This is a genomic window from Bacteroidota bacterium (genome assembly GCA_016713765.1).
In the GTDB taxonomy this organism is placed as follows: Bacteria; Bacteroidota; Bacteroidia; order AKYH767-A; family 2013-40CM-41-45; genus Pollutiaquabacter; species Pollutiaquabacter aromativorans.
The window spans coordinates 749729-807399 of the sequence record JADJON010000001.1 but is presented as its reverse complement, the minus strand read 5'-3'; the positions used below and the strand labels follow the sequence as shown (position 1 = coordinate 807399).

45 protein-coding genes and 1 tRNA gene (2 of these 46 running past the window's edge) are annotated in these 57671 nt (G+C 54.2%); 20 read left to right on the top strand and 26 right to left on the bottom strand.

The annotated features are described in order from the left end of the window. From IPJ96_03150 to IPJ96_03110, 9 genes are all read left to right on the top strand, one after another. Positions 1 to 171, top strand: the 3' portion of a protein-coding gene (locus IPJ96_03150) for a polyisoprenoid-binding protein (protein MBK7909345.1). Its footprint begins 408 nt before the window's first position; only the last 171 of its 579 coding nucleotides appear in the window; the start codon falls outside the window, past its left edge; the stop codon is at positions 169 to 171. 53 nt (positions 172 to 224) lie between these two features. Beyond that, on the top strand, positions 225 to 521 hold the full coding sequence (locus IPJ96_03145) for a hypothetical protein (GenBank protein MBK7909344.1): 297 nt from the start codon (positions 225 to 227) through the stop codon (positions 519 to 521). Positions 522 to 545: 24 nt separating this feature from the next. Further along, a complete protein-coding gene (locus tag IPJ96_03140) occupies positions 546 to 968 on the top strand; it encodes a (4Fe-4S)-binding protein (protein ID MBK7909343.1) in 423 nt (140 codons plus the stop codon). Positions 969 to 1073: 105 nt separating this feature from the next. Then, entirely contained in the window at positions 1074 to 1664 is a 591-nt protein-coding gene (locus tag IPJ96_03135; protein ID MBK7909342.1) for a nitroreductase family protein, read from the top strand. Between the two features lie 13 nt (positions 1665 to 1677). Next, positions 1678 to 2388 carry a pirin family protein gene (locus IPJ96_03130; protein ID MBK7909341.1) on the top strand — a complete coding sequence of 237 codons (711 nt, stop codon included), beginning with the start codon at positions 1678 to 1680 and terminating at the stop codon, positions 2386 to 2388. Between the two features lie 375 nt (positions 2389 to 2763). Beyond that, positions 2764 to 3213, top strand: coding sequence for a MarR family transcriptional regulator (locus IPJ96_03125; GenBank protein MBK7909340.1), 450 nt, complete (start codon positions 2764 to 2766; stop codon positions 3211 to 3213). Between the two features lie 86 nt (positions 3214 to 3299). After that, positions 3300 to 4343, top strand: a complete 1044-nt coding sequence (locus IPJ96_03120; GenBank protein MBK7909339.1) for an SPOR domain-containing protein — start codon at positions 3300 to 3302, stop codon at positions 4341 to 4343. A 77-nt stretch (positions 4344 to 4420) separates the two neighbouring features. Then, complete coding sequence (gene rpoN / locus IPJ96_03115; protein ID MBK7909338.1) at positions 4421 to 5899, top strand: RNA polymerase factor sigma-54; 1479 nt, start codon at positions 4421 to 4423, stop codon at positions 5897 to 5899. Next, positions 5896 to 6504: a hypothetical protein gene (locus tag IPJ96_03110; GenBank protein MBK7909337.1), complete on the top strand. Its 609-nt coding sequence runs from the start codon at positions 5896 to 5898 to the stop codon at positions 6502 to 6504. The genes rpoN and IPJ96_03110 overlap by 4 nt, the downstream gene beginning before the upstream one ends. 4 nt (positions 6505 to 6508) lie before the next feature. On the opposite strand, the gene IPJ96_03105 is transcribed toward IPJ96_03110, so the two are convergent. Further along, a complete protein-coding gene (locus IPJ96_03105; protein ID MBK7909336.1) occupies positions 6509 to 7213 on the bottom strand; it encodes a PorT family protein in 705 nt (234 codons plus the stop codon). Positions 7214 to 7411: 198 nt separating this feature from the next. Beyond that, positions 7412 to 7485: transfer RNA gene (locus tag IPJ96_03100), tRNA-Ile, on the bottom strand. 29 nt (positions 7486 to 7514) lie between these two features. Here IPJ96_03100 and IPJ96_03095 point away from each other — a divergent pair. Further along, positions 7515 to 8213 carry an HAD family phosphatase gene (locus IPJ96_03095; GenBank protein ID MBK7909335.1) on the top strand — a complete coding sequence of 233 codons (699 nt, stop codon included), beginning with the start codon at positions 7515 to 7517 and terminating at the stop codon, positions 8211 to 8213. A gap of 3 nt (positions 8214 to 8216) precedes the next feature. On the opposite strand, the gene mce is transcribed toward IPJ96_03095, so the two are convergent. Continuing rightward, positions 8217 to 8621, bottom strand: a complete 405-nt coding sequence (gene mce, locus IPJ96_03090; GenBank protein MBK7909334.1) for a methylmalonyl-CoA epimerase — start codon at positions 8619 to 8621, stop codon at positions 8217 to 8219. A gap of 13 nt (positions 8622 to 8634) precedes the next feature. Beyond that, positions 8635 to 10659 (bottom strand): PAS domain S-box protein, encoded by a 2025-nt coding sequence (locus IPJ96_03085; GenBank protein MBK7909333.1) that lies wholly within the window; start codon positions 10657 to 10659, stop codon positions 8635 to 8637. Between the two features lie 695 nt (positions 10660 to 11354). On the opposite strand from IPJ96_03085, the gene IPJ96_03080 reads away from it, so the two are divergent. Further along, positions 11355 to 12356: a dipeptide epimerase gene (locus IPJ96_03080; protein MBK7909332.1), complete on the top strand. Its 1002-nt coding sequence runs from the start codon at positions 11355 to 11357 to the stop codon at positions 12354 to 12356. On the opposite strand, the gene pbpC is transcribed toward IPJ96_03080, so the two are convergent. The 4 genes from pbpC to IPJ96_03060 form a co-directional block, all read right to left on the bottom strand. Beyond that, positions 12337 to 14661, bottom strand: a complete 2325-nt coding sequence (gene pbpC / locus IPJ96_03075) for a penicillin-binding protein 1C (protein ID MBK7909331.1) — start codon at positions 14659 to 14661, stop codon at positions 12337 to 12339. The genes IPJ96_03080 and pbpC overlap by 20 nt on opposite strands. 7 nt (positions 14662 to 14668) lie before the next feature. Then, positions 14669 to 20095: an alpha-2-macroglobulin family protein gene (locus IPJ96_03070; protein MBK7909330.1), complete on the bottom strand. Its 5427-nt coding sequence runs from the start codon at positions 20093 to 20095 to the stop codon at positions 14669 to 14671. A gap of 198 nt (positions 20096 to 20293) precedes the next feature. Continuing rightward, complete coding sequence (gene aspS, locus IPJ96_03065; protein MBK7909329.1) at positions 20294 to 22039, bottom strand: aspartate--tRNA ligase; 1746 nt, start codon at positions 22037 to 22039, stop codon at positions 20294 to 20296. 103 nt (positions 22040 to 22142) lie between these two features. Continuing rightward, positions 22143 to 22727, bottom strand: a complete 585-nt coding sequence (locus IPJ96_03060) for a PorT family protein (protein ID MBK7909328.1) — start codon at positions 22725 to 22727, stop codon at positions 22143 to 22145. Positions 22728 to 22826: 99 nt separating this feature from the next. Here IPJ96_03060 and IPJ96_03055 point away from each other — a divergent pair, with 99 nt between their 5' ends. Next, on the top strand, positions 22827 to 23276 hold the full coding sequence (locus IPJ96_03055; protein MBK7909327.1) for a nucleoside deaminase: 450 nt from the start codon (positions 22827 to 22829) through the stop codon (positions 23274 to 23276). On the opposite strand, the gene IPJ96_03050 is transcribed toward IPJ96_03055, so the two are convergent. The 3 genes from IPJ96_03050 to IPJ96_03040 form a co-directional block, all read right to left on the bottom strand. Then, positions 23257 to 23664 carry a response regulator gene (locus tag IPJ96_03050; protein ID MBK7909326.1) on the bottom strand — a complete coding sequence of 136 codons (408 nt, stop codon included), beginning with the start codon at positions 23662 to 23664 and terminating at the stop codon, positions 23257 to 23259. The two genes, IPJ96_03055 and IPJ96_03050, sit on opposite strands and share 20 nt — an antisense overlap. A 21-nt stretch (positions 23665 to 23685) precedes the next feature. Then, on the bottom strand, positions 23686 to 24084 hold the full coding sequence (locus IPJ96_03045) for a response regulator (protein MBK7909325.1): 399 nt from the start codon (positions 24082 to 24084) through the stop codon (positions 23686 to 23688). Between the two features lie 134 nt (positions 24085 to 24218). After that, entirely contained in the window at positions 24219 to 24653 is a 435-nt protein-coding gene (locus IPJ96_03040) for a gliding motility-associated C-terminal domain-containing protein (GenBank protein MBK7909324.1), read from the bottom strand. A 219-nt stretch (positions 24654 to 24872) separates the two neighbouring features. Here IPJ96_03040 and IPJ96_03035 point away from each other — a divergent pair, with 219 nt between their 5' ends. Beyond that, positions 24873 to 25289 carry a BrxA/BrxB family bacilliredoxin gene (locus tag IPJ96_03035; GenBank protein MBK7909323.1) on the top strand — a complete coding sequence of 139 codons (417 nt, stop codon included), beginning with the start codon at positions 24873 to 24875 and terminating at the stop codon, positions 25287 to 25289. Positions 25290 to 25341: 52 nt separating this feature from the next. On the opposite strand, the gene plsX is transcribed toward IPJ96_03035, so the two are convergent. The 3 genes from plsX to IPJ96_03020 form a co-directional block, all read right to left on the bottom strand. Then, complete coding sequence (plsX, locus tag IPJ96_03030) at positions 25342 to 26301, bottom strand: phosphate acyltransferase PlsX (GenBank protein MBK7909322.1); 960 nt, start codon at positions 26299 to 26301, stop codon at positions 25342 to 25344. 103 nt (positions 26302 to 26404) lie between these two features. Then, positions 26405 to 26596, bottom strand: a complete 192-nt coding sequence (rpmF, locus tag IPJ96_03025; GenBank protein MBK7909321.1) for a 50S ribosomal protein L32 — start codon at positions 26594 to 26596, stop codon at positions 26405 to 26407. A 27-nt stretch (positions 26597 to 26623) separates the two neighbouring features. After that, on the bottom strand, positions 26624 to 27184 hold the full coding sequence (locus tag IPJ96_03020) for a DUF177 domain-containing protein (GenBank protein MBK7909320.1): 561 nt from the start codon (positions 27182 to 27184) through the stop codon (positions 26624 to 26626). A gap of 278 nt (positions 27185 to 27462) precedes the next feature. Between IPJ96_03020 and IPJ96_03015 the strand changes: the two genes are divergently transcribed. Then, positions 27463 to 28278, top strand: coding sequence for a 1-acyl-sn-glycerol-3-phosphate acyltransferase (locus IPJ96_03015; protein MBK7909319.1), 816 nt, complete (start codon positions 27463 to 27465; stop codon positions 28276 to 28278). Positions 28279 to 28352: 74 nt separating this feature from the next. Beyond that, positions 28353 to 29357, top strand: a complete 1005-nt coding sequence (locus tag IPJ96_03010; GenBank protein ID MBK7909318.1) for a ketoacyl-ACP synthase III — start codon at positions 28353 to 28355, stop codon at positions 29355 to 29357. Positions 29358 to 29741: 384 nt separating this feature from the next. Here IPJ96_03010 and IPJ96_03005 read toward each other — a convergent pair whose 3' ends face one another. From IPJ96_03005 to IPJ96_02995, 3 genes are all read right to left on the bottom strand, one after another. After that, positions 29742 to 30713 carry a Fic family protein gene (locus tag IPJ96_03005; GenBank protein ID MBK7909317.1) on the bottom strand — a complete coding sequence of 324 codons (972 nt, stop codon included), beginning with the start codon at positions 30711 to 30713 and terminating at the stop codon, positions 29742 to 29744. Positions 30714 to 31262: 549 nt separating this feature from the next. Beyond that, entirely contained in the window at positions 31263 to 31868 is a 606-nt protein-coding gene (locus IPJ96_03000; protein MBK7909316.1) for a hypothetical protein, read from the bottom strand. 71 nt (positions 31869 to 31939) lie between these two features. Continuing rightward, entirely contained in the window at positions 31940 to 33238 is a 1299-nt protein-coding gene (locus IPJ96_02995; GenBank protein ID MBK7909315.1) for a T9SS type A sorting domain-containing protein, read from the bottom strand. Positions 33239 to 33722: 484 nt separating this feature from the next. On the opposite strand from IPJ96_02995, the gene accB reads away from it, so the two are divergent. Both accB and accC read left to right on the top strand, forming a co-directional pair. Further along, entirely contained in the window at positions 33723 to 34217 is a 495-nt protein-coding gene (gene accB, locus IPJ96_02990) for an acetyl-CoA carboxylase biotin carboxyl carrier protein (GenBank protein ID MBK7909314.1), read from the top strand. A 104-nt stretch (positions 34218 to 34321) separates the two neighbouring features. Next, the gene (accC, locus tag IPJ96_02985) at positions 34322 to 35662 is read left to right on the top strand and encodes an acetyl-CoA carboxylase biotin carboxylase subunit (protein MBK7909313.1); all 1341 of its coding nucleotides are present in this window, start codon (positions 34322 to 34324) and stop codon (positions 35660 to 35662) included. A 990-nt stretch (positions 35663 to 36652) separates the two neighbouring features. Here the strand turns inward: accC and IPJ96_02980 are convergent. The 4 genes from IPJ96_02980 to IPJ96_02965 form a co-directional block, all read right to left on the bottom strand. After that, on the bottom strand, positions 36653 to 38497 hold the full coding sequence (locus IPJ96_02980) for an LTA synthase family protein (GenBank protein MBK7909312.1): 1845 nt from the start codon (positions 38495 to 38497) through the stop codon (positions 36653 to 36655). Between the two features lie 338 nt (positions 38498 to 38835). Then, positions 38836 to 41178 carry a T9SS type A sorting domain-containing protein gene (locus IPJ96_02975; GenBank protein MBK7909311.1) on the bottom strand — a complete coding sequence of 781 codons (2343 nt, stop codon included), beginning with the start codon at positions 41176 to 41178 and terminating at the stop codon, positions 38836 to 38838. A 239-nt stretch (positions 41179 to 41417) separates the two neighbouring features. Then, positions 41418 to 43781, bottom strand: a complete 2364-nt coding sequence (locus IPJ96_02970; GenBank protein ID MBK7909310.1) for a T9SS type A sorting domain-containing protein — start codon at positions 43779 to 43781, stop codon at positions 41418 to 41420. Between the two features lie 119 nt (positions 43782 to 43900). Then, on the bottom strand, positions 43901 to 45820 hold the full coding sequence (locus IPJ96_02965) for a 1-deoxy-D-xylulose-5-phosphate synthase (GenBank protein MBK7909309.1): 1920 nt from the start codon (positions 45818 to 45820) through the stop codon (positions 43901 to 43903). A 426-nt stretch (positions 45821 to 46246) separates the two neighbouring features. On the opposite strand from IPJ96_02965, the gene IPJ96_02960 reads away from it, so the two are divergent. Together IPJ96_02960 and IPJ96_02955 are read left to right on the top strand one after the other, a co-directional pair. Then, positions 46247 to 50869: a T9SS type A sorting domain-containing protein gene (locus tag IPJ96_02960; protein MBK7909308.1), complete on the top strand. Its 4623-nt coding sequence runs from the start codon at positions 46247 to 46249 to the stop codon at positions 50867 to 50869. A 239-nt stretch (positions 50870 to 51108) separates the two neighbouring features. Continuing rightward, positions 51109 to 52383 carry a T9SS type A sorting domain-containing protein gene (locus IPJ96_02955; protein ID MBK7909307.1) on the top strand — a complete coding sequence of 425 codons (1275 nt, stop codon included), beginning with the start codon at positions 51109 to 51111 and terminating at the stop codon, positions 52381 to 52383. A gap of 133 nt (positions 52384 to 52516) precedes the next feature. Here the strand turns inward: IPJ96_02955 and IPJ96_02950 are convergent, their stop codons facing one another. The 3 genes from IPJ96_02950 to IPJ96_02940 all read right to left on the bottom strand — a co-directional run bounded on the left by IPJ96_02950 (position 52517) and on the right by IPJ96_02940 (position 55050). Continuing rightward, complete coding sequence (locus IPJ96_02950; protein MBK7909306.1) at positions 52517 to 52858, bottom strand: cytochrome c; 342 nt, start codon at positions 52856 to 52858, stop codon at positions 52517 to 52519. A 4-nt stretch (positions 52859 to 52862) separates the two neighbouring features. Further along, positions 52863 to 54074, bottom strand: a complete 1212-nt coding sequence (locus IPJ96_02945) for a molybdopterin-dependent oxidoreductase (GenBank protein MBK7909305.1) — start codon at positions 54072 to 54074, stop codon at positions 52863 to 52865. A gap of 79 nt (positions 54075 to 54153) precedes the next feature. Beyond that, on the bottom strand, positions 54154 to 55050 hold the full coding sequence (locus tag IPJ96_02940; protein MBK7909304.1) for an SdiA-regulated domain-containing protein: 897 nt from the start codon (positions 55048 to 55050) through the stop codon (positions 54154 to 54156). 170 nt (positions 55051 to 55220) lie between these two features. Here IPJ96_02940 and asnS point away from each other — a divergent pair, with 170 nt between their 5' ends. Then, a complete protein-coding gene (gene asnS / locus IPJ96_02935) occupies positions 55221 to 56603 on the top strand; it encodes an asparagine--tRNA ligase (GenBank protein MBK7909303.1) in 1383 nt (460 codons plus the stop codon). Between the two features lie 97 nt (positions 56604 to 56700). Here asnS and IPJ96_02930 read toward each other — a convergent pair whose 3' ends face one another. Next, entirely contained in the window at positions 56701 to 57225 is a 525-nt protein-coding gene (locus IPJ96_02930; GenBank protein ID MBK7909302.1) for a hypothetical protein, read from the bottom strand. Positions 57226 to 57630: 405 nt separating this feature from the next. Next, positions 57631 to 57671: the 3' end of a M28 family peptidase gene (locus IPJ96_02925; GenBank protein ID MBK7909301.1), read on the bottom strand. It continues 943 nt past the right edge of the window; the window shows 41 of its 984 coding nt (coding positions 944-984); its start codon lies beyond the right edge, outside the window; it ends in the stop codon at positions 57631 to 57633.

The following is a 57671-nucleotide window of genomic DNA, read 5'->3' as shown; positions in this document are numbered from 1 at the left end:
GGCGGACAAGTAAAAGATCCGTGGGGCAATCTGAAAGCCGGTTTCAAAGCAACCGGTAAGATCAACCGCAAAGACTTCGGTCTCAAATACGCCAACGCTGCCGCAACCGGCGAAGCAGTCGTCGGAGATGAGGTCGAGTTCACGATCGACGCGGTGTTGATCAAACAATAACCTCAACGAAAAACCGGTTCCGAAACGAACCGGTTTTTTTAGCTCAAAGAACGATGAACCACTGGATGATCCGCCTCCGCTTCCCGGCATTCCCAACGCAGGAATTCCTCCAACTCATCCCGGCACAACGGGCGATCGTAGACCGGCTCCTGCGCCAGGGCGTGATTCGCACCTACTCCCTCACCGGCGACCGCCGGGAGTTGTGGATCGTCCTGCGCGCCGAGAACGAATCGGCCATGCAAACGGTCCTGAACAAATTGCCGCTTTCGGAATTCGCGCAGATCACCGCCCAGGAAGCCATGTTCCACCTCGATTCCGTAGAACTGTTCCCCGAACCTTCCATCAACTGATCCGTCATGTCGAACCTTCGCCCGATGACCAAGCGCTACTCCAACGGCGAGGTCACCATCGTCTGGAAACACCACCTGTGTATCCATTCCGGCAACTGCGCCCGCGGACTTGCGTCCGTGTTCAAGCCGAAGGAGTCGCCCTGGATCTATCCGGCAGGGGCCGACAGCCAGTCGATCATCGATCAGGTGGCGCAGTGTCCGAGCGGTGCACTCTCCATTGAACTCAAACAATCAGAAAACAATAGCGTTATGGAAAACAACTCACTTACCCGCGTCACCGTTACCGACAAAGGACCGTACCTCGTCAAGGGCACCTTTGTATTCGTCGACAAAGACGGAAAAGAAGAAACGAAGGAAGGAAACATCGCGCTCTGTCGCTGCGGACTGTCCAAGAACAAACCATTCTGCGACGGTACGCACCGCAGCAGCGATGTGCTCTCGAAGTGATGCGCAGCATCCGTATCAGCGCGACCGGGGGCACCTGTGGTGTGTGGTGAGGACCCTTGCCGGGATCCGCCTCCGGCCGCTGATACCGATGAACAAATAAAAACCATGAAAAACGTTCCCGTACACGAACTCATCAGCAAACGTCGCAGCACGCGCGCGTTTTCGGACCGGACCATCTCCGATGAAACCCTGCTGCAGTTGTTCGAAGCGGCCCGTTGGGCTCCTTCGAGTTTCAACGAGCAACCCTGGCGCTTCATCCTGGCCCGTCGTTCCGACACCCGGGCGTTCGAAGCGATGCTCGATTGCCTGAACGAATCGAACCGCTCCTGGGCGCAACACGGCAACGTCTTCATCCTTCCGGTGGCAAAGCTCTTCACCACGCACAACCACTACCACAATCGCCACGCCTTCCACGATGTAGGCCTGGCGGTCGCCAACCTCAGCCTGGAAGCCACCGCGCACGACATCTACCTCCACCAGTTGGGCGGCTTCCATATCGATAAAGCACGGGAACACTTCGCCATTCCGGACGAATACGAACCGGTCAGCATCATCGTCCTCGGTTATGCCGGCGATATCTCCGGACTTCCGGACAACCTGCGACAGCGTGAAGAGAAACCGCGTCAACGCCTGCCGCTCGAACAACTGGTCTATTCAGAAAAATTCGGGCAGTCAAATGATCTGCCTCAACAATGAAAGGAACAAGCCTATGAAAACCGTATTCCATCCCACCGAACAGCGTGGCCATGCCGATCACGGCTGGCTGAATGCCCATCATAGTTTCAGCTTCGCCGGCTGGTACGATCCGTCACGCGTTCATTTCGGCATGCTGCGCGTGCTGAACGACGATATCGTAGCAGGCGGACAAGGCTTTGGCCTGCACCCGCACAACGACATGGAGATCATCACCATCATCCTCGATGGTGCGCTTCAGCATAAGGACAACATGGGCAACGGTTCGGTCATTCGTCCGGGCGATGTACAGGTAATGAGCGCCGGCACCGGCGTGATGCACTCCGAGTTCAACCCTCAACCCGACCAGTCCACCAACCTCTTCCAGCTTTGGATCTTTCCGAAGGAGAAGGGCATTGCTCCTCGTTACGATCAGAAATCATTCGACGCCTCCGCCCGCAACGGACAGTTCCAGCTCGTCGCTTCCGGCTTCCGGGAAAACGGGGAATTGTACATCCACCAGGATGCCGGCATTTCCCTGGGTAATGTAAAAGGAGGCGACACCATCACCTATCGTATGCGCAAGCCAGGGAACGGCGCCTACGTCATGCTCATCGACGGAGAAGTCAACATCGGCGATCAAGCCATGCGCCGACGCGATGCGCTGGGCGTCTGGGATACCGATACGATCCGTATCGATGCGACACAAAACAGCAGCTTGATGGTAGTGGAGGTCCCTATGCGGTGAATAGTGAACAGTAAACAGTGAACAGTGAACAGTGAAATTTGCCTGTTGAAGCTTTGGCGTAGGCCGGAGCGAACAGTTTAATTACTAATTACTAATTACAAGTTACTAGTTACTAACTTCGCTATCGTGTTTGGCTCGCTCCACAACCTGCAGTATTCGACACGGCGGATGCGTTGGTAAAGAAACCTGACGATTACAGTGGAACGAAGGCAACATAATCTCAATTTCACAGTCGTCGGCTGGCTGAATATTGTAAACGACAAGATGCGGTTACAATTAATAGGAACATTGAAGCCGAATAACAGATTCTAATTACTATTCGCTGTTCGCTATTCACTATTCGCTTTATACGAACCACTACCCATTCCCCCTTCCATGCGCCTCGAAGACGAAATAGCCCAGAAGCAATTCCGGAATCAAGCACATAAGCTCGTGGTTAATATCATTTACACCTATAACTGGTTGATGAACTACCAGCAAACGATGCTGAAACCACACGGCATCACCGGGCAACAGTTCAACGTCCTGCGCATCCTGCGCGGTCAGCACCCGAATCCCGCCAGCATCAAACTGGTGCGCGAACGGATGCTGGACAAAATGAGTGACGCTTCGCGCATCGTGGAAAAACTTCGGATGAAAGGCCTGGTGGAACGCCACACTTGTCCGACCGATCGCCGGGTGTGCGATGTGACCATTACGGCAAAGGGTCTTGCGTTGCTTCAGATACTCGACAAAGAGAACGAAAAGGTGAACGAAATGACCGAACGGCTCACCGAGGACGAGCGACAGACCGTCAACGACCTGCTGGACAAGATGCGGGGATGAGCCCCCCAACAGCTTCTTTATCACAAATTTGACAAGCGCGTTGGACACGCGCTTTTTTTTATCTTAATTTCGTCCCAGCAACTTCGATGCGTTCCCTTCCCGACCATATCGCCGGCTTATTGGCCGATCACGACTGCGTGATCGTTCCCGCTTTGGGAGCGTTTCTCGCCAGCCGCGAACCGGCCAAAGTGGATGTATCCGGTCGCCGGTTGCTTCCTCCCCGTCGCCGCATCGCCTTCAACGTATTTCTGCGACAGAACGACGGCCTCCTGGCTCAACGCCTGGTGGAGACGGAACATTTCACCTACCCGGAAGCCGTCCGCCACGTCGAACATTTTGCTTCCGGAGTTATTCGCAAACTCGAGAACGGAGAGGAGTTCAATATCGCCCGTGTCGGAATCCTGTCGATGGGCAGCGATGCTGCGATTCGCTTTGCACCCGAATCTGAATCCTCACTCGACCCCGACTGCTTCGGACTCACTCCTGTAGCCATCCCGCATCGCGACCTGGCTGCTTCCCGTAAATCAACCGAAGCAAGCCCGGAACCGCTATCCGTCCCGAAAAACCGGAAAACTCAGCAACGTTCACTCGCTAAGTATCAGCTCCAACAGTTGTTGAGCGCGGCAGCCGTCGCCGGCGCGCTCCTGTGGTTCTCCTTTAACGTCTACCTCGTTACCCGTGACGGTGGTCAACAGGCTGCCATGCCGTCGCTGGATTCGGTGCGACCCGACGTGATCATCAACGACGCCGCCCAACAGCCGAAAGTCCTTGAAAAAAGCGAAGCGAAGCCGGAGACGATCTACGTTGCAAGTGTCGCGCCCGTGAAATCGCCCGAACCTGCGCCGGACGTCCGATCACCGGATGTTAAACCGCAGGAGCCCGCACCCCAGCCCGTCAGCAGCAACAATCAACACTATTTTGTCATTGCCGGCGCTTTCCGGCAACCGGGTAACGCCGAAACGCTGGTCCGCGAACTCCAGGGCCGCGGATTCACCAACGCCCGCGTCATCGATACGGTCGGGGCGCTGTTGTATGTCTGCTATGACGGTTTCGCGGACGCGAACGCTGCCGAGGCCATGCTTACCGACCTGCGTTCCAGGCAGGAAAAGGGTTGGATTTACCGCAACTGACCCCTTCGGTTTTCCGTAAACTTACAACGATACCAATTCCGTAATTTCACACGGGCCAAGAGCCCCCTGCTTTCTTTATGTCCTCGCTCAAACAAGGTCTTCACCAGAAACTGCTGCAAAAACTCTCTCCGCAGCAGATCCAACTCATGAAGCTGCTGCAAATTCCGGTCGCGAACCTGGAGCAGCGCATCAAAGAAGAGTTGCAGGAGAACCCCGCCCTGGAAGAAGGTCAGGAGCACGACGAAGACGAATACCGGGCGGATACCGAAGGCGAAGCCGAAGACGACAACAACGACGACGAGGAACTGAGCGAACGCGAAGAAGATATCAGTCTGGACGAATACCTGGTCGACGACGAGATCCCGGATTACAAGACCTCGGCTAACAATACCTCACCCGACGAAGAGCGCCGCGAGGTGCCGATCGGGATGCAGCAGAACTTCCAGGAACAGTTGTTGTCGCAATTGTACACGCTCGAACTCGACGATAAGGAATACCACATCGCCGAGCAACTCATCGGCAGCCTGGACGACGATGGCTATCTGCGCCGCGAACTCAGCGCGATTGTCGACGACCTCGCATTCTCGCAGAATATCATGACCACGCCGGAGGAACTGGAGTCGGTGCTGCGCTCAATCCAGAACCTCGATCCTCCCGGTATCGGCGCCCGTTCCCTGCAGGAGTGCCTCTTGTTGCAACTGGAGCGCAAACCCGGCAAGCGCGAAAGCGTTCAAACCGCCTGGGCCATCCTGAACGATCACTTCGAGGAGTTTTCGAAAAAGCACTACGAAAAGATCCAACGGGAACTTCAACTCACCCCGGAACAACTCAAAGCCGGCGTGGGAGAAATCCTAAAGCTTAATCCGCGGCCGGGCAACACCGCTTCTCAGGGACAGCGCTCTACGGAGCACATCATTCCCGACTTTCTGATCGCCAACAACGACGGCGTGCTCGAGCTGACACTCAATTCCCGCAACGCGCCCGAACTCAAGATCAGCCGCGAGTACCGGGAAATGCTGGACCATTACAGCAAAGACAAGAAGAACGTCAAAGCCAACAAGGACGCGATCACCTTTGTCAAGCAGAAGCTGGACGCCGCCAAATGGTTTATCGACGCGCTTCGCCAACGGCAGCATACCTTACTGGAAACGATGCGCGCCATCATGGAATACCAATACGAGTATTTCCAGGAAGGCGACCCGCGAAAGTTGAAGAAGATGGTCCTCCGCGATATCGCCGAAAAGGTCAACATGGACATCTCGACCGTTTCACGCGTAGCGAACAGCAAGTACGTCCAGACCCATTTCGGCACCTATCTGCTGAAATCGTTTTTCTCGGAAGGACTGCAGACCGAAAGCGGCGAGGAAGTATCGAGCAAGGAAGTCAAACAGATCCTGCTTGATTGCATCGGCGCGGAAGACAAGCTCCATCCGCTCACGGACGACGCCCTGACCAAGATCCTCAACGACAAAGGGTACAACATCGCACGTCGTACGGTAGCGAAATACCGGGAGATGCTCGACATACCCGTTGCCCGCTTACGCAAGGAGCTATGAGCCGTCCGTTCGCGCAATTCCTGTCCATCCTGCTCCACCCGGTGCTGATGCCGACCTACGCGATCTGGTTTCTGTTCCACCACAGCTCCTACTTTTCCTATACGGTTTCTCCTCCTGAGCGCGACGCGCTTTACATGATCGTGTTGCTCAACACGCTCGTGCTACCGACCATTGTTTCCTACATCCTGATCCGGCGGGGCTGGATCCGGTCCTTTGAAATGGAAAAGCGGGAAGAGCGTGTGATCCCGTTTCTGACGAACGCCGCCCTGTTGTTGATCGCGTACTACCTGATGCGAAAATTGATGCTCCCCCAGGTGTTTCCGCTCCTGATACTGGGCGCCGCGGTAGCCGTGACCTTCGCGGCCATCATCAATTTCAAATGGAAGATCAGCATCCACATGATCGGGATCGGCGGCATCATCGGAACATTTTTTGGTTTGTCCACCTTTCTCCTGGTGGATGTTCGGATTCCTATCCTGTTCTGCCTGCTGGTCGCCGGTTTGCTCGGCACAGCCCGTCTCAGTTTGGGCGCGCATACGCCCATGCAAATCTACGCCGGCTTCCTCGTAGGATTCCTCTGCGAATTCCTGCTGTTAAGCATCTGAACGATCAGAATGTCCAGGCAATGCCGATGGAATACGGCATCATGTCGGCCGGACCTTTCCCTTCTTTGTACAGGGGCGCCAGGCTGTAATAGGCATCGAGCGCGAGGTGGCCCAGACCGATCCTGCCGGTCACGCCATAGCGCCAGCGCTGAATGTCCTCGATTGAGTACAGTTTATACTTCACGTCCTCGTCTTTGTACTTCAGGTGACTTTGTATCACATAACCGGCCCTGAAACCAAGACTGAATTTGAAATGCTTGTGGTTCTTGTTGGGATTACCGCGGAACCTAAACTCGAACGCCGCGTCGATCGAATTCATGACGTAGCGATTCTGCTTGTAGTCGAGGCTGTCGGGTATCGGGACCAACACCGTTCCGACGCCATCCGTGTCGGTGGCGGCCATCGCGTTATGATCCACACGCAACGAACTCATCCCTAATCCGAATGCCGTTCCGAAGTGATTGGTCGCGTTCATCTGCTCACCCATCAGGAGGAAGCTGAAGCCGCGCGAACCCAAGAGGTTGGTTTCAATATCCTTTGGAAGGTTGGTATAATTGTCGAGACTAAGCCGGAGGATGAGGCCGTCTTCCCGCTGCATCAGTTTGGGTACGTTCAGCTTCTTTTCAGGCGCCGGAGTGGAAGAGGGAGTAGCGTTCTGGGCATGGACAAGGGCTGGAAGGAGCGCTAAGAATACAAGAAGATGTTTCATCGGCGTGTTTTGCATAAAGGTAAACAAGCTTTCGGCTAAAAGTACGCTGCGGAACCGAACTTATGGTCGGGGACTATCGGCCGTCAGGAGCCGGTCCGAACGGACGATGAGCAGGACCTTCACCCCGGATCCGTAAACAGATCAGAACCGGAAGGCATAAAAAAAGCCCGGAACTTTCCGGGCATTGTGTTCCGCTCGTGGGCCCGGCTGGAATCGAACCAGCGACCCGCAGATTATGAGTCTGCTGCTCTAACCAATTGAGCTACGGGCCCTCATACAGTCGGTATTAAATCGACCGCGGATGCGCCTGCGAAGATATATCTTTGCGTCCATTCCGGAAATCCCGCGTCCGGTAAGGTGTTCAAACGACTCCATGCCCATTCGCAACCTGATCCTCGACCTCGGTGGGGTACTCTTCGCGATCGACTATCGTCGGCCCGTTGATGCGTTTCGCAAACTTGGATTTCCCGAATTCCAGCGACAGTTCTCCCAGCAGGAGCAGCATCATTTCTTCGATGACTTTGAAAAGGGGCTGATCACGATCCCGGTTTTCCGCGACCGCCTGCGCTCGTTTACCAGCCTGCCGGTTTCCGACCAGGCGATCGATGCCGCATGGAACAGCATCCTGGTCGGTTTTCCGGACGACAGCCGACAGTTACTGGAACGTTTGCAAGGCAAGTACCGGCTCTTCCTGCTGAGCAATACAAACGCGCTGCATGAGATCGCCTTTCGCAAGATGATCCGGGAACAGCACGGTGCCGATCTGCTCGACGAGCTGTTTGAAAAAGTGTACCTCTCGCACCGCATCCATCAGCGCAAGCCGGACCGTGACGCTTTTGATCTGGTTATGAACGATGCGGGACTCGACCCGGACGAGACCTTTTTCGTCGACGATTCGCCGCAACATGTGAAAGGCGCGGAATTGGCCGGCATCCATGCTGCCTGGCTGGAGTTGCCAAAGTCGACGACGATCCTGTTGGAGGAACTTAAATTGCTGTAACGGTCAGTGCCGTTCCTGGCAGATCTCGACCAGCACGCCGTTGGTCGATTTGGGATGCAGGAAGGCGATGAGCTTGTTATCGGCACCCGGCTTGGGTTCATCCGACAGCAAATGAAAGCCTTCTTCCTTCAGCCGCTTGATCGTTGCCCGGATATCTTCCACTTCAAACGCAATATGGTGGATACCCTCGCCACGCTTTTCGATGAATTTCGCTATCGGGCTTTCCGGATCGCTCGCCTCCAGCAACTCGATCTTGCTGCCACCCATTTGAAAAAAGGAAGTCGTCACCTTTTCCCGCTCGACGGCCTCCTGCTTATAATGCTCTGTACCCAGGAGGGCTGCAAAGAGTTTGTTTGCCGACTCCAGGTTTCGGACGGCGATGCCGAGGTGTTCGATCTTCAGGAACATACGATTGGTAATTTCAGGATTCCGACAGCGCGCTGGGAATTTCCACATAGAAGGACGTCCCGCGACCCGGGGCGCTGATGAACCGGATCTTTCCTTTGAGTTTCTCGAGGGCGTTCTTTACAATAAAGAGTCCGAGACCGGAACCGCTGGAATCGGGATTGCCGCGATAGAACATCTCGAACACCCGGCCCTGGATCTTTTCCGGGATTCCCTTCCCGTTATCGGTGATCTCGATGTTGATACCGTTCGGATTGCCGTCGACCCGAATCCTGATCCAGGGGCTGTCCGGATTGCAGTAGTTGATGGCATTGTGGATCAGGTTCTGGAAAACGGAAAGCACCAGGACCTTATCTGAGATGATCTCGAGCTGGTCGTCGATCTTGAGCTCGAAATTGATCCGGGAATAATGCGGCAGGTGCCGGAGGGAGTGCAGGATCTCGCCTACGAGGTCATGAACGCGGATACTGCTGAGCTTGCTGGCCCCTTTTCGCGTTCTCGCCAACTCGATCAGGTCGAGGAGTGTCTGGTCAAGTCGCTTGATGCTGGTCTCGATCATGTCGAAATAGTTGGACATGATCTGGTCACGGGATTCAATGCGCGCCAGGTTGACGATGCCCATGACGCTGGCCAACGGACCCTTCAGATCGTGGGAGGCCTTATAAAAGAAGGTGTCCAGTTCCTGGTTGGTCTCCAACAGTTCGCGTTCGGTTCGTTTCCGGTCGGTGATATCGGTTTGGACGCCCCAGGTCCGCATCAGGTGACCATTTTCGACGATCCCGATGTTATTGTTCAGCATATAGCGGATACTGCCGTGTTTGTCGAGTTCTTTCGACTCCGCATTGCTGACCCGGTAGTTGTTCTGAATATAGGCCGACATCAGCTCCCGCGTCTTTTGCTCGTCGAGGTTGTTCTCGATGTAATAGAAATCCCGGATCCTGCGTCCGATCAGATCCGCCCGATCGGAGTGTCCATACATTCGGGCCATGAAGTCGTTGCATTCGACGATGATCCCGGTATCGAGCAGCAACTCCACCTGTTGATCGATGGGAAGGTCAACGGGAATCGGTTGACGGTACTCGGCGCGCCAGATTCCGACAGCGCTCTGCTCGATGAACGTCCGGTAGCCTTCCTCGGATTTTTTCAATTGCTCCCGCGCATCGTATAGACCCGAGATGTCAGTAAACACCACCATGGAGCCCATTCGTTTTCGGCCTTCTCCGAAATACGGGGCGCCGGACTTCTGCACCCGGATCACTTGTCCGCTCCACTTACTGAGTTCGGACTCTACCCGGACATTGTTCCCTTCCCGCAGGCGGCGATAGAACGAATTCGGAGAATCAAGTTGGGCTTCCGGCGCGAACTCGATCAGATCCTTGCCGATGACCTGTTCCCGGGTATAGCCGGAGATCTGACAAAAGGTATCGTTGACGAACTGGACCGTCCGGTCGTTGTCGATATAGACCAGTCCGTCGTTCATGTTTTCCACGAGCGAGATGTAGCGCTCTTCCTGCTTTTCCAGGATCCCATGGTACTGCTTCTTCCGCTTGAGGATCTGATCGGACAGAAACGCGCCGGCATACAGGGAAACCAGGGTGATGGTATATTCCGGACGCCAGTGATGGGTGGTCAGCATCAGGATCAGCAGGACCGTCGTGATGGTGAACAGGAAGATCAGGCTTCGGAAGAACTTGTCGAACACCAGGCTAAAGGTGAACGTCGAGATGGCCACCGGTAACAGGACATCAATCTCGAAATTACGCTGGTAAGCCACGAACAAGGCCCAAAAGTGCAGGATGAAGACCGATAGCTCCGTGATCTGGCGAAGCTTGTCGCGATAGAAATCGTTGTAGTAAGACAGGAAATAGTTCGACGTCATCAACATCGACACCAGTAGTCCCGAAATGAGAATGTAACCGTCGTGATAGGCGAACTCGAACAGGAATCCGAGGATCGTCACGACGATGGCGGAAAAAACATTCAATGACCGCTGGTTCCTGAGCGCCTGCGATCGTAGTGTTTCCTGAAAACTGGTGATCATTCCCGGTAGTGCGTGACCGAACGATCAAAAGTAACGAAATGAGCCGGATCGAACAGTGAATGATACGACGGTTGACCGGATGTTACTATATATATAGGTATAGTGGTTATCAAGATCCGTTCGATCATGGACAGATGATCGACGAATCGCCAACCGGAGCACATGGAAAGGGTCGAAATGAGTAGTTCACCGGTCGCTGATCGTGCAACTTTGATCTCTTCGCCAACTTTTTTCGGCAGGAGGTCATTGTGAATAACTCCATTTCGCGATCACGACAACAACACGCGTCACACGCGATGCATCACCTTCCACATGTTTTGCAAAGCATTGCAAAGTCGCTGTGGTAGCGGCTTTGCAAGCATCATCAACTTCGTTGCGACACGCATGAATGCACATGATTGAAGCACGAAAACACCGTCAACGAAATCAACAATTTCATGTTGATAGAATTTTGGGTACAAACAGTGTAACCTTTTTTAATTAATTATGTTTGAGTAGTCATAACAATCAAAAACTTCTAACTATGGCAAAAGCAAAGAAAGCTGCTAAGAAAGCTAAGAAAGCTACCAAGAAAGCAGCTAAGAAGAAGAAGTAAGCGTAACGCTTCCCGCTCTAGTAGCGGTCTGCAAGAGTCCCTCGCTCATCACGAACGAGGGACTTTTGTTTTATTTGCTTTGTCATTCTCATCCAGCCGCATGTTGCAGTGGTCCATCGAACCGGTTCGACTCGAACTCCGGTACACCTGGAAGATCTCCCGAAACGCCACCGACGAAAAGACGAACCTGATCGTCACCCTCGCCGACGGTTCCGTGGAAGGTCAGGGCGAAGCGGCGCCGAATGTCCGTTACGGTGAATCCCCGGAACGACTACAGGAAGAGTTCCTCCGATTTGTTTCTGCGACGGGTCCGGAACAGCGTACGCCGGAAGCATACGTCCGGATCGCTCGGGCCTCCGGTTGTTCCAACGCCCTGCGCTTCGCCATCGAATCGGCTGCCTGGCACTTCGCCAGCGGCAACCGTCGGGAAGAACTGTATCGCGCACTCTCGCTCGACGCACCGGGACGTGTTCCTACCTCGTACACCATTCCGATCATCGACCCCGGACAATTGCGAGCGTTTTACGATCGGGAGCAACTGAGCCGCTTCCGGTACCTGAAACTCAAGATCGACCGGGAGTCCGCCTATGATTCGATCGCCGAACTCTGCACGTTCACCAAAGCCCCGGTCATGGTCGACGCGAACGAGGCGTTCACCGATGTGGAAGAATTCATCCGGTTGCTGGAAAAGATCCGTCGCCTGCCCATTGAATTCGTGGAACAAGCCCTGCCCGACCGGCTACGGGAAGAATCACTTTACCTGAAAAAGTACTGCCCCTTCCCGCATTTCGCCGACGAAGCGGTAACCGACGAACCGGATATGGCATTCATCAGTGCCGCGTACCATGGCGTGAACATGAAACTGATGAAAGCGGGCGGTTATTCCAACGGCTTACGGATTCTTCGGGAAGCGAAACGCCTGGGCCTGCGTACTATGATCGGTTGTATGGTCGAAACCAGTCTCGGCATCGGATCGGCACTCAACCTTTGCAGCCTGGCCGACTACGCGGACCTTGACAGCTTCCTGATCTTGAAAAAGGAACCATACGGTCTGATACGGGAAGAAGACGGCATGATCGCCTTCAATAAAACCGAACACTGATTCGGATATCCCGGTTGCGGCCCTTGTCGTCGCTGCAGGAGATCTTACTCGTTCCCGCCAGCGGTTTGAGGAAAACTGTTTCCGAGGGTTCACACGCGCCGACGAACCGGTCATTCACGTACCAATAGTGCTGGCGAACATCGTTCGCCGGTTGGGCATTGAGCGGCAATTGTTCGCCGCCATCCTGCTCAATCAAGTATTCTTTTCCATCCTGCAGGGATACGATCACCGGAGCCTGTTCCCGTTGCACGCGTGTACACGCCGGATTGTGAGGTGGTATCTTTATGTATGGGATCTGCTCGGAATCATAGAATCGGGCCAGGTCCGCAGCCGGATTCGGAAACCACTGCATTCGATATCCGGTCTCCGGTTTACAACTGGTACAATACGAAATGCTCCCGCGCGGGTCGGTGGCTATTTCCACTTCATGCCCACATCGCACAACAGAGGAAATGCCCGGTAAAAACTGATCAATGACCGTCTCCGCGCAATGTTCGGAAGGCACCTGGCCGCTTTCCTTACAAACCAAGCGGAAGTCAGTCCCCTTTCCGGGCTTGAACCAGGTGCCGGCACTGTTATAGTCCAGCGCATGAAACAACTCGAACAGCAAAGGTGTCGCACGGTCGGCTCCGGTGAGTTCGGGTACTCCTTCGCCGGAAAAATTCCCGACCCAAACACCGATCGTATAGCGCGGATTATACCCGATACTCCAGCCATCGCGGCGGCCATAACTGGTCCCGGTCTTCCAGGCGATACGCACGGAGCGCGAACGTTCTCCGGCCGAGGCGGGCAGGTCGGGGCGATTGGGGAGTACGAGGATGTCGCGGAGCATCTCCGCCGCGCCTTCACCGATCACCGGAACACCGGTGCGCACACTGTCATCCGCTAAATAACGCAGCGGCGCATAGTAACCCGAATCCGCCAGCGCGGCGAACAAGGCGGTCAGTTCCTCCAGGCGAACACCGCAACCGCCCAAAACAAGAGAAAGCCCGAGACTCTTTTCCTGGTGCCGGGCTTGTTCGAATCCCGCGGTACGCATCCGGTCGATCATGGTAGCCAATCCGATCTGCTGCAGCGTTTTTACCGCGGGAATGTTCAGGGAACGGGCGAGCGCGTCTTCGATTGTCACAGGGCCGCTAAAGTGTTCGTCGAAATTGTCGGGAGCATAACCACCGAAGTTGACGGGTACATCATCGATGATCCGCTTGGGTGTCAATAAGCCGAGATCGAAGGCGATACCGTACACAAGCGGCTTGAGCGTGGATCCCGGCGAGCGTACCGCACGTACTCCGTCAACCTGTCCGCCATGTCCGTTATCGTCGAAGTCGGGAGAGCCGACATACGCTTCCACCGCCCGGGTTGCGTTATTGACGACCAGGACCGCCGCGTTGTGGATGCCGTAGTGTCGGAGACTACGCTGATAGTTCGCAACGATCGTCTGTACCTGCTGCTGTCGACGCAAAGCGATCGTGGTCCTGACGACAGGCTGATCCGGTATGGCACGGTGGATCCGTGCGGTGAGATGGGGTGCCCAACGGGCTGGCTCCGGACGATCGATGGTCAACGGCTCTTCCAATGCATCGCGGATCACCGCCTCCGAAAACAATTCCTGCGTTCGCATTTTCCCTAACCACCGGTTCCGTCCTGCGAGCAGCCGCTGGTTCGTTTCACCGGGACGCCAGCTGCCGGGCCGGTTCGGAACGATGGCGAGTGTCACGATCTGCGCAAGCGATAACTGATCGGTCGTCCGGCCGAAATAGCGATAAGAAGCCGATGCGATCCCCTCTACATTTCCGCCATAAGGAACGAGGTTCAGATAAAGGCGGAAGATCTCCGCCTTCGAAAAATGCCATTCGAGCTGAAAAGCCCGAAACGTTTCACGCAACTTACTTCCGAGCGTACGCGGTGCCGGTTCCAGCAAGCGGGCAACCTGCATGGTAATGGTGGACGCGCCGGATGTGCGGTGTCCGGTCACCAGATTGTTCCACGCGGCGCGCACCACCGCCACCGGATTCACGCCGGGATGCCAGTGAAAGTACTTATCTTCTTTGAAGAGGATCGCCGTTTCAAGCTCCGGCGTTATACGGTCCGGTTCCACATAGAGCCGCCACTTGTCGTCCGGGGAAAGAAAGGCTTGTAAGATGCTTCCGTCGGATGAAGTAATAACTTGTGAATAGGGAACGGATACGCGTAAGGGAAACAGCCGGTCAAACAGCAGGAAGATCAGCAGTACCAAAACGGGAAAAGCGATGACTTTTAGCCATCGCCTCCACCGTTGCGGTATTGATCCAATCCGCGGAATCATTCAAGGATCAGGGCGCCAGGATACGGACCGAGCCGCTGCCGGAATAACTGTGATAACTGCCGTCGTACATCGCGTCGGCTCCAACCGAACCTTGTATATAGGTTCCGGGCGACACGGCGCGCACTACGTAATAGAAATGCTTCGTCGTGTTGGTGGCTGTCGTGAAGAAGTGGATACGGTCATCCCGTACGTCGAAGTACTCCGGCGTGGAGGCATCCTTGATCCAGGGCATCTCGCGGGCTTCGGTCAGGCGGGGATTCTCAATCTCGAAACCGGCGGGCAGCAGATCGGTTACCACCACATTTTCCACCGAGCTGCGTTCGATGGAGGTGAGGCTCAGGTCGATGACCAACAGTTCGCCCTGGCGAATCGCGTTCAGGTTGACCGGTTGTCCGGCACGATTGAGGACGCGGCGACGCACCTGCAGGAACTGGTCGGATTCCTTATTCCGGGCGGAAGCCGGCAAACCATCGAGCTGCCAGAAGTAGAAGACCGGGCTCTGTCCCTTGACTTCAATATCGACGGTGCCGCCTGTAAGTCCTTTCGACAGGCTCAGGTCATCACCCGCGAAATTACCGGCTTCTTTGCCGTTCACACGGATGGTGGCGGTGGGAGACACCGCCGGCAAACGACGCATGTACTTGCCCAACGCCATAAAAGCGAAGGCCGCTTCCTGTGTGTTGAGCCATGGCTCGCTGTTGACCTGCTGACTGAGATGTCGCAGCATGATCGGGATTTGCGGATTATCCGGGTCTACATCCAGCAAGACACTGGCCGCAAGCGCCTGATCGCGCAGATAGGAATAGAAACTGCCGGAGAGTACGCGCTTCGATGCTTCACCAGCAAAGGCGGTCGGAAGTAACGACTGGTAATTAGTACGGTCGCCGACTGCCAAATAAGAAGCAGCCAGCAGGTACCTGGAATCGAGCGCCAGCATGCTGATGTTGCTCTTGAAGTAGTTCATCGAAGCCAGGTCAGCTTTCCCGAAGGCCGCCAGCACGAAGAGGCCGTAGAAATTCTCCTTGGCATAAATATTCCGGACAAGGGTTTGCCCGCTGCCGTTGTCGTAGGCATAGTCCTTCTCGATCGTATGCGACTTGGTCTTCATGGCGATATAGGCAAGTCCTTTACGGATCACCTCGCCGTTCACATCGTATCCCGCTTTTCGGGCCTCACACAAGAAGTGCATGGCATACACCGTACCCCACCAACTTTCATTATCCCCTCCCGGCCAATACGCCAGTCCGCCATTGTATAACTGCATCGATTGCAATTTCCGGATGGCTTCCTGAACGTTGAAAGCAGGATTCTGACCCCGGGCACCTTTGAACTTCATGTTCTTGACCAGGTCCGCATAGTAGATCTGCGGGAAAGCCTGTGAAGTGGTTTGTTCGACGCAACCGTACGGGTAACCGATAAGATAATTCAGCGGTTTGGTGAACTGCACCATCGGATTTCTGCTAACCAAAAGTGTAGCCTCGGCAGAACCCGGCACGAAATCGTTGGACAGCGAAAACTGCGCCCGTGTTTTCACCTCGCCCGAACCGCTTCGTCGCTCGAACGTAGCCGGCGGACGAACCGTGATATCCGTTACGTCGGTGAAGGTTTCTCCCTGCATGCTGACCGCAACGGTGACACTTCCCGCTCCCACCGAAGCGCTGGCATAGAGCGGAACCAGGATACGACCCTCCCCATTGGCCGGGAGGCTCACTTCTTTCGATGTGCTTCCGGCAAACGCAAGCGGACCGCTCTTACTCAGATTCACGGTGACACGCTGCGCCTGTTTGGTGGTGTTGGTCAGCGTAACCGGCATCTGTACGGTATCACGCGGTGAGAGGAAACGCGGCAAGCCGGTGCTGATGACAACCGGATCGGCTATTTTCATATGATGCTCCGCGCTGCCAAACGCGTTATCCTTATACGCGCAAGCCATGACGCGCAAATCGCCGGAGAACTGGGGGATGTCCAGGGTGTACTTGGCCTCGCCCCTACCATCGGTCTTCAGGATACCGCTCCAGGCTGCTACCAGTTTCACACGCTTATTGGCCAGGGGGTTGTTCCGCTTGCCCATGCGTTTCGAATATTCCGCATCACCACCGACACTGGAACGGCGCAAGGCAAGGTCCGGCAGCAGGAACGGGTAGACATCATACGCATTAACGCCCAGGGCCTTCTTCTGATAGAAAAACCCGTGCGGATCGGGGGTTTCGTATCCGCTCACGGAGAGAATGCCTTCATCCACGACGGCGACGGTGACTTCGATATCCTGCTTCGGCGCGCTGCGTACGGTAATGGTTTGTTTCAGCTTGCTTCGTGAGGTGGCAGCGGCGACGATACTGACGGGCAGGCGCGTCGATGCCTGGCTGACCTTTACCGGAAGGTACCCGTGCGCAACGGTCAGCGGGATCGTGCCATCGTCCAGCGGACGGAACAAAGTTGCGCTGACATAGAAGTTGGGCAACAGGTCCTGTTTGATCGGGATCTCGAGCACCGCGCCTTTTTTGTCGGTGGTCAGATACCGATGCTCCAGCAATCCATCCGTTTCGATCGTGACGAGGAGCTTACCGTTAAACGGTGTCTTGAACAGGATCTTCGCCTTATCGCCGACCTGGTATTCATCCTTGTCGGCTTGCATATCGACTTGTCCTTCGGTATTTACTTCGAACGACGTGTTGGTGGTGTATCCCCATCCGAACGCGTAGAAGTTCTTCGAGAAACCATGTTCAGCGTCCGGACCGCTGACCCGGATCTCATACTCGCCGGATTCCGCCGGTGTGTAGACGAAGTCGAAACCCGCTGCAGGAATATTGACCGTTTGATCGAAGACCATACGCTCCTTCTTGTGCGAGATGTAGCGATAACGACTGCCATACTCTTCGCGTTCAATCGCGCTGTACCAGTCAAAACGGACCACCTGGATCCTCGCGCTTGCTCCGACCGCTTTACCTTCGGTATTCACCGCCACTACCGGAATCCTGAACCGTTCGCCGCGGTTGACATAGTACTCGGTCAACTTTGCACCGAAGTAAACCTCCTGCGTATGGATCGGAAACGTTTCGGTGCGGTTCACCGGGCGACCGTTCTCATCGGTGACGGTTACATACGCGTTACCCTGGAGCAGTCCTTCGTCTTTCCATTCCGGATGTGCCGGGAATGCCACGGTGGCCTTGCCGTTCTCATCCGTCGTGCCTTCGTGCAGATCGTTACTCAGGAGAGCAGCTCCGTTCTCGGTCTTGACGGTGAAATCATATCCGTCGAATCCCTTCGGGCGAAAGACCTTGCGGACCACGCTGAACTCCACTTCATACCGGCGGTTAGCCGCAGGCGGCCCGAAGAAATTCACGGCTGAGATGCCGACATCCAGTCCTTCGTTTGAAAGGATCGAGGGTTTTGACAGTTGCACCATCACGTCGATCCGGTCGGGCATGAATTCCTCGATCTGAATGTCGGATCCGGCGATGAGGACATCGTTCGCCGTGTAGATTTCCGCGTGATAGCGCCCGGTCATGGCCGCCTCCGGAACAGGAATGTCGGTCGAAAAGGATCCCTGCTTGCTGAGCTGACCACGCACCATGCGGAATTCCTTTCCATTCGGTTGTACGAGCCGCACCTTGACCGGCACATCCGCCACCGGCTTCCAGGCCTCATCGCGTACGATGGTGTTCAGGTGTACGGTCTCGCCAGGACGGTATAGATCGCGATCGCCGTAAAGGAAAGCGAACTGTCCGGTGGAATTGGAACGTCGGCCGCCCACATCGTACCGGGCGGTGTTGACTCGGGCATCGTTGAAGTAGAGGTAATTGAAATCACCGTCGTGTCGAACCGTTACCATGGCCGGGACAAAAGTGCCAAGGAGGTTACGCAGATTGGAAAAGCGCGCGATACCGTCGCGATCAGTCCTGGTCGTACCCACCACCTGGTTGTTCGACGACATCAGGGTGACCTGGGCACCGTGCACCGGATCGGCTGTACGGATCGAATTCGTGAATATGACCAGCTCGTTGTCGGAGTGCTTCACGATCATGCCCACATCCGACAAAGCCACCAGCTTGGTCGCGTTGATCCAGCGGTCGTCGGTCGAAGCAATGCTTACCAGGTAAATGCCTTTGTGAACACCGAGGTCGTCGAAGGATAAATTGAGCATGTTGAGGCTGCCTTTCCTGGCCAGGTCACGCGTCTCTACCTGTCGGTCATACACCTTATCGGCATAGGAACCGATCTCGTAGGTATTGTAAACGAACGATCCCGTGCTCGCGTATTCGCCATTCTCGTCATACCAATAGTCGGAGTAACGACTTGAACGGAGATAGTGGAGGATGTTGTTCTCGTACACCTTCCAGACCGTCACCTGCACTTTGGGAATCGAGGAAATGCGCACACCGATGTTCCGGCTGCCGGCGGAAGAAAGATAAACGCCCTTCTGGCTCATGAACGCGATCGCCGGTTCGATCTCACCCATGGTTACAGTTGACTTGTATTCCTCCTTCAAGCTTCCGCCCAGCATACCGCGCAGTTCCGTGGATACAGTAAGCGTGTAGGCCGTACCCGACTGAAACTCCCCGTTCAGCAGAAAGCCCCCCTGCGTTGCCGAGGCAGTGAACGGAACTTGTGGTTCTACGCTCACGCTTTGGCTGATCGATTCCGGGTCAATGGCCTGGGTAGTAAACACCCTGATGCGCGACTCCATACCCTCCGTCTCGGGAATCGCCTGGGTGATCTCCAGTTCATCCGGATTGGGGATCGCGATACTGAGCTGCTGATCGTCCTTTGTTTTGAAAGTGCCCTGATGAATCGGAAGCCCTTTCTGTAACAACAGGCTCAAGCTGAGGTCACTCATGGAGGAACGTTCTATTCCATCGACCAGTAATTCCAAACCGGCGGAAGGCGCCTGTGTGCGCAATTGGTACGAAACCTCCCGCTCGCCCAATTTCAATTTGAGTAAAGAAGATACTGCCGTCGGGTCGACCGGATAATTGAAATCCAGGGCGATCGAAAGCGCGGCTCTTCCAGGCTGCATATCGGATACCACCCAATAACCGTTAGCCCCGGTCATCTTCAGGTAAGGCGAATGAAATCCCATGCTCTTCGGTTCACCCACCGAACCATATTGACCGTTCAACTTTAAAACGGCGTCTGTAATCGTAGCCTTGTAATCGGTACTGGGCGCGAAGCCCGTTGAAGGAGAGAAGACCAGTTCGCGTGCGTTGTTCCAGCGGAACTTCCCGTCCACCTTCGGCTCAAACCGTACATACTCCGTCGAGTCCCAGACATTTTGCAGAGAATCGGGAGCGAGGTCCTTATCGAAGGTGAAAACCAGGTTCTGTTGCTGTTCGACTTCCTCGCCGAAGTTGTGTTGCACCAGGCTGACCTGGTTACGACGGCATGAAGTGAAAACTACGGCCAATACGGCGATGAAAAACGAGAGGCGTTTCATGGGAAGATGTGGATAGGCTGGCGGGAAGTGTCCTTAAATGTAGAACTATGAGAGAAATGCGGAAAGCAGGGCAGGCTATTAATCGAAAAATTCCAGAAGGGCTCGAAGATGGTCGTAAATATCCGGGAATAATAAGCCGGAAACGAAACGGCCGGTCACAAATTGGACCGGCCGTTGAATTTTACACCCTGCCAGGGATCAAGCACGAATGGCGATCCCAAGCTCCTTCAACTGCTCCTCGCTGATGGTCGAAGGGGAATCGATCATGACGTCGCGACCGGCATTGTTCTTCGGAAACGCGATGTAGTCGCGGATGCTGTCGGCTCCTCCAAAAAGGGAGCAAAGCCGGTCGAAGCCGAATGCGATACCTCCGTGAGGAGGGGCGCCGTATTCGAACGCGTTCAGCAGGAATCCGAACTGGTGCTGTGCCTCGTCTTTTGAAAAGCCGAGCACTTCGAACATGCGGGATTGCAATTGTTTGTCAAAGATGCGGATCGAACCTCCGCCTACCTCCACACCGTTGATCACCATATCGTATGCATTCGCCCGTACCTTTCCAGGGTCGATTTGCAGCAGCCCGATGTCTTCCGGGATGGGCGCGGTGAAGGGGTGATGCATCGCGTGCCAGCGGTTGCTCTCTTCCCCCCATTCGAGCAGCGGAAAGTCGACCACCCATAGGCAACGGAAGGTGTTACGGTCGCAAAGGCCTAAGCGCTCGCCCATCTCCAGGCGTAACTCGCTCATGGCCTTCCGGGTTTTCGGTTCCGCGCCGGCCAACACCAGGATCAGGTCACCGGGTTGAGCATCGGTTGCAACAGCCCATTGCTTCAGATCATCCGCGGAATAGAACTTATCTACCGAGGATTTAATGGTGCCATCCGTAGCATATTTCGCATAGACAAGTCCGCTCATGCCGATCTGCGGACGCTTCACCCAATCGGTCAGTTCGTCGAGTTGTTTACGGGTGTATTCGGCGCAACCGGGAACGGCGATCGCGACAACCAACCCTGCCTCGTCGAACACTTTGAAATTCTTTCCCTTCACCAATTTGTTGAGGTCCTTCAACTCCATCCCGAAGCGCGTATCGGGCTTGTCGTTTCCATAACGCTCCATCGCTTCGGCGTACGTCATTCTTGGCAAGGTGCCGATGTCGACACCCTTCACCGACTGGAACAGGTAGCGCGCCATGCCTTCGAAAGTTGAAAGGATATCCTCCCGCTCGATGAAACTCATCTCGCAATCGATCTGCGTGAACTCCGGCTGACGATCGGCGCGCAGATCCTCGTCGCGAAAGCATTTTACGATCTGATAATATTTGTCCATGCCGGCCACCATCAACAGTTGCTTGAAGGTCTGCGGTGATTGCGGAAGCGCGTAGAACTCGCCCTGATTCATGCGCGAGGGCACCACGAAGTCGCGGGCGCCTTCGGGAGTCGACTTGATCAGCACCGGTGTCTCCACCTCGACGAACCCTTGCCGGTTCAGGTAGTTTCGCGTTTCGGCGGCTACACGGGCGCGCAGCAACAGCGCCTCTTTCACCGGGTTACGGCGGATGTCGAGGTAGCGGTATTTCATCCGGAGGTCGTCGCCTCCGTCGGTATGGTCTTCGATCGTAAACGGGGGTGTGATCGCGCTATTGAGGACTTTGAATTCGCGCACGATGATCTCAACATCGCCGGTTGCCATCTTCGGGTTCTTGTTCTCCCGTTCGGTAACCTGCCCGCTCACCTGCAAGACGAATTCACGACCCAGCTTTCGGGCAGCCTCGCAGAGCGCTGCGTCCTGTTCCATGTTGAACACCAATTGGGTAATGCCATAACGGTCGCGCAGGTCGATGAACGTCATCCCGCCCAGATCACGGGATCGTTGCAGCCATCCGGCCAGGGTAACGGTCTTCCCGACCGCTTTCAGGTCGAGCTCTCCGCAGGTGTGGGTACGTAACATGGAAATCGATGGATAGGAATGCGAAGGTACAAAATGCGCAGGGCTAAAACAGGAACGCCGCCCCTTCCGGGACGGCGTTCTAATAATATCATGGGATCAACGATCAGTCACCGCCAAGCATGTACATGACCGAAATTCCGATCACATTGTTCTTGGAGTCGATGTCGCTGTCGTCGGCGATGGTGGTCAGACTCATGCCGTAATTGACACCGAAGCCGAGGCCGCTTTCCAACTGGTAGCCGATGCCGAATTTCAAACCGATATCCGTACCGGAGAAGGAATCCTTAACATCCACATCGTTGTCGCCATCGGTAGCCTTTGCCGACATCAACAAACCGAGGTAAGGACCTGCAGCGAAGTTGAGGCCGCTCTCCAATTGATATTTGGCAAGTACCGGAACCTCGATGTAATTAGCATTCAACTTGTATTTGCTATCCTCATCGCTCTGGGTACCCTTCATCGAGAAGAGCACACCGGGCATGATGGAGAAGTTGTCGCTGATACCGATGTCGACAACACCGCCGATGTGCATGCCGAACTTCATGGCATTGTCATCATCGAAGTCCCCTTTGATATTCGCCAGATTGGCACCCAGCATCGGACCATATTTGATCTGCGCTTGGGCAACGGTCGCACCCGCCACGGCCAGGAGCACGAGGACGAGTACTTTCACAAAAGTCTTTTTCATGATAGTGGTTTTTGGATGGGAGTTATACCGCAAATTTAGCGGAGGGGTTTCCTTCAAAAGAACGACATTTATCAGGAATTTCAATGTCCGGACCAGAAAATGAACGAAAAAGCGGAAAAACACACCCGGTTCATGCGGGAAGCACTGAAAGAAGCGCAGCGTGCTTTCGAACTGGATGAGGTTCCGGTTGGAGCGGTGGTCGTCTGCCAGGGTCGCGTTATCGCGCGCGGTCACAACCTGACGGAGCGTCTGGGCGATCCCACGGCGCACGCGGAGATGCAAGCCTTTACCGCTGCCACAAATTTCCTTGGTGGTAAGTACCTCGATCAATGTACGTTGTACGTGACGGTGGAACCCTGCCCGATGTGTGCCGGTGGAGGCTATTGGACGCAACTGGGCGGGATCGTCTTCGGAACGCGCGACGAGAAGCGTGGGTTCCTACGGTTTTCAAAGGAACTCATTCACCCGAAAACGGTGCTCACCGGTGGAGTGCTGGAAGATGAATGCGCCGAATTGATGCGGGCGTTCTTCAGGAAGAAACGGAATTGAAAACGCGGCCGTTCATGGCGAGATCACGAAGCGCCTGCTGCGTCAGCGGTTTGTCGAGTTGTCCCGCAACACCGGGAAACGACATAACTTTTTGAAGATCCTCCGGTCGGGTCATTACCGAGAGGAGGATGATGCGGGAATGGTTGTAGCCCGTGACGGACAACTCCTCCAGGAATTCCAGACCGTTCATGCCGGGAAGGTGCATATCGAGAAAGATCCAATCGGGCATTTCCGATGCGTTGCGCAGGAGTTCCAGCGCGTCTTCTCCTGAAACCGCGACTTCAACCTGGCGGGCAAAACGCGTCAGTTCGATGAGCCGGCGGTTCACCAGCACATCGATCTCACTGTCGTCGATCAACAATACCCGTTCGAAGGAAAAATCACTCATGCGGCAGAGGGGAAAAATCGATTAGATGCGGATCGCGTCGAGTACCGCCTTGTTCAGCGGCTTGTTGAGGAACTTATAAACGTAGCGGTTCTGGTTGGCGCGGTTGAGGTCCTTGAAACTTTCGGAGGTGGATAACATCACCACTTTCGCACGCGTCTTCACCGGCTCGGGTAAGCCGTCAAAGGCTTCGAGGAAACCGAAACCGTCGACATTCGGCATCATGATGTCGAGAAAGATCAGGTCGGGCAACTGACCCGGTTCGCTTGCGCGTTTTTTCAAATCGTCAAGTGCGGAGACCGCCGACGTGTGCACCAAAACGGTGTCGCCGAACTTTTCGGTCTCGATCAGTTTCTTGTTGACGAAGTTGTCGATCTCATTATCGTCAACCAGCATGACCACTGGATACCGGCTTTGGCTCATAGGCGGGAGAGAGGGAATTAGGGTTCGCTAAATTAGCAAAAAGCGGCGAACGTCGGGGCTCGCTTGGTAAACGGCCAATATGAAGAAAGCCATCCCGGGGGATGGCTTTCGAATTGTTGATGTGGTCACGATGTTCAGCGGATCAATGTTACAGAACCTGTTCGCGATTTCTTTCCCAGTCCGTCGGCGAATACCTGATACACGTAGGTTTCCATTTCGACCGGTCGGCCTTGAAATGTCCCGTCCCAGGCCTGCTTCGGGTTGGTGGATTCGAAGATCACTTCGCCCCAACGGTTATAGATATAGATATGGAAATCGCGGATTCCTTCGCCCTTTACCTGAAATCCATCGTTGATTCCGTCACCGTTCGGTGTAAAGGCATTGGGTATGTAGATACTCAGCGGGGGCACGACCTCCGCGTAGTTGGAGCGGCTGGTGATTCCCGTATCGCCCCGTTTATAGGCGGTCACCCGGTATACCTTATTATCCAGCACATTTAGCTGTTGTGCACTGGAATGAAGGGAAATTCCAAGAAATAATGATAAAATGAAGGTTTTTAAGCGGTTCATGGCCAAAGGGGGGCTTTACTTGATGGCAAAATATCCCCGCGCGGAGGCTTCCGCAGACCAATGCCGGCCCGAATCTCACAACTGTAAGAGCCTGAACTTTTCCCGCCCTAAATGGTTAGTGAATAAAGAAAAAAAGCTCTAAAAACGTTGAAAATCGAACAAAAAGATGTTTCAACAACAGAGTTCGTACCTTTGCATCTCCTCTATAAACCCTAAAAAATGCCTTATCCAGAATACATCTGCGCTCCAATGCGCCAGGAACTCACCGCAGTAGGCTTCGAAGAGTTGAAATCTCCGGAAGCGGTTGACCAGGCGATCCCGAATAGCCAGGGCACTACCCTACTGGTTCTCAACTCGGTCTGTGGTTGTGCAGCCGGTACTGCCCGACCGGGCGTGAAACTCGCACTGAATCATGGTAAAAAGCCGTCCAAACTGCTGACGGTTTTTGCCGGACAGGACCTGGAAGCCACGGCTCAGGCTCGTAAGTACACGGTTCCCTATCCACCATCTTCTCCTTCCATCGCCCTTTTCAAGGATGGCAAATTGGTACACTTCATCGAACGCCACCACATCGAAGGCCGCAGCGCGGAAATGATCGCCGAGCACCTGCAACAGGCTTTCGAAGAATTCTGCTAAGAGAAATAGAGTAAAAAAAACGCCCGGCAGTACCGGGCGTTTTTTTTTGTGATCAGCTGACCGCTTCGCGCGAACCGGAAAGCGCATGCGCGATGCGTTCGGAGAGTTTCGCTTCCACGACTGTGCGGGACAGCAGGATCATGTTCTTGATCGCTTTCGCTTTGCTGATGCCGTGGGCGATGATGACGGTACTGTTGATTCCAAGAATAGGCGTGCCGCCGTAGTCTTCGTAATCGAAACGATCGATGTACGGATCACGAATGCCGCGACGACGCAGGATCGAGAAGAACGACTCGGCTTCTTTCAGCATCACATTGCCGGTGAAGCCGTCGCAAACGATCACATCGGCGCGCTCATTGAAAAGGTCGCGTCCTTCGACGTTGCCGACGAAGCGGATGTCTTTCGAATCTTTGATCAGCTGGTGCGCCTCCTTTACCAGAAGGTTTCCTTTCTCTTCCTCCTCCCCGATGCTCATCAAGCCAACCGTCGGATCGGCGATGTTGAGTACGTGTTTGGCGTATAGGGAACCGAGTACAGCGAACTGCTGCAATACTTCGGGCTTGCAATCGGCGTTCACGCCGACATCGAGCAACAAGCCCCAACCGCCGTTCTCTTTCGGCAACAAGGTGGAGATCGCAGGACGCAGGATGCCGGGAATGGCTTTCACGCTGAACATGGAGCCTACGAGCATGGCGCCGGTATTGCCTGCAGAGGCGAACGAGTCGAGCTTTCCTTCTTTGAGCAATTGAAAGCCGATGGCGATACTCGATTGCGGTTTCTGCTGGATGGCTTTCGTGGGATGGTCGGCCATGCCGATCACCTCCGTCGTGTGTACGATCTCAAACGAATCGGCTGCAACGCCTTCGCGTTCCAGTACGGACAGAATGGAAGGACGGTCGCCGATGAGGACGAGTCGGACGGTCGACGGCAGTTCGCGCAGCGCCTGGATGGCACCGAGCACCGTCTGTTCCGGCGCGTAATCGCCTCCCATGATATCGACTCCGAGTCTCATCGCGTGGTGGTGTTTGACAGCAGTAAAATACGCATTGAATGAAAAAGCAGCTGACAGGTCGTGCGCGGACTTGTCAACTGCTTGGTGTCAAATCGTGATCGGATCAGAGGGCTGCCGATTGCTCCATGATGACCTTGCCCTTGTAGTAGAGCTTGCCTTCGTACCAGTGTGCACGGTGGAAAAGGTGCGGCTGGCCGGTGGTCGGGTCGATGGCTACGGTCGGAGCTTCCGCTTTCCAATGCGTACGGCGCTTGTCGCGACGGGTCTTCGAATGTTTGTGTTTAGGATTTGGCATGGCGTTCTACTATGATATGCGTTGTACTCAATTCAGGTTAATGCCTTTCAACTTGTCCCAGCGGGGATCGGTGCCGGGTTCCTCGTCGTGTTGACCTTGCAAATCACCGAGACGTTTCAGCAACTCCGGGTTGCAACCGCTGTTCCCCGACTCGTCTTCCTCGTGTACGTTGCGCATCGGGATGGCCAGCGTGACGTACTCGTAGATGAACTGCGCGATGTCGATGTTGTGTTCTCCCGAAGGGATCACGATCACATCGTCCGACTGCTCCTCGGCTTGTTCGCCGAGTTTCACGACCAGTTCGTTGTAACTGACGATGTCGAGGTCGAGATCATTGAGGCAACGATCACAGGTAACGGTAACCGTTCCTTCGATCGTGAAGTCAAGCAGCAGCAGGTTGTCCTGTTGTCGCTCCAGCACCACCAGCACATCCGCGTGACCGCGGCTGATGATGGAGCCTTCGAATTGTTGAAAGAACGAATCGTCAACCTCGAATTCAAACTCGTGTTGACCCTTTGGAAGGGCTCCGAACTCAATCACATATTCCCGCTTCGGCAACATCGGAACGTACTCAACAAAGGGCGACAAAAGTACGGAAAATCCGGATACGACGCCACCTGGGGGGAGTGAGATGCGAGTACGAGGATCGAGGAAAGTGAGGTTTGTTACTATCTGCGATCCCTTAAAACCAGCCCTGATTTCTATCGATAATCAAAGAATGCCCGTTTTTTCGATAAAAGGCTCGTTTTTTCAAGAGTCTTCCTTAGTCTTCCTTCCTCGTTCCTCGTCCTCGTTCCTCGTATCTCCTTTCAAACGTCCCTCGTCCCTCCTTTAGAGTACCTTTGCCCTGCCTACGGGCTGGCGAAATGTCGAAAAACGGCTGGAAATACATTTTTTACCCCTTTCAATGGGTGTGGCGGTCGCTCTATTTCATCAATGCCGTTCTCACATTTTTCCTCTTCTTCCCTTTATTCGCCATCCTGCTTTCCAGTAAAAAGTGGTTTCCGCTGGTTTTCCGGGTCAAGAAGATCTGGGCCCATTTTATCCTGTGGCCGGTGGGGCTCTTTTACAAGATCGAGCGACGCAGCCAACTGGACCCGAATCGCTCCTATATCTTTTGTCCGAACCACAGCTCTTACCTCGACATCATGCTGATCTACATCAGCATCCCTTCCTATTTCGTCACCATGGGTAAAGCCGAGTTGAAGAAGGTGCCTCTGTTCAGGCGTTTCTTCCGTCGGATGAACATCCCGGTGAATCGAAAGAGCCGCATCGACTCGCACCGCGCCTTTTTACGCGCAGGTTCCGAGCTCGACAAAGGTGTCAGCATCGCGCTCTTCCCGGAAGGAACGATCCACCACAACGGCCCCGTCATGGGTCGTTACAAGAACGGCCCGTTCCGGCTAGCTATCGAAAAGCAGGTACCGATCGTTCCCATCACCTTCGTCAACAACTGGGTGCTATTGCCGGATGACTACTACCGTCGGATTGGTCACCCGGGAATCGCACACGTCATCCTGCACGAGCCGATCGAAACGAAAGGCATGACGGAAGCCGATCTGGATACGCTCAAGCAACGGGTGTACGCGGTGATCGATGCACCACTGCGCGAACGCTATCCGGAGTGGTTCAAACGTGCGCCAAGCCCTGCTGCTGCCATCCCCGATTCTTTGGCAGGTTAAGCACGGAAGTACAGGCGCGATTCATTTGAACAAAACCGGGGATTCTTACCTTTGGCCTCCCCACGCACCCTCCCATGTCCAAGGTCACTGCCGCAATCACCGCCATTGGCGGATATGTTCCGGAATATGTACTCACGAATGCCGAGCTCGAAAAGATGGTCGACACCACCGACGAGTGGATCACGTCCCGCACCGGCATCAAGGAGCGCCGGATCCTGAAAGGCGAAGGCCTGGGCACGAGCGACCTCGCCGTACCGGCTGTACAAGATATGCTGCGCAAGCGCGGCATCCAGGCCGAGGACATCGAGTTGCTCATCTGCGCCACCACCACTCCTGATCACCAGTTCCCGGCTACGGCCAACATCATTTGCGACAAACTCGGCGCGAAGAACGCCTTCGGCTACGACATCAGCGCCGCCTGTTCGGGTTTCATTTACGCGCTGGTCACCGGTTCGAAGTTCATCGAGTCGGGGCAGTATAAAAAAGTAGTCGTGGTCGGTGCCGACAAGATGTCGAGTATCATCGACTACACCGACCGCGCCACCTGTGTGATCTTCGGTGACGGAGCCGGTGCGGTGCTGCTGGAGCCCGACACAGAGGGCTACGGCATCCGCGACTCCATCCTGCGCAGCGACGGTTCCGGCCGGGTGTACCTGCACCAGAAAGCCGGCGGCTCGGTGAAGCCCGCCTCGCACAAGACGGTGGACGCGGGCGAACACTATGTGTTCCAGGACGGACAGCCCGTCTTCAAATTCGCCGTGACCAACATGGCCGACGTGTCTGCCGAGATCATGGAAAAGAACAAACTGGGTGCCGATGACGTCGCCTGGCTGGTTCCACACCAGGCCAACAAGCGCATCATCGACGCGACCGCCCGGCGCATGGGCGTGGGTCCGGAAAAGGTGATGCTCAACATCGAGCGCTACGGCAACACTACCAGCGGAACCATTCCGCTTTGCCTGTGGGACTACGAGAAGCAACTCCACAAAGGCGACAACCTCATCCTCGCCGCGTTCGGCGGCGGCTTTACCTGGGGGTCGGTGTGGGTGAAGTGGCGGCTGGAAGCGGGGAGGTTGTGACTTTTTCACTGCTCACTCACACTGTTTCTTAGTCTCGCACTTAATACTCCCTACAAAGAAAATCTAGTGTGAGTTTTAGAAACAGTGTGAGTGAGCAGTCAAACACTGCTCACCCGCACTGTTTCTTAGTCTTACACTTTTTAACCACTTAGAAAGAGAAGTGTGAGTGTGAGAAACAGGGCGAGTGAACAGTCAAACACTGCTCACCCGCACTGTTTCTTAGTCTTACACTTTTTAACCACTTAGAAAGAGAAGTGTGAGTGTGAGAAACAGTGTGGGTGGATAGCTTTTCACTGCTCACTTGCACTGTTTCTTAGACTCACACTTAAAAGAGTAGTGTGAGTGTGAGAAACAGTGTGAGTGAACAGTCAAACATCCCCCCCCTCACGTTTTTTTACCCTTTCCAACTTTCCTGTAAACCGTCAACTTCTTATCACCGCGTTTGCGAAGGAGTCCTTGTTCCACGCCTTGCCGGAGGTCGCGGCTGGCGGTGGCCGTTGAGAGGTCGGGGAAGTGTTTTCGGTAATCCTGCCGGGCAAACTCCTTGGTGACTGACTCGAGGAAGATCGACAACCGCTCGGAACCGCTGAGTTTTTCCTGTTCGGTGGCCAGCAATTCTGCCAAGGCTTCATCGATGATCAGCAACATGAATTCAATGAATGGCGTGGATGCACCCTGTTTATCGGATGCTGCCAGGGCCTGGTAGTAGCGCGCCTGCTGCTTCGCGATCAATGTCTCGAAAGGCAGGAATTCGAAGACCGGATATTCGCTCATCAGGATCGCTGTCTGCCAACAGCGTCCCATACGACCGTTTCCGTCCAGGAAAGGATGAATGAACTCCAACTCATAGTGAAACACACAACTCTTGATGAACACCGGCGATGGATCATGCTTCAGGTATGCGAAAAGGTCCTTCATCAGCAAGCTGACCCGGGATGCGGGAGGCGCAAGATGCTTCACCTGCCGGCCTTTCACGATCCCGACCCCGCGGCTTCTGTAGTTTCCTACCTCTTCGGATAGACCGTCCATCAGTAACGCGTGGGCACGGCGGAAATCCCGTTCGGAATGGCAACGCAACGATTTCAGCGAATCATACAACTTCATCGCATTCATGACCTCCCGGATGTCCGAAGCCGGGCCCATGACCCTTTTCTTCTCCAGAATCGCCGTCACCTGCTCTTCGGACAGTGTGTTACCCTCGATCTGCAAGGATGCCTGGATGGTCCTGATCCGGTTACGTTTTCGCAAAATGGGATTCTGCCGGACCAGGTATCGGGCGTTCACCGCCCCGACCTTCTCCGCAATGGAAGCCAGTAGCCGGAGGATCGTCGGGGTTATGGCGTAAGGCGGTCGCAAACTAATAATAGTATCATATGATACTATCAAAAGTACGACTTTAGCAGCAAGTTCATACAGCCGAAGTTTCAGGAAAACAAGTGTGGCTGAACGCCAGCCCACCACAGACGCTGAGTTGAAATGAGGCGGGCGAGTGTGAGAAACGGTGCGGGTGGATAATCTTCCACTGCTCACTCACACTGTTTCTTAGTCTTACACTTAAAAAAAGTAGTGTGAGTTTGAGATACAGGGCGAGTGAACAGTCAAACACTGCTCACCCGCACTGTTTCTTAGTCTTACACTTTTTAACCACTTAGAAAGAGAAGTGTGAGTTTGAGAAACAGTGTGAGTGAGCAGTCAAACACTGCTCACCCGCACTGTTTCTTAGTCTTACACTTAAAAGAGTAGTGTGAGTTTGAGAAACAGTGTGAGTGAACAGTCAAACACTGCTCACCCGCACTGTTTCTTATTCTTACACTTAAATGAGTAGTGTGAGTTTGAGGAACAGTGCGAGTGAGGAGTCAAACACCCTTCCCTTACCTCAAGAGCATCATCCATTTGCCGAAAAACTTAATGTTGTCCAGTTAGGATGGAATCGCATTCGTAGCCGTTCAGCGCGAAATCGTCTATCTGGACGTTCAATAGCGAGTCTACATGCAGATGAATCCAACCGAGGTACTTTTTGCCTTCCTTTTGATATACGATTCCAACATATTCCGGCTGACCGAAACAAAGACACCAGGCCCACATAGGATTCTGTTGATACAACCAAAGATAGTCCCGACCAACGCCGTTTTTCATTATCGGTGTCGACAAATCCAGCCCTCCCGAACACCGGAAGTCGCATCCGTCATCTTCGTAAACGAACTGAAGGCTATCCAAGGCTATCAGTTTGATCAAATAAACGTTTGTTGATTGGTGGGTGACGACAGTCGTGCTACTATAGAGATCAAATCTTATGTCTGGAGTCAAGTCCTTGTCAATGTCCAAATCGTACACACTCCGATCGAGGTAAATCATTGGCAAAATCGAATCAGGAACAAAATCCCGATAATAGAAATCATACTGACCGATCGCATCAATTGAATTAATACTGGAAAACTTGTCAGGGTCATCCTTCCGACAGGCTAAGAAAATAGAAGCAGAAAAGAGAAATGCAAGAACTATTTTGGACATGTTGATGTAAAAATTTCCATGAAACACTTTGTAAATAACACGACAGGTGATGACGTTGCCATCTTACACCATCAATCTAACAATATAATTTTCCCGGTGGCAATAATCTCATTTTCGTTAGATAAGGTAATGAAGTACGCTCCATTGGGCATACCGTCTCGATGAACTAATACACTCCTACCCGACTGGTTGGGGAGCTTACGGACAGGCTGGCCAGCAAGGTTGTAAAAGGTCAGCGTAGCGTCCTGAAACACTTTACTCGTAGTTATCACCATTCGATCCGTTACTGGATTCGGCGAGATGTTCAATTCCCTTTCCGTTCGATAAAGTTGCGGAACGCCAACAGCATTCAAGTTTCTTCTGTAAACCATGTTATTAGTACTAGCATAAATGATCGAATCACGGAAACACTGGACTTTTGAAATACTGGTACTGAATCCGGTATTTTCCAGATTCCAACTCAGCCCACCATTCGTTGTCGTCATTGCAAATCCGCCATTCTCAGCAATTACTCCAACCGAGTCATTAAAAAAATCGATGGTCTTTATGTTCGCAATGAAACCTAAGCTGACATCCTGCCAATTCATACCACCATCACGCGTTCTGATAATCTGTCCGTTTTTCCCTGCCAGGTATCCTGACAATGGCGAAGTAAATACCATGCAATTGAAGTCTTTCGTGGTGTCCGAGTACACCATCGACCAATCAAGGCCCCCGTTGTCCGTTTTGAAAACCAGGTGTTTTCGACTACTTACGGAGTCGGAGGATATAAGGTAGCCATGCAGGGTGTCAGTAAAATAGATCACTTCGGGATCATGTGTCAGGAAAGAATCCACCGTCCAGGCATCAAACGTGTCCACTGAATAATTATAGCGCTTGACAGTCCTTCCTGCCACCAAGAAGTAGTTGTTCTCATCAACACCGATGAAATCATCGAAGGGGCGGGGTTGTCCTCTGCTGAGCCAACTTACTCCACCATTGATTGTTGCATTGACCATATAGGCTCCTGTTGGCACACTTACAATCTTAAAGGCAACATTCTTCCCTTTGACGGTTTCACACGCAAGATCCCTCACATAACTGGCTCCATTACCAGCAGAAATAATCGTCCAGTTCATGCCCCCGTCAAAGGTGGAGCCATCCTCGGTGTATGTTCCGCTTGTGGGCGATAAATAGTACCTGTTCGCGTAAATCCCTGTATCGGCTGTACAGAAGCAACCGTAGGACAAATTACCAGCTCCATAGGGCGTGGAGATGCTAAAACCAGTCTGAAAACTCCACTGAGCCTCACATACAAAAGGAGCCAAAAAAAAATAGAAGGCGCAAAATACGCGTGCTGTTCCAAACAGTTGGTAGGATCGAGTAAACATGCTGTTTAGCTTACCTAATAAAAGATATAACAATCCATTAAATTCGATTCAAATCAAATATACTAGAAATCAATCACCTGGACATTAATAATCCCAAAAAGGCTCATCCAGTGCGTGGGGATAGCTTTTCACTGTTCACTCGCCTTGTTTCTCAGTCTTACACTTAAATGAGTAGTGTGAGTTTGAGGAACAGTGCGAGTGAACAGTCAAACACTGCTCACTCACACGGTTTCTTAGTCTTACACTTAAAAGAGTAGTGTGAGTTTGAGAAACAGTGTGAGTGAGCAGTGGGGAGGCCTGCCTACTGCTAACCGTCTACCGCCTACCGCCCCCCCTTCCCTTATTCCAGAATTTTTCTACTTTTGGTTCTCCCACCCCTTTCCACACGCACCCTATGGGGGTAGGGAAAACCGCGTTTTCAATGAAAAAGAAGCCAAACACGGCCGCTTCGGCCAAACCATCACCCAAAAGCCAGGAACTGAATATGAACCTGAAAGATATCGAGAGCCTGATCCAGTTCGTACAGAAAAGCGGGGTCAGCGAAGTGAGCCTTGAGCAGAAAGACTTCAAGCTCATTATCAAAACATCTCACGGTCCGGCTGTTTCCATTCCGGTACAGCACATGGCGCCGGCACCGGTTCCGCACATCGCGGCAGTTCCCGCCGCCGCGCCGGCCGCCGCACCTGCGCCGGCAACGCCCAAAGCGCCGGAAGCACCCAAGGCCTCCGACGAATCAAATTACGTAACGATCAAATCGCCGATGATCGGCACCTTCTACCGTTCCTCCTCACCCGATAAGCCTGCGTTCGTGAACGTAGGCGACGAGGTCAAGGCCGGCAAGGTCATCTGCATCATCGAGGCCATGAAGTTGTTCAACGAGATCGAGGCTGAAGTGTCGGGCCGCATCGTGAAGGTGCTGGTCGACAACGCTTCGCCGGTCGAATACGATCAGCCTTTGTTCCTGGTCGAGCCGGCCTGATCCAATCAACCTGTACCACCCCTTTCAAGGGTAACAGCAGCCGCAGGACCCTCCTCACAGGCCCCTGATCGCCGCTTTGCCCGAACCGACGGAATTCAACACTCATGTTCAAGAAGATCCTGATCGCCAACCGCGGCGAGATCGCCCTCCGCATCATCCGTACCTGCAAAGAGATGGGCATCAACACCGTCGCCGTGTATAGCACGGCCGACAAGGACAGCCTGCATGTTCGCTTCGCCGACGAAGCAGTCTGCATCGGACCTCCTCCCAGCCGTGACTCCTACCTGAACATCCCGCGGATCATGGCAGCGGCGGAGATCACCAACGCGGACGCCATTCATCCCGGCTATGGCTTCCTCTCCGAGAACAGCAAGTTCAGCGCGATCTGCGCCGAGCATGGCGTGAAGTTCATCGGCGCCACACCGGAACAGATCGACGCGATGGGCGACAAGTCGAACGCGAAGGATACGATGAAGCGTGCCGGCGTTCCGACCATTCCCGGTTCCGACGGTCTGCTCACCGACGTGAAGACCGGACTCAAGATCGCCAAGCAGATCGGGTACCCGGTCATCCTCAAAGCCACGGCAGGTGGCGGCGGACGCGGCATGCGTATCGTCTGGAAACCGGAAGATCTGGAACCGGCCTGGAGCTCGGCAAAGCAGGAAGCAGGCGCTGCCTTTGGCAATGACGGCATGTACCTGGAAAAGTATATCGAAGAACCACGTCACATCGAGATCCAGATCGCCGGCGACCAGTATGGTAAGGCTTGTCACCTGAGCGAACGCGACTGCTCGATCCAACGCCGGCACCAGAAACTGCTCGAAGAAACTCCTTCCCCGTTCATGACCGCCGAATTGCGCGAGAAGATGGGCGAAGCCGCCATCAAGGCCGCACAGGCGGTGAAGTATGAGGGCGTAGGCACGGTCGAGTTTCTGGTCGACAAGCACCGCAACTTCTACTTCATGGAGATGAACACCCGTATCCAGGTGGAGCATCCCGTGACCGAAGAGGTGATCAACTACGACCTCATCAAGGAACAGATCAAGATCGCCGCGGGCATTCCGATCACCGGCAAGAACTACTTCCCAGCCATGCATGCGATCGAGTGCCGCATCAACGCCGAAGATCCTTACAACGGGTTCCGTCCGTCGCCCGGCAAGATCACAACCCTGCACGTTCCCGGCGGACACGGCGTCCGTGTCGATTCACACATCTATGCCGGTTATGTGATCCCGTCGAATTACGATTCGATGATCGCCAAGCTGATCACCATCGCGCAGACGCGCGAAGAGGCGATCAACACCATGGAACGCGCCCTGAGCGAGTTCGTAGTCGAAGGCGTGAAGACGACCATTCCGTTCCACCAGCAACTGATGCGGAATGAAGAGTTCCGTAAAGGCAACTACACCACGAAGTTCCTCGAGACGTTCCAGCTGGAGGAATGACCCGTATCCTCAGAGCAAACAAAAACCCGGAAGCATTCTTCCGGGTTTTTTTATTCTGCAGCAACTGCCGATAGGAGCACCGACCGCATGGATCGCAAACAACCGAAACAGCGCTGAATTGAATGTTGTTACGCCCCTCCGGGGCTGAAGGAGATTGGGAATTCCATAGTCAAAGATGTCGAGCCCCTCCGGGGCAATTTTATTGGGCACGAAGAGGGGTTTTCGGATCAAACCTTATCCGACTCGCAATTGCCAGGTCGCACTGTACAAGTCGCTGATGCGCCTCTTTCGATTTGATGCGCAGGCATATTAGCGTCTTCGATTCAACGCTTGTTACGCTCCTCAGGGGCTGAAGGAGATTGGGAATTCCATAGTCAAAGATGTCGAGCCCCTCCGGGGCAATTTTATTGGACACGAAGAGGGGTTTTCGGATCAAACCTTATCCGACCCGCAATGGCCGGGCTGCGCTACACAAGTCACTGTCGCGACTCTTTCGATTTGATGTGCAGGCACAGTAGCGCCTTCGATTCAACGCTTGTTACGCCCCTCCGGGGCTGAAGGAGATTGGGAATTCCATAGTCAAAGATGTCGAGCCCCTCCGGGGCAATTTTATTGGGCACGAAGAGGGGTTTTCGGATCAAACCTTATCCGACCCGCAATTGCCAGGTCGCAATGTACAAGTCGCTGATGCGTCTCTTTCGATTTGATGCGCAGGCATAGTAGCGTCTTCGATTCAACGCTAGTTACGCTCCTCCGGGGCTGAAGGAGATGGGGGACTCCCTTTGTCAAAAATGTCGGGCTACTCGGGGGCCACTATCTCGAAACCGAAAATGTTCCCAAACCCCATTAGCCACACGATAGATAAAGGAGGCAGCACAAACTATTCACTCCTGCCTTCGCTAAAGCTACGGCAGGCAAGATTCACTCCCACCTTCGCTAAAGCTCCGGTGGGCAAGATTCACTGTTTACTGTTCACTGTCCACTAAAAAGCTACTTATCTAAAAACCGCCCATAGTGCACCTGCGAAAACGCTTTGGCAGCGCGGAGTTCTTTGGCGCGATCGCGTTTTAGGTCGTCGCGGGCGGCTTCGACGATCGCGTTCTTCTTGCGTGACCAGATGAACCAGTCGTCACGTGTGACCCAGGCTACGAAGTCCTCGGCGGGCAAATACGCGAAGTCGCGCACGCCGGGCGATAGGAGGTCCTTGCTCCAGTCGAACGAGCGGCTGTCGAGGTCGAGTTGAGCCAGCAGCGTCCTGGGCAGATCATGATGCCCACCAACTGCATGTACACGTTGTCCGCGGTAGCGTTCCAGCACGGGTGTTCCGAAAAGTACCAATGGGATCCTGCGGCCGATGGGAAAGACGATGTCGCGTCCTTTCGGCAGTTCGTGTGCGTGATCGGCCACCAGGACAAACAACGTGCTGTCGTACCAGGGCTGCTTTCGCGCAGCACGGAAGAAGTCGCCCAGTACGGAATCCGTGTAAGCAGCGGCGTTGCGAAAACGATCTGCGTCGTTCTCGCCGGGGTAACGCTTCGCTCCGGGTACATCGAACGGCTCGTGGTTGCTCAGGGTGATGATAAACGCGAAGAACGGCGCACTGCCGGCACCAGCCTCGGCTGCGCAATGCTCGAGTAAAGGTCCGTCGGGAACACCCCAGCGGCCACGTTCAACGGAAGAAGGAAAGCTATCCTGTTCCAGGATACGGTCGAAGCCCTGTCCGGCGAGGTAGACATTCAGGTTGGAGAAGTTACTGGCGCCGCCGTAATAGCATTCGGTACGATAACCCTGCGCAGCGAGGGATTTCGTAAGCGAAGGAAGGCGGGATGATTTTTCTTCGCTGCGCATGACCGAATGATACGGTGTTGCCGGCCAGCCGTTGAGTAGCGAGGTGATGCCCTGATCCGTCCGGAAACCGGAGGAGTAGATCGAATCGAAAAGCAGACCCTGCGCGATGAGCGTGTCAAGATTCGGGCTGATGCCCGGCTCACCGCCCATCGCGCCGACGACATCGGCGGTGAAGCTTTCGAGTTGGATGAGGACAATGTTTGGACGATTCAGTCCGAGCACCCGGGTGACGGAATCATCGCGTTCCGCGAAGAGTTCGCGAACGGCGGCTTCCGCTTCGGCCTCCGGCATCACGACGAACGGATTGCTGCTGCCGATGCCGGCCGTACGGATCTCGTAGCTGAGGTGCCAGGCGGGGTTGACGGCGGCGTTGTTGAGGAAGTGGTGTCGTGAATAAGCGACGAGGCTTTCGTTCATCGGCAATTGCTGCCAGCCGCCGCGAATGCCAAGGACGATGCCTGCAAGCAAAAGCGGCAGTTGCCAAATGATGGACCGTCGATTTCCACTGATTGGCAGTTTCACCATGCGCAAAGCATTCTGACCGAACCAACCCAAGGAGAGAACGGCAGCAATCACCAACACTAACAAGAATGCTTGTCCGCCCGAGAGGGATACGAAAGCCTCCTTCGGATCCGAGAGGTACGAGATCGCGCGATAGTTGAGCAGCGTTCCCCAGAAATGGTAAACAGCCACATTGCCGAGTCCGATCAGCACCAAGATGATCAGGACCAGTCGCTGATAAAGCTTATGGATATTTTGTAGCGCTTTGCTCTCGCGTCGCTGCAACAAAAGCCAGAGCAAGACCGGCACTACCGATAAGTACGCGAGCGTGGAGAGATCCATGCGCAATCCGTACCAAAAGGACAACGCTTCCTCACGGGAACTAAATGGAGCTTGTACTGGTCGATTGCTCCACAAGAACAGCATGCGGAAACAGCCGAAGAGTGCCAGGTAGAAAAAAGCGAAACGGGGTAGCCAGCGTAGCACAGAGAAGCGTTATCGTGATGTCCTCGGTTCAGGCCGATGCGCATCATCAATTCGCCACAAAATACGACTAGCGAGGGAAATGTCGGGGATAAGCGTAAATCGGAGAAACAACAGGATCAATCGCAGCCGAAGTGTGACAAGCCGGGTGGACGAGTGCACACTCTTAGCGGACCATTCCCCGACGATATCCACCAATTCATGATCTAATCCCAATGGGCGTTCGATTGAACGCCCATTGGGATTGGGATTGAAATCAGTATCGACGGGGGAAACGTACAGGAGATCGATAGCAGCAATTACGATTCGCGGATCGATTCGGGCACGTGCAACGACCGTACTTAGTCTTTCACGAGTCGCATCTGCAGGATCTCTACCTCGTTTTCAAGTGTAACGAAGTAAATGCCGGAAGGCAGGGAGCCGATATCGACGGGATGGCGGTTGACACCCGCGTGTACGTCCGTTTCACGGTCGTAAACGATTTGTCCGTTGTAATTCGTGACCCGGATATGGTTGCGGCCGTCCTCGCTGGCAGTAAAAACCACTTCCACACGATCGCGGGCGGGATTCGGTTGCAGGTAGAAGAGTTCCTGTTTGGCATCGAAGCGTACCGGAACGACGTCGGAATACGAGAACTTCCCGTCGTAATCGGTTTGTTTGAGTCGGTAGTAGGAGATGCCGTTCAGCGGTTCACCGTCGATCGACTGATAGAGTAATTGCTGGGTGGAATTGCCGGCACCATCGACTGTGATAATCGACTCAAAGTTTTCTCCGTCGCGGCTGCGCTCAATGGTGAAATAATCATTGTTGATCTCGGTGGCGGTGATCCAGGCGAGTTTGACTTCGCCTTTAGCCGCTTTAGCCGAGAAGCTGAGCAATTCGATCGGCAAGGGCGTAACCGAACAGTCGAGGGAAGCGCCATTGGTCAGACTCCAGGCCAGATTAAAGCCGGAGCCGCCCGGGGTCCACTTGCTGACGAGTAGCATATAGGTTTCGCCGGTATTTACGTTGAGGCTATTGACCCAGCCATTGCCGCAACCGTCTTCCGTATCGTCGGCACCGGAATTGTTGACACCACAAACATTGGTATTGGTTGAGGTGTTAGTGGCCGAGTTCATCCCGGTGTTCGGATAGGCAGCGGTATTCGCGCCATAGGAACAACGAACGGGTCCTGCCGTAATGTCGCCGCAATCGTTCAGCGGACCGAAGAGGGCAAAGTCGTAATCATCGGCGGTGGAGTTCGGCACGAGATTGAACCCCAGCGTTCCGCCTGCCGCGATCTTGATGGTGTACCAATTGGTATAATTCTCGGTGGGGATACAACCCGATGTGATATCGGAGGAGAGTCCTGGTCCGGTACTGGCATCCGTAATATTCTGATTACTGCAAACGCCGGTGCTTCGCGCGCAGTCGTTGTTGTCGGTGTTGTTGGGACCAGCCGCGTACGGAACGCAATCGAAGGTCGCGACCCATCCGGGGTAGGTAACTGTATTATCCGAATAAAAGCGGAACGTGAGGCAACCGCTTTGATCGGTCGATGTGTAGGGGCCCAGTCCAGCGGCCAGACACGCCTGATACGTTGAGGCGGTTCCCGACCAGGTTGACGCACCGACGCCGCCGAATTCCGGGCTGGTCTGCGTAGCACCGTTGAGGATGGAGAGATAATCATAACCGCTTTCGGTGCTGTACGACCAGAACTGCACGCGCAGCGCGGTGCCCGGTTGATCGGGACAAAAGGTGCGGTAGATGTTGTTAACGTTGAGTGAGTAATTGGTGCCGGTACCGCCATTGTCGGTAAACGTACCGCCACAGGTGTTGTTCATGACCGATCCAGCATAAGAGCCGCTGATACCGGTAGTGGGCTGTGTATAGGTGGCTGCACCCGCCGGCGCGCTTGGACATTTTTCACATTCAACTATAGCCGTCCAGCCCGCCCGGGTAGTGGAGCCATCGGATTTGAACCGGAACGTCAGCGAGCCGGTTGTCGACAACATGGACGGGGGAATGGCAGTCCCGCTAAATACACCAATTCGTGTAGAGGAAGTATTCGGCCCATCGAAAATGGTCAGCGTATCCTTGCCTGCCTGGGTGTTGAAACTGGTAAAGGTCACCCGGATACACGTGCTATTGGCCGATGTGAACGTTGTAACGAGCGTCTGATTGTTCGAATAGGCGCCGCCGCTGCCGCCGCTGTCGTAGAACAGTTGGGAGCAGGTCGTGACGGTCGTGTTGCTCATGTTGGTGGAACCGCCACAGGCAACGCAGGAAATCGTCGCGGCCCAGCCGCCTCGCGTATTGGATCCATTCGATACGAAACGAACGGTGATGCAGCCGGAAGAAGCAACGACAGTACCCGGACTGGTGGTACCCGAGTAATTACCGATCAGGGGTGATGAAGTGTTGGGACCGTCGTAGAGGTAGAGAATGTCGTTACCACCTTGAGTACGAAAGGACGTAAAGTTCAGCTGGACGCAGTTCGACGAGTTGGAGCAGAACGTCATGGTGTAACTCTCGTTGTTGCCATAGTTCCCGCCCGAGCCGCCGGAATCATAGAACGTTCCACCGCAGGTGTTGACGGTAGTGCCGTTAGCCGCGGAGTTCAACGTATAAGTCTGTGCAAACGACAGGCGGGCGAACAGCATCAGGCTGGTCAAGGTTGCAAGAACACGAAGGAGCATTTTCATACACGAAGCGATTTAATGCAATGGAGCCGGGATAGTACCTGGGCATTATTCCGGGCTTCGTGTTTTAGCGAATTTGTTCCCTAAGGGTTGAATTAAAATCGTTTAATCCCCTACATACAGGTATCTACTGTTTAACGATCAATTCCTCAAAAAGCCGGTAGAATAAGCAGGGGACACGCATGAATGAGAATAAAAAAAGCCCGAAACATTACATCCGGGCTTTCCAATCCTTCCGTGCATCAGTTTCTGATCAGACGCTGGCGGAGTACTCCGTCAGCGGTGACCAGCTCTACCAGATAGCTGCCGCTTTTCCAATCTGTCAATTCCAGATTCAGGGAATTGGTCCCGCGGCGCATCTGGAGAGCTTGCTGCTCCATTAATTTCCCTTCAAGTGAAAAGACCCGAAGCGTTCCCCCTGCTTCCACACCGCTCTCGAAGATCACCCGAACCTGGTCATTTGCCGGGTTCGGTACGAGGGTGAGTGATTTCACGGTGTTGGAATAGCGCACCGCGACCGGTTCGGAAAAGGTGAACTTGCCGTCGAAATCCGTCTGCCGCAGGCGATAGTAGCTGATCCCTGGCAACGGCTCGAAATCGGAACTCAGGTAATAACGTTCCGAGGAACTATTGCCTGCACCCGGCACAATCTGAATCGGTTCGAATGTGCGGGCATCCTGGCTGCGTTCTACGGTGAAGTAGCTGTTGTTGGTTTCCGAACTGGTCGACCATTGCAGGTCGACGCGATCGTTCTTCGCCTCCGCTGTAAAGTTCAGCAACTCGATCGGGAGCACACTGCAATTGAGTGTTGCGCCCCCGGCAAGCACCCAGTCCAAAGTAAAACCGCTACCGCCGGGGGTCCACTTGTTGACCAGCAGATAATAGTTCTGTCCCGTGGTCACGGCGAGGTCATTCACCCAGCCGTTTCCGCAAACATCCTCCGATACATCGGATCCGTTATTGGCCGGGCCGCAGATTGCGGTATTGGTGGTAAGGTTAAGCGCGTTGTCCATTCCGGTATTACCGGTGTTCGAGGCATAGGAACAACGCACCGGACTGCCAAGTCCGGCACAGGATGTTGCCTGGTAGAGGGCGAAGTCATAATCGTCTGCTGCCACGTTAGGAACGATGCGTAAACCCAGGGTTCCGGAATTGGCAACGGTGATCTTGTACCAGTTCGAAAAATTCTCCGCGAGCACACATCCGCCGCCGCCATCGGAGACGATGCCGGGCCCCGTACTTGCGTCACTGAAGGAAACGTCGCTACAGATCGGAGAAGGTGAACGGCAATCGCTGTTATCGGTGCCGTTCGGTCCGTTCGCGCAGGGAACACAGTCGAGGGTCACCACCCAACCGGCCCGGTTGGTCACCACATCGGAAGTAAAGGCGAATGTCAGACATCCGCTTTGGTCTGTTGATATGTACGGACCTAGTCCGGCACCCATGCAGGCGGCATAACTGGTGGCGGTTCCATACCAGGTGGATGCTCCGGCACCACCGAACTCGGGACTGTTTTGCGTAGGCCCGTTCCGGATGGTGAGATAGTCATACAGGAAGATTCCAGCAGGTTCGACATCGAACGACCAGAAAGTTGCACGCATGCAGTTGCCTGCGGTATTGGGGCAAAAGGTCCGGTAGATGCCGTTGATGTTGTTCGAGTAGTTGCTTCCAGTGCCACCATTGTCGGTATAAGTGCCTCCACAGGTTGCAACCATGTTGGTCCCCACATACGTGTTCTGCTGGCCGGCGGTAGGATGGGTATAAGTTGCGGCGCCTGGTGGCGTCGGACAAGGTTCACAACTGAGAATTGCCTGCCAACCCGAGGAGTTACCGGCGTTGTTGGATGTGAAACGAATCGTCAAGCATCCGCTACTGGCGAGTAAAGTAGGTGGCAGAGCCGTCCCGGTATACTGCCCGATCAAGGGTGATGCGACACTATTGCCATCATACGCGTAGAGATAGTCGTTGTTCGAAATATTGAAGGACGTGAAGACCAACTGTACACACATCCCCGCGGTAGGCGAACAAAAGGTCTTGGTGAAATTCTGGTTGTTACCGTAGTTGGAGCCGGAACCGCCGGAGTCATAGAAAATTCCACTGCACACATTCACTGCCGTGTTGTTCATGAGGATGGTCGATCCGCATGGCACACAGGAAATCGTTGCGGCCCATCCGGAACGCGTCGTACTACCGTTCGTGATAAACTGAAAAGTCAGGCAGCCCGTACTCGAGGTGACGGTTCCCGGCGATCCGCCGTTTCCGGAGAAAGAGCCGATAACAGGCGATGCCGTGCCGGGTCCATCGTAGATCGTGAGGACGTCGTTTCCTCCCTGTGTATTGAACGCGGTAAAGGCGACCTGAATGCAGGTACCGGCATTCGAGCAAAAGGTCTCGGTGATGTTGAGGTTGTTGCCGTAGTTGGAACCAGAGCCACCCGGATCGTAAAAAGTACCGCCGCAGGTATTGATGGTACCTGCCGCCATATTATACGTCTGTGCCTTGGCCGTTTCTGCGATAGAAAGCAGCAGAATAATTATACAAAACAGTAGTCGAATCGGTTCAAGAATAGAAATGAACCGCTTTCCCGGGTGTGGATGCGGTGCCATTGGGCAGAGGATTTTCAGTAAGGGTGCAAAAAGATAATTAAAAAGTTACTTCATCATCCTCAAATAGTGACGAAATGACCCCTCAATTGGGCAGATGATAGGATAAAATAGGTGAAAAATCAGGCGTAAATGCCTTCACCGACGGTCTGACGGACCGCCTTTTTGATGGCCTCGCTATCGAAGCCGCACTCGTTCCACAGCTCCTTTTGTTCACCGTGTTCGATGAACTCGTCGGGGATGCCGAGGCGGGTGATGGATGCCTGGTAGTTGTGGGTGATCATGAATTCGGCGACGGCGCTGCCGAACCCGCCCATGAGGCAACCGTCTTCAACGGTCACGATCTTTTTAAATCGGGAGAAAATCTCGTGGAGTAATTCTTCGTCGAGCGGCTTCACGTAGCGCATGTCGTAGTGCGCCGGATGGAATCCTTCGCGGTCGAGTTCCTCGCAGGCCTTCACGGCGAAGTTGCCCGGATGGCCGATGGTGAGGATGGCGACCTCTTCGCCATCGCGGACCTTTCGACCTTTACCGACGGGTACTTTCTGGAACGGCTTGCGCCAGTCGACCATGACACCGTTGCCGCGCGGGTAACGGATCGAGAACGGACCCGGTGTTTCGTCGAGCTGCGCGGTGTACATCAGGTTGCGCAATTCTTCTTCGTTCATCGGGGCGCTGACGATCATGTTGGGGATGCAGCGGAAGTAGGCGAGGTCGAACGCGCCGTGGTGCGTGGGCCCGTCGGCACCGGCGAGTCCGCCACGGTCGAGGCAGAAAATGACCTTGAGTTTCTGCAAGGCAGCGTCGTGTACGACCTGGTCGTAGGCACGCTGCATGAACGAAGAGTAGATGTTGCAGAAGGGGACGAGTCCCTGGGTCGCCATGCCGGCGGAGAACGTAACGGCGTGTTGCTCGGCGATGCCCACGTCGAACGCGCGTTCCGGCATCGCTTTCATCATGATGTTGAGCGAACAGCCGGAGGGCATGGCCGGGGTCACCCCGACGATCTTCGGGTTCTTCTCCGCCAGTTCGACGATGGTATGTCCGAACACGTCCTGGTATTTGGGCGGCTGGGGTTTATCGTTCGTCGGCTTGAAGATCTCGCCGGTGATCTTATCGAACAGACCCGGTGCATGCCACTTGGTCTGGTCCTTCTCGGCGAGTTCGTAGCCCTTCCCTTTCACCGTGAGGCAATGGAGGATCTTGGGGCCGGGGATGTCGCGCAGATCGCGCATCACCTTCACAAGTCGGTGCACATCGTGGCCGTCGACCGGACCGAAGTACCGGAAGCGGAGGGATTCGAACAGATTGCTTTGCTTCAGCAGCGTCGTCTTGATCGCGTTCTCCACTTTGGAGACGACTTCCTGCGCGTTGGGTCCGAACTTGCTGATCTTGCCGAGCATCTTCCACACCTCGTCCTTCACCTTGTTGTAGGCATGGGAAGTGGTGATGTCGGTGAGGTATTCCTTGAGCGCGCCCACGTTGGGGTCGATGCTCATGCAGTTGTCGTTGAGAATGACCAGCACGTTGCTGTTCTCCACACCCGCGTGGTTGAGCGCTTCGAAGGCCATGCCGGCGGTCATGGCGCCGTCGCCGATGACGGCGATGTGCTGACGGTCTTTCTCCCCTTTCAGGCGCGACGCCACGGCCATGCCGAGGGCGGCCGAGATGGACGTAGATGAATGGCCGACGCCGAAGGTGTCGTACGGACTTTCCGAACGTTTCGGAAAACCGCTGATGCCTTTGTAGATCCGGTTGGTATGAAACACCTCGCGGCGACCGGTCAGGATCTTGTGGCCGTAAGCCTGGTGGCCGACGTCCCAGACCAGTTGGTCATGGGGAGTATTGAAGACGTAATGAAGGGCGACGGTAAGTTCGACGACCCCGAGGGAGGCGCCAAAATGACCTCCGTTCACGGAAACCACGTCGATGATATAATCCCGCAATTCTCGGGTCACCTGATCCAGGTCCTTCTCCGGGAGCTTGCGCAAATCCTCGGGGAAAGTGATGGTTTTCAGTAAATTACCTGGTTTTCCGTCCATTTTTTGAGGGGGAACTACAAAGATAGGAAAATTCGGGGAAAGTCCTTGTTTGGAGCGGGTTGCAGGCTGCTTACCGGATGGACGAAAGGCATGAACCTGCGGGTGCCGACCGGCAGTAAACGGAGCTTTCGGGGCGCCTATTGTAGGGCCGGACGATAACTGGACGAGGGTGATGGCTGCAGGATTCATTTTCTCCAACAGCTATCTGAAACAGCCAGTAAGGGGAATTGTTCAGCAGACCGAAGTTCATTCGTCCCGATTTGAAGTAAGTCAAATTAATTGTTCCAGGGTTTTAACGGAATGGAAGTGGAGCCAAGGGCTAACTCCTCGTCTCGTTTTAATAAGCATTACCCTTGATTGAAAAGTGATTGGGTCAAGTCAATTTATTTTCTACATTGAACTAACAAACTCAAAATTTTCATCAAAATGCATTCACTCCAACTTACCTCCGGTTTCAATTCATTTTTGCGATTGCTTTTACTGTTACTGTGTATTCCTGTTGATGCCAGCAGTCAGGCACATGACCCAAACCGGGGTATGCTGTGCGGGAATTTCGCAAGCTTCACCCCGAAGTCGTTGAATGACGGATACCCTAAACTGAACCTCGACTTTTCCGTGCTAGGCAATAGTGCACGGGAGGACTCGCTGTTGGAATACGCCAGAGAGCATCATATTACTTCTTTGTCGCTCTACGACCTGTATCCGGTGTTCCGGTACAACGACACGCCTAATTCGGATGTGAACGGAGTCAAACTGGTTGAGTTGCTTTGCAATTTCATGAACAAGGCAAGGAATCAATACTGCATAACAGAGATCGGGGTGGCTGGCGGTATCGACTCGTTCTTTTTCGACGTGACATCGGATACCTCTATTGCACGGCAGCGCATTCAGTATTCACCCGGCCTGACACTTGACAGTGCCCTGGGAGCGAGTATTGCACAAAGCGACAGCGCCTTGCATTTCCTGCTGACAAATACCTTTTATCAGGGCGACTCCCTGCTACCACGCGCCATGCTGATGAAGTTCTTTTACGATGTCTTGTTTCGTCAGAGCGGTGTGTGCAACTACTACTTTGATTATCTCTGCTATGAGAACGAATGGTGGAATACGGGAGGGAACTTCCCAACATCACTCCAGGATCTGCAACACATGCGAACCCTGGAAGCGAATTACAATGCCACGCACACTCATCCTTTGCGGACATCCGTTTACGTAAGATCCTCCTTTGGCGGAGGAGTTGATACTACTCAACAGGCGATCATACGTCAACTCGACGGAACAGCAGATGGAACGCTCCCGCGGCTTGCCGACAGAATAATGGCGGTCCATTACGGAGCGACACCGGATGGCTGTTATACCAATTATGGCGGTCAGATACGGGCTTATGCGGATTCGCTTACCATCGGAGGCACCGACTATCACCCGTATATATCCACAGAGACTTTTCCCATGAGCGGGTACATCGATTACCTGGGCATTTGGCTGAGGAATAAATACTTCAATAACATCTTCGTGGAGGAACGGGATTTCTATGATCGTTGGCGGGTGGAGAATGGGACCAATTTCGGTTCGGCTTCCGACAACTCCCTTGAGCCGGGTGGTTTTGTGTACTTCCAGTCCTACTTCATGGTGGACTCCCTGAAGAACCCCCGCCTGTTCAGGACCAACTCACCGCTTTGCACCAACGGCTCATCGGGTGACAGCCTGCGGTTTACCTATCAGGGTCCGCTGGAACAGGACATAACCTATGAACTCAGCATATTTGACAATGCCCAAACCCTTGTTGCTTCCGATACGGGAAGAACCGGCAATTACCCACTAACGCAAACCAACCTTCAATTGCCCTCCCACTACCTCAGCCGGAACGGTTCACCTTATCGGGTGGTGTTGACCCTGAACTATGGCGGATGCTCTTATTCTTTTGCAGACAGTGTTATTGTCCTCAATGGCCCTTCCATCTCTGCCACATCGCCCACGACATTCTGCCAGGGCGGCAATGTTGTGCTACAGGCCTCGGGCGGGACGGCCTTCTCCTGGCTCAGGAATGGCCTTCCCATTGCAGTCAGCAACGCCAGCACCATCATCGCCAATCAAGCCGGAACATATCAGTGTCTGATCACGGGCAACGGGACCTGCAGCGGCAGCAGCAATTCCATTGCGGTGAATGTGCTTCCCAACCCTGCTATCGCATTTACCACCAGTTGCTACAACAGCGATTCGGCAGAGATCCGGGTCACCTCTCCGGGAGCCCGTTTCTCCTGGATTACCGGAGACACAACCGCCTCCATCATTGCAAGCGCGGCAGGCGGGTATCGATATTATGTCACCGTGACACAGTCCAACCAATGCCAGCAGACCAGCTATAAGAGTTTCAGCGTACCGATTGTCGGATTTACGGCCAATCCGCACATCAGCACCCTGGATGGCACCCGTACCATCTGTGCACAGGATTCTTTTCTTTTAACCCCCACACAGTACTGCCTGGGTTGCCTGTACGAGTGGAACTACAATGGCAGCTTCACGACCACCTATGGCAACTACAACGTCCATCCGGTGTCGGATTCCAGTTTTCAAATCTCCGTGCACATGATCAGCGCTTCGGGCTGCGATGGGTATGACACGGCGACCATCCGGCTTTACCAGTGTTGTCCTGCGCAGGATACCACGATCCTGGGCAGCGACAGCACCTCGCATTTTACCAATTGGACCGGCCGGACGATCAGTATCGCCGGGGATTTGGTTGTAAATACTAACTTCACCATTACCAACTCCAGCCTGTTGATGGGTGACAACTCCCGCATCCTCATCTCCCCGGGCAGGACGCTGACCATTCAGAACAGCCGGCTTTCTGCCTGCAATGCCCTGTGGGGCGGGATTTCCTTTGCGGACAGCACCGGCTTGCTCATCCTGAGCGGCGATACGATAGAAGATGCACAAATGGCGATTGCCGATTCTGCCGGTTCCCGGATCTCAGTCACCAATTCGGTCTTTAACAGAAACCGGCAGTCGATTGTCCTCTACGGCTCCGGAGCTGCGCTGAGCTCGGTGGTCAGCGGCTGTACCTTTACCTGTGAAGACGGCAATGGCCTTCCTGCTCAGACAAAAGATGGCGGATATGCCTACAGCGGGATTGAAACATCCGGCTTGAACGGTTGGACGATTAATGCCAACCAGTTCCGGCATCTCTATTACGGTGTCCGTTCAGAAAACAGTTCGATCACCCTGCAGGCCTGTGCCTTCCGCCATATGCGCCGCCATGCTTATGCCTACGGCAATGCAAGAGCGGCATCCTACACCTGGGAAAACGATGGTTTTGGAATCTACTCGCTGAACCAATCCGGCAGCCCGGTCTCCCTTACAATACAAGGCAGTAGTTTTACCGATTGCGGGTACGGAGTACAAGCCAGGAACAGCATCCAAACCACCGTTTCCGGATCATCCTTTGACTCCTTGCGATATGCTGCGGTTTCTGTTGTAAATCCGGTCGCTGTAGATGTGAACATTCACGATAACTCGATCACCCACTACCTCAACGGCATTACCGTTTCAGAGCCCCGCCTGGCCAGCAGCACGACTATCCGTGACAATACATTTTCGAGCCCGTCTAACCTCAACACTTCGCCCTTATACAACGCAGCTGTCAATTGGTCGATAAAACTGCAAAACCGGCTGCCCGGAGTTACGACAGCATCCGTCTCCAATAACCACATGATGGATCAGCTCAAGGGCATTTACCTGAATGGCTGTGAGGAAGTGGACATCAACACCAATTTTATACAACTCAAAGGCGCCGGCAGCACCACCCGGCAATACGGAATCTGGCTGGTGAACAGTTCGAACTGTACCATCACCGACGACAGCGTCGTGACCACCAGCCCGGTCACCGACCCGACATTGGCACGCGGTATCCGGTTTGAAAGCTCCACGGGATGCTCCATCCGCAACAACTACCTCTTGAATCTTGGCAGCGGCATCAACGGCCTGAACTTCTGTGACCTCACCAGCCTTTGCGGAAATGACCTGTGGAATTGTGCCAGAGGGTTAGACGTGTTCAACATTACGATTCCCCAGCAAGGCGATGTGAATGCGCCGCAGGATAATATGTGGCGGAATATCCCGCTGGCAAATAGGGTTGTCGGCAGTACCGCTAATGGATTATTCTTAAAATTTTACCATCGGTACACCCAAAATGACCCGAATAATAAGTTCAGCCCTGGAAATAATTTCATTGTCCAAAGCATCCAGAGCATTACCGGATTGTCCCCATGTAGTGTCCCGGATACCCTTCCTCAATTGTTCTCAGAAATTGCCGAACAGATTATTAATGATTCGATAGTCTTTCTTGTTTTCAACTCTGAAAACAAATGGTTCGCTGATAAGTATGCATTCCATTTACTTTCGAAAGATTCAATGCTGATGAATCAGGGATTGCCTACCGATCAGCAGCGCCAGCAATTTTTCGACGACCTGAAACTAAGAAATGTTGGGGAAATCGAAGCCATTCTGAACGCGTTAAACACCGAGAATTACTTGCAGGCTATTACAAAGTTGATCAGCCTTCAACCGGATAACACGATTGAGCAGAATTTTAAAGATGTACTCTATTTGGTGGAGAAGATTCAAACCGAACTTCCCCTTTCCAGTAGCGACACCGTACTTCTTGATAACATTTCCAGTCAGTTGGCTTTTGAAGGAGGCCCGGCAGTATTCATAGCCAGAGCCATTATAGATGTCGAGTATGATGACGAGTTGACGGGGCCGCTACTTCGCCAGCTCAACAATCTGACTGACGTTCCCGATCCTGAACTAGTACTCTATCCCAACCCTTCAAGTGGGAAAATTATAATATCAAAGGATCTAGCAGACTTTGGTTCCTGTAGAATTGAGGTCAATGATTTACAAGATCGTTTGCTACTAAGCACCAGCTTGAATCAGAATGAAGCAATTTGGGAGGAAGACTTGAGCGGTTTAAAGTCCGGTACTTATTTGTTAAAAATCTACTGCGACAATGAGCTTGTTTCATACAATAAATTGATCCTTCAAAAATGAGGAGCATTGCCATACTAGTTATGCTTTCACTTTCCAGTTTCCTTGCAAGTGGACAAGGTAAAAATACGATATGGTGTTTTGGGGACAGTGCAGGGATTGACTTTCGCAATAGACTCTCTCCTGTCGTCTTTCAAAGCGGAATCAATACTAAAGGAACAGCAGCCTCCATTAGTGATAGTCTCGGGAATTTGCTTTTTTATTCCGGCTCACCTGACATTAGATATTTAAATAATGGAGTATTGAAAGCTATCATTTACAACAATCGACATGAACAAATGTTGAATGGAGACTCCTTGAATTGTGAAGTGTGGTATCATGAAATGGTTATCGTTCCCAGTCCGGAAAATCCTGATCAGTATTATGTTTTTCACATTGGCGTAACCGGACAGTATGGCTTATACTTTTCTCTGGTTGATAAGACCTTAGACAGCGGTCGTGGTGCGGTGATTTCGAAAAACAATCAACTACGGAATGATATTGCCACTGATTGCATACAAGCTGTGAAACATGGAAATGGCAGGGATTGGTGGATAATATATCGGTCGGCCCCTCCTTCCAATAATAATTTCTATGTCTATTCGATCGATGCCAATGGTGTGCAGTTGGACCATGTTGACAGCCTAGGGCCGCTTCACTCTTCCAATGGCGGAGATTTGCGTTTTAATTCAGACGGCACGAAGTTCGCATTCAGTAATTTGAATGGCTTGCTGGCCATTTACAGTTTCGATCGCTGCACCGGCAGTATCACCCTGGACCAAACCATTCATGCCGAGTTCCCTGCAGGAACACAGCCTTATTTCCTGGACTGTTGTTTTTCCCCTAACGACTCCCTGCTGTATGTAAGCTGCGCGCCGTATTTCTCTTCCCTGGACACGACGCAGATTTATTTGTACCAGTTTCCGCTCACGGCGACCAATGTGTATGCCTCTAGGACCCTGATCTGGCAACAGACCTACCCCATGACCATCGGAGCGGTCCGCCTGGCTCCGGACAACAAGATCTACGTGGCCGCCCAGAAAACCGGCTATCCCTACGACAGTACGGATTATTACCCGGAGAACATGAGCCTGTCGGTCATCAACCAACCCGATCAGCGGGGCGGTGCGGCGGCCTGCGATTTTCAGCCCTATAGTTTCTACCTGGGCGGCAAGCGGACCTACTGGGGTTTGCCCAACAACCCCAACTACGATCTGGGCCCGCTGGCCGGCAGCCCCTGCGACACGATCCAAACCGCACTCCAGGAAACCGCCGCTCCCACACCGGCCCTGAGCGTTTACTATCATTCAGCCTGGGAGAGCATCGTGGTCAACGCCAGCAAGCTGGAAGGAAAGCGAGCCAGGATCTTTGTGTCCGACATCTCCGGCAAGATACTGGTCGAGGAGTCCGTCATTTTGCTCTCCGGCTATTTAAGCAAGAACATCGCCCTGCACAACCGGGCGGCGGGGATTTACTTTGTGACGGTGGTGACGGAGCGGGAGAAGCTCACAGGAAAAGTCATTCTTCAGTCGTATTGAAAGAGACGCTGACTTGTTTATTAAATTTCCTGGTTGCGAGATCGTGGCATTTACTTCGAACTCAAATCGGTCAGAGTCGATTCTTTGTATAATCGCTGACTGACGATCAACGCTACCAAGTCCTTCGTTGCTCCTATTCACTCCCCCGAATCGAAGCAAGGTAATCCGTAATGCGTTCCGCGACGGCCGTATCGGGGACTGGTGCGCCGAACACGTCGATCATCTTGCGTACGGTCTTCTTCCAGGCTTCGCGTTTCATCGGTGGTTGGTTGGCGATGTAGGCGAGCGAATGGCAGGGCAGGCAATTCGCCATCACCAGCATTTTGTCGGGATGCTCGGGTAATTCGGTCAGTACTGCTGAAAGCGGAATCGGATCGGTGGTGCGAACACGGGCCGCCGGTTCTGCCGGTCGTGAGCAGGCATAAAAAACCAGCAACAAGGCGAAGGGATAGCGAAGAAGCGAAGTGCCTGTCATGGGATCAGCGTACCGTCAGTTCAAGGGATTCAATCTCGTTGCGTGCATAGCCGCTGCGGTTCCAGTGTTTGAGCGGTTGCGTTTCACCGGACACTCCGGTGGCCCGCACCAGCATGCGCAACTTGCCTGCCGCCGCCGGTGTGTAGGGGAAGCGCCAGCGGCGCCAGGAATAATTGCCCAGCGAAGGATCGAGCCGGGTTTCGGTCCAGCTTTTCCCGTCATCGGTGCTGATCTCCACGCGCGCGATACCGCTGCCGCCGTCGAAGGCCAATCCCTCCATCTCGTAGCGCGTGCCCTTGGTCAGGACGCTGTCCGGTTCCGGAGAAACGAAGATGGAGCGAATGGCGATGCGGCTGATCGGTTCGAGGTCTTTCGCGAGCGAGTCGGGCGATTCGTTGGCGTTGCTCACGCCTTTGGGAACACGGTAGGCTTTGTCCATCCAGTACCCGTGAAACGTATCGGCATACACGCGGATGTCGTTGAGCATGCCGACCCAATACGTCGCATACCATCCGGGAACGACCAGCTTGAGCGGATAGCCGTTGAGCAAGGGCAGGGGCTCACCGTTCATTTCATAGGCGATGATGACTTCGCCATCGTTCGCGCGGGCAAAGGGTAAGGACTTGACAAAATCGGGAACGGTCTCGAGTGGCGGATCATCCATGCCGTTGAAAGAGACTGCGACGGATCTCGCATCCGCTTTGGCTTTGGCCAACACATCCTTCAGCCGGACGCCGGTCCAGCGGGCGTTGCCCATCCCGCCGTTGACCCATTGCGCGCCGGCTACACGCGGTTGCAGGCAACTGCGGGCGTTGCCGGCGCAGACACACAGCGCGTTGACGGAAACTTGTTCGAAGTCATTCTTCAGCTCGTCGAGCGAGAGTTCCAGCGGAGCTTTCACGTTCCCGCTGATCCGCAGGCGAAACGTATCCGGGTTGACCGCTGTCGGCATATTGGAAAGATGCCAGCGGACGAAGAAGACATCGTTCGGCGTGAAGTCTTTGCGGAAGTAACGGATCGGCGTTTCGAGGTTGGGCGGACGGTCGGTGACCAGGCGCATCGGCTTCTTGCCCTCCGCAACGACCATCGTGACGGAATCCTGCGATGTCGGTCGGCCGGCTTGCTGCTCCGTGTCACTTCCGCAACCGAACAACAGGAACGACAGGAGCGCAAGCGCGTAGCTGAAACACTGCAGAGAACTCAGAAGGGTTTTCATTGTCGACGATCGTGCGATGCGGCGCATCCGGCGAGGACAAGTTAATCATTCAGCCGCAACCGGTGGTTGAATTTCCCGCTCAGTTCGTCCTGGGGATCACGACCAGGCTGGCTTTGCCGCCCCGGCCTTCGTTGGAGATCAGCAATTCACCATCGGGGGAAAAGGTAATGCCTTCGGGTTGCAGGTAGATGGATGGATCAAGCGGCGAAGCGAAGATGAGCCGATCTGCCGGATCAAAAACGAGCAGCAGCTTACCGGTGGAGCACAGCAGGTAGAGATTGCCGGTGGCTGGATCGATGGCGAGATCGGAAGGGGCGAACAGTTCGAGTCCGGGAATGGTGGAGCCGTCGACCGCCGCATGCATGGCTTTGACATGGTACTTACTCAGGTAGGCGGCGACGGAATCCGGGTCGAGCAGTAACACCGGTGTTTCGAGTAGCTGTTGCTGAGCAAGATCGAAGGCATAGATTGCTTTCAAACGCTCGAGCGGACCGTGACCGGCGACGCCTTTGCAGGCGATGAGCAGACGACGATTGGCGGCATCGTAACAAACGCCTTCGGTGTTGTTTTCCTTCTTGAGAAACGTATGGATCGCTTGTGTTTGCGGCGTGTCGGTTGTCCAGCCCGTGACGCGAAAGAGCGTGCCGTTGCTTTTGAGGACGAAGACCGTGTCGTTTACGAGGGTGATGCCTTCGTAGTCGTGGTCCTTACCAAAACCGACCGCGTGTTTGATGTCGTCCTTCTTTCTTCCCAGGACAAAGACCTCCCCGTTCTCGTCTTCGACACAGAGCAGTCTGCGTTGATCGAGCGAAACGATGCCGGAGATCTCCTTCAGGGCTTTCGGCAGGGAGCGGACTTCCCGGGGATGGTCGAGGTCGTAGGGAATGGAGCCGGGTTGGGGCGGCGCTTTACAGGCGACCAGGAGTCCGATACAAACGAGAAGGATGGGAAAAAGAAAAGGCCGCGGTGCAATCACAGGCCGCGAAGTACCCCTTTTCAAATTAATTCGGGATGAAACGAAGGGCTAACAAACTCAAAAAGCGATTTTTCGCCCCGAAAAACCACCTGAAACTCAATATCCGGGCAAGCTTGCGCCTTGCTCCTCCCCCCGCGAATCGCTTATTTTGCAGCCTCATTTCTACTGCCATGAAGTTTAAAAGGGTAACGGATCTGTTACGAACGGAAGCGGCCGATCAGACGGTCGAAGTCAGGGGCTGGGTCAGGACCCGGCGCGGGAACAAGCAGATCGCGTTCATCGCGGTGAACGACGGTTCCGTGATCCACAGCATCCAGGTGGTCGCCGAGATGGCGAAGTTTCCGGAGGAGTTGATCAAGCGCGTGACCACCGGGGCTTGCATCAGGGCGACGGGCAAGCTGGTCGCTTCGCAGGGATCGGGGCAGGCCGTGGAGATCCAGGCGGAGACGATCGAGATCCTCGGCGACGCGGATGAGTCGTATCCGTTGCAGAAGAAAGGACATACGCTCGAGTTCTTGCGCGAGATCGCGCACTTGCGTCCGCGTACGAACACCTTCGGCGCCGTCTTCCGGCTGCGTCACCACATGGCGTTTGCCATCCACCAGTACTTCAACGACCGTGGTTTCTATTACCTCCACTCCCCGATCATCACCGGGTCCGACGCGGAGGGCGCGGGCGAGATGTTCCAGGTGACCACGCTGGATCTGCAGCACCTGCCGAAGCTTCCCGACGGATCGATCAACTTCAAAGAAGACTTTTTCGGTAAGTCGACCAACCTGACCGTATCGGGCCAGTTGGAAGGCGAGCTGGCGGCGACCGCGCTGGGTAACATTTACACCTTCGGTCCGACTTTCCGCGCGGAGAACTCCAACACGCCGCGTCACCTGGCGGAGTTCTGGATGATCGAGCCGGAGATGGCGTTTTACGATATCCGCGACAACCAGGACCTGGCGGAGGATTTTCTCAAGTACCTGGTGCGGTACGCGCTGGAGCACGGTCGCGACGACATCGAGTTCCTGGCCAAGACCTACGACGATCAGTTGATTCCACGTTTGCAAATGGTCGTGGATCACCCGTTCGAGCGGCTCACCTATACGACGGCGATCGAGATCCTGAAAAACTCGGGCAAGAAGTTCGAGTTCCCGGTGAACTGGGGCACGGACCTGCAGAAGGAGCACGAGAACTTCCTGGTGGACCACTTCAAACGGCCGGTGATCCTGACGGATTATCCGAAGGACATCAAAGCATTCTACATGAAAGTGAACGAGGACGGCAAGACCGTGCGCGCGATGGACATCCTGTTCCCGTGGATCGGCGAGATCATCGGCGGATCGCAGCGGGAGGAACGGCTGGAGGTATTGCAGAACCGCATGCGCGAGATGCACGTGCCGGAATCCGAGCTGTGGTGGTACCTCGACACGCGCAAGTTCGGCACCTGTGTACACGCCGGCTTCGGACTCGGTTTCGAGCGCCTGATGCTGTTCGTCACGGGTATGACCAACATCCGCGATGTCATTCCGTTCCCGCGCACGCCGAAGAACGCGGAGTTCTGATCCGGTTACAGCAAAGCGAAAACCCCGGTCGGTGCAGGACACCAGCCGGGGTTTTCTTTTTCAGGAACTACACGCGCCTGAAAAATGAATCCTAACCTCAGAAGATTTTATAGCGCAGGTTCACGCCGAAGTCGATCCATTCGGGGCCCGGACTGATGATGTTGTAGAACGGATGGGCGTCGATGCCGAGCGTCATCGGGAAGCGGCGCGAGTTGTACTCGAGTTGTATTGTCGCGCCCACGCCGCCTGCAAAGGTGCTTTGGTTGTAATACTTCGCATCGCCTTCCACTACGTCGTAGTAACGGTCCTTGAAGTAACCCGCATGGATACCTGCACCGGCGATGAAGTCGACCGGAATCTGCAGGCGGGAGTTGAAGATCGATTGTTGTTTGATGAAGAACGCGCGGGCGGTGTAGCCGTCGTTTGCTTCCTTGGTGTAAGCCGCCCAGGCTTCCACACCCGTGTTACCATTCGTGTCGAAGAAATACTTACCGGTGAATCCGGTGGCGAATTTGCCCGCGCGCACACCCAGGCTGGCGGTGTATTGCGCGCTCGCAGCCAGAGCGCCGATCAGGCAGGCAAGGAAAATGGCAACGATGATCAGAGTCGAATGTTTGTTCATGCAAAGGGAGTTAAGGATCCGATTGCAAGGAACGACCTGCAGGAACGCAAGGGGGATCGTTCTTCGGCAGGACTTACTGTTGTAAGATTCCGGGTGTTTCCGGGATCATTCCGGAGTAAACAGCCGGAATAGCACCTGGAAATGGCCGGTAAAGGATTAACGGCCGGTAAGAAGGAGGACGAAATCGACCGAACAAACCGGCGTGAGTCTGGATTTCGTTCACGGAAAGTTCCCGGTCGATGGTGACGACTGAACCTTACTGTTGATCGGGCCGGAAGCGTGGCAGGCTAGCCCCGGGCGAGCTCGCCTCCTGTGCGCCTTGAGGAAAGAAACACTGCTGCTGCGGCGAGCGAGCACGGGACGGGTGCCGGTGCGAGCACGCCCGCACCGCTCCAACTTCCCATCTCAGGGATTCGGATTGCCGTAGAGTACCGCGAGGAGGGTTT

What these genes read in the sequence shown, in the direction of transcription:
- IPJ96_03145 (MBK7909344.1), top strand. Translation starts at nt 225, where the DNA reads ATGAACCACTGGATGATCCGCCTCCGCTTCCCGGCATTCCCAACGCAG.
- IPJ96_03140 (MBK7909343.1), top strand. Translation starts at nt 546, where the DNA reads ATGACCAAGCGCTACTCCAACGGCGAGGTCACCATCGTCTGGAAACAC.
- IPJ96_03135 (MBK7909342.1), top strand. Translation starts at nt 1,074, where the DNA reads ATGAAAAACGTTCCCGTACACGAACTCATCAGCAAACGTCGCAGCACG.
- IPJ96_03130 (MBK7909341.1), top strand. Translation starts at nt 1,678, where the DNA reads ATGAAAACCGTATTCCATCCCACCGAACAGCGTGGCCATGCCGATCAC.
- IPJ96_03125 (MBK7909340.1), top strand. Translation starts at nt 2,764, where the DNA reads ATGCGCCTCGAAGACGAAATAGCCCAGAAGCAATTCCGGAATCAAGCA.
- IPJ96_03120 (MBK7909339.1), top strand. Translation starts at nt 3,300, where the DNA reads ATGCGTTCCCTTCCCGACCATATCGCCGGCTTATTGGCCGATCACGAC.
- rpoN (MBK7909338.1), top strand. Translation starts at nt 4,421, where the DNA reads ATGTCCTCGCTCAAACAAGGTCTTCACCAGAAACTGCTGCAAAAACTC.
- IPJ96_03110 (MBK7909337.1), top strand. Translation starts at nt 5,896, where the DNA reads ATGAGCCGTCCGTTCGCGCAATTCCTGTCCATCCTGCTCCACCCGGTG.
- IPJ96_03105 (MBK7909336.1), bottom strand. Translation starts at nt 7,213, where the DNA reads ATGAAACATCTTCTTGTATTCTTAGCGCTCCTTCCAGCCCTTGTCCAT.
- IPJ96_03095 (MBK7909335.1), top strand. Translation starts at nt 7,515, where the DNA reads ATGCGCCTGCGAAGATATATCTTTGCGTCCATTCCGGAAATCCCGCGT.
- mce (MBK7909334.1), bottom strand. Translation starts at nt 8,621, where the DNA reads ATGTTCCTGAAGATCGAACACCTCGGCATCGCCGTCCGAAACCTGGAG.
- IPJ96_03085 (MBK7909333.1), bottom strand. Translation starts at nt 10,659, where the DNA reads ATGATCACCAGTTTTCAGGAAACACTACGATCGCAGGCGCTCAGGAAC.
- IPJ96_03080 (MBK7909332.1), top strand. Translation starts at nt 11,355, where the DNA reads ATGTTGCAGTGGTCCATCGAACCGGTTCGACTCGAACTCCGGTACACC.
- pbpC (MBK7909331.1), bottom strand. Translation starts at nt 14,661, where the DNA reads ATGATTCCGCGGATTGGATCAATACCGCAACGGTGGAGGCGATGGCTA.
- IPJ96_03070 (MBK7909330.1), bottom strand. Translation starts at nt 20,095, where the DNA reads ATGAAACGCCTCTCGTTTTTCATCGCCGTATTGGCCGTAGTTTTCACT.
- aspS (MBK7909329.1), bottom strand. Translation starts at nt 22,039, where the DNA reads ATGTTACGTACCCACACCTGCGGAGAGCTCGACCTGAAAGCGGTCGGG.
- IPJ96_03060 (MBK7909328.1), bottom strand. Translation starts at nt 22,727, where the DNA reads ATGAAAAAGACTTTTGTGAAAGTACTCGTCCTCGTGCTCCTGGCCGTG.
- IPJ96_03055 (MBK7909327.1), top strand. Translation starts at nt 22,827, where the DNA reads ATGAACGAAAAAGCGGAAAAACACACCCGGTTCATGCGGGAAGCACTG.
- IPJ96_03050 (MBK7909326.1), bottom strand. Translation starts at nt 23,664, where the DNA reads ATGAGTGATTTTTCCTTCGAACGGGTATTGTTGATCGACGACAGTGAG.
- IPJ96_03045 (MBK7909325.1), bottom strand. Translation starts at nt 24,084, where the DNA reads ATGAGCCAAAGCCGGTATCCAGTGGTCATGCTGGTTGACGATAATGAG.
- IPJ96_03040 (MBK7909324.1), bottom strand. Translation starts at nt 24,653, where the DNA reads ATGAACCGCTTAAAAACCTTCATTTTATCATTATTTCTTGGAATTTCC.
- IPJ96_03035 (MBK7909323.1), top strand. Translation starts at nt 24,873, where the DNA reads ATGCCTTATCCAGAATACATCTGCGCTCCAATGCGCCAGGAACTCACC.
- plsX (MBK7909322.1), bottom strand. Translation starts at nt 26,301, where the DNA reads ATGAGACTCGGAGTCGATATCATGGGAGGCGATTACGCGCCGGAACAG.
- rpmF (MBK7909321.1), bottom strand. Translation starts at nt 26,596, where the DNA reads ATGCCAAATCCTAAACACAAACATTCGAAGACCCGTCGCGACAAGCGC.
- IPJ96_03015 (MBK7909319.1), top strand. Translation starts at nt 27,463, where the DNA reads ATGTCGAAAAACGGCTGGAAATACATTTTTTACCCCTTTCAATGGGTG.
- IPJ96_03010 (MBK7909318.1), top strand. Translation starts at nt 28,353, where the DNA reads ATGTCCAAGGTCACTGCCGCAATCACCGCCATTGGCGGATATGTTCCG.
- IPJ96_03000 (MBK7909316.1), bottom strand. Translation starts at nt 31,868, where the DNA reads ATGTCCAAAATAGTTCTTGCATTTCTCTTTTCTGCTTCTATTTTCTTA.
- IPJ96_02995 (MBK7909315.1), bottom strand. Translation starts at nt 33,238, where the DNA reads ATGTTTACTCGATCCTACCAACTGTTTGGAACAGCACGCGTATTTTGC.
- accB (MBK7909314.1), top strand. Translation starts at nt 33,723, where the DNA reads ATGAACCTGAAAGATATCGAGAGCCTGATCCAGTTCGTACAGAAAAGC.
- accC (MBK7909313.1), top strand. Translation starts at nt 34,322, where the DNA reads ATGTTCAAGAAGATCCTGATCGCCAACCGCGGCGAGATCGCCCTCCGC.
- IPJ96_02975 (MBK7909311.1), bottom strand. Translation starts at nt 41,178, where the DNA reads ATGAAAATGCTCCTTCGTGTTCTTGCAACCTTGACCAGCCTGATGCTG.
- IPJ96_02970 (MBK7909310.1), bottom strand. Translation starts at nt 43,781, where the DNA reads ATGGCACCGCATCCACACCCGGGAAAGCGGTTCATTTCTATTCTTGAA.
- IPJ96_02965 (MBK7909309.1), bottom strand. Translation starts at nt 45,820, where the DNA reads ATGGACGGAAAACCAGGTAATTTACTGAAAACCATCACTTTCCCCGAG.
- IPJ96_02960 (MBK7909308.1), top strand. Translation starts at nt 46,247, where the DNA reads ATGCATTCACTCCAACTTACCTCCGGTTTCAATTCATTTTTGCGATTG.
- IPJ96_02950 (MBK7909306.1), bottom strand. Translation starts at nt 52,858, where the DNA reads ATGACAGGCACTTCGCTTCTTCGCTATCCCTTCGCCTTGTTGCTGGTT.
- IPJ96_02945 (MBK7909305.1), bottom strand. Translation starts at nt 54,074, where the DNA reads ATGAAAACCCTTCTGAGTTCTCTGCAGTGTTTCAGCTACGCGCTTGCG.
- asnS (MBK7909303.1), top strand. Translation starts at nt 55,221, where the DNA reads ATGAAGTTTAAAAGGGTAACGGATCTGTTACGAACGGAAGCGGCCGAT.
- IPJ96_02930 (MBK7909302.1), bottom strand. Translation starts at nt 57,225, where the DNA reads ATGAACAAACATTCGACTCTGATCATCGTTGCCATTTTCCTTGCCTGC.